Source organism: Terriglobia bacterium (assembly GCA_032252755.1).
Lineage (GTDB): Bacteria > Acidobacteriota > Terriglobia > Terriglobales > Acidobacteriaceae > JAVUPY01.
Map to the genome: position 1 here is coordinate 1 of JAVUPY010000008.1, position 48,780 is coordinate 48,780.

Genomic DNA, 48,780 nt, shown 5'->3' on the forward strand with positions numbered 1-48,780 from the left:
GGATCGAGGCTGCGCTCGAACAAAGTTCCGAAGATGGCGGGTTCGACGTGCGCCCAATCCAGGGCGGCAGCCTTTGAGAGAATTTCGAGATCCGTGTTGCTCAACTCGTAGGTCTGGTCATCGGAGAACAGGCCACCATTAAAGTAAGGAATGTCATCGGCGCCGAAGGTTCCATCGGGCGCCGACATAGCCGCGAACAGTTGCTTCAGCTTCTTATCGAAGTCAGCCGGCTTTTTGAGATTTCCGTTTACAAGTTTCGTGAATAACTTTCCGGGCAGCAGGCCAACGTCTTCCGAGAACAAGCAGAAGAGGAGGCGCATGAGGAAGTGCGCGCCTTTTTCGGGTTCAACACCACGAGAACGAAGACTTGCCGCTAGGACGGAGAACTGGGCTGCCGCTTCCTCTGTAACCTGCTGGGTTGTGAGACCGGGCTTGAGTTTGCCGGGATCGTTGAAAAGCAGGCGCAGAACTTCCAGCGGCGGGATTTGACAACCGGAAGTTGGCTCGTTCTTGAGCAGGTCAGCCAAATCGAACTTGTATACCTGGGTCGCGGTGTTGGTGAAATTCGTGTGAACCTCAAATCGATCGAGATCGCAGGTCACGAGAAGAGACGGGTTTTCCAGGTCTTCACGGTATTGCAGCAGCTGCTTGTAAGCGACATCGAGATTCTTGTGCTTGCCTTTATATTCCCAGCCGAAGTAACCGCGTTTCCAGACGTCGGCCCAGCCCTCGCCACCGTCGCTTTTGGATGCGCCGCGCTCGAAAGTATATGTTGACCCGTCCGGGTCAGATTCCGCAGGCTTGGGTTGGCCGAGAATGTCGCAGAGACCGTTGAAGTGTGTCTGAGCGGCGCTACGTTCGGTTAGTGTGGACTTCTGCCAGTGAGCCACGAACTCCGGCAAGGTCAAGGCGGGCATGGAACTCCTAGGGCCTGTGTTCTGGGGGATATGCGCCCGGCCCGATTTTATAGCAGAACTGCGGGAGTGCTGACACGAAAACGTCATCCGTTCCGGATGTGGAACAAATGAGAAGAAGAACGCAGAGTCCTTTCTTGAATCACTTCGGCTCTGTCTGTGCCGCCGTTCCCGTCTCCAAGCCTGTCGGTTGCGGGTTGCTCTTCCGTAGGTCCGGTGGACGCGGTTCGGGGCGGGGCATGGAGGCGCCGCGTTCGTCGAACTTGCCGAAGATCATTTTTCCGGCGGTGGTCTGGAGCACCGATGTCACCGAGATGTCGATGGTCTTGCCGATCATCTTGCGCGCGTTGTCCACGACAACCATGGTTCCGTCGTCGAGGTAGGCGACGCCCTGGTTGTACTCCTTGCCTTCTTTCAGGATGAAGACCTTCATGATCTCGCCGGGAAGTACGATCGGCTTGAGCGAGTTGGCGAGTTCGTTGATGTTGAGCACTTCGACGCCGTGAAGTTGCGCGACCTTGTTGAGGTTGAAGTCGTTGGTAACGATCTTGCCTTCGTAGAGCTTCGCCAGTTCGATCAGCTTCATGTCGACTTCGCGAACCGCCGGAAAATCGTCTTCCACGATCTGCACCTGCAGCGTCGTGATCTTCTGGATGCGCTGGAGAATGTCGAGGCCACGGCGTCCGCGGTTACGCTTGAGCGAGTCGGCGGAATCGGCGACGAGTTGCAGTTCGCGGAGCACGAACGACGGAATGGTCAGGATTCCGTCGAGGAAGCCGGTCTCGGCGATGTCGGCGATGCGGCCGTCGATGATGACGCTGGTGTCGAGGATCTTGAAGCTCTTCTTGGTCGCCTTCTCGCCGCCGAAGATTCCGCCCAGCGCCGAGAGGTTCAGCAGATCGCCCTTGGCCGCGCCTACGATCAGTCCGACATAGGCCATGAGCAGCATGACGAAGAGCTGAAGGAAGGACTGCGCTCGCGGATGCGCGACGGCGTTGCGGATGACGATGCTGAAGAGCGAGGCACCAACGATGCCAAGAATGCTGCCGATCGCAGCCCCGATGAGCCGCTTCAGGCTTACCTTGCGGAGACGAACCTCGAACAGGATGACCGCAACACCAAGCAGCAGCCCAATCAGCGCATCGATCGGACGGGTCACACCAAAGGGTTCGAGGTAATAGGAAACGGCGGCGACAACCAGTACAAATAGTGCTCGTATGATGACCAGATCCAAGCGGACCTCCCCTGGCCCACTTTTGCACGGTCCCTATAACAGATTATGAATACGCGGATCGCGCATAAAGTACGGCCCCGATTCACCGACTATCCAGCCAGCTTATCAGTGGCGGAGCCTGAACGCTGCCCCGCGGACTATCACCGCCGCCTTCGCCAGCGGTGCCATGCACATATATAGTGTGGGAAGTATATATCACGCTTCCCAAGCGCCGGGATAGCGCCAAATACCGCTCTGAGCGCTACCATGGCCGCATCTTGCCAGTTACTACAGTGTCAACGTAAACAATTGACCCAAGTCTTCCGGAACGGCATTGTTGCTGCGGGACCCAGGTACTTGGGCGGATTCGCAACGGCGAACCGCGAGCAGCTTCCAACTTCGGCCGCCCCGTAAGGGGAATAGATGAGCGGCCTCGGTTCCCGTGTCGTACGGGAACCTGAAGAACCGGCGCACAATCTCGGGGGGAGAACGGGCGCCGGTTTTTTGTGCCCTGAAGTCGCCCCTAACACATTGATATTTATAGGTCGGAAAAAGGCGCTAGAGCTTCTGGATGCGTTGGACGTCGCGGACCCCGGCAATTTTGCGCAGGCCGGTAATGACGCGATTCAGGTGAGCCAGATCGGTGATGTCGATGACCAGGTCGATGTTGCCGTAGCCATCGGAAGTCCGGGCTTCGATGTTGCGGATGTTGGTGTTGTCGTCGCTCACGATAGCGGTGATGTTCTTGAGGATTCCGGCGCGGTCGTCGCTGAGAACGGTTAGTTTCACCGGGTATCCTGGTGGAGAACCGCCGGCGATCTTGGGCTCCTTGGATGTCCACTCGACGGCGATCCGGCGCTCAGGTTCGTAGAGAAGGTTCTCGACATTGGGACAATGTTTCGAGTGGACCGCGACGCCTTTGCCGCGGGTGACGTAGCCGACGATCTCTTCGCCTCGGATTGGGTTACAACAACGAGCGCGGTATACGAGGAGGTCGTCGTGGCCGCGGACCTTGATGGCGGAGCTTTCGCCGCCGAAGACGCGGCGCACGACCGAGGTGAAACCGCTGGGCTCCTCGGAGCCGTCGTCGGGAGTGCCGGGCGGAGCGAGTTTGGCGAGGATGGATTTGGCCGAGTATTTGCCGTAGCCGAGCGCGGCCATGAGGTCGTCGACGCGACCAAGGCCGTATTCAGATGCGGCTTTCAGTAAGTCGTCGTCCTTGATGTCCTTGAGCGAGATGCGGTACTTGCGGGCCTCTTTCTCGACCAGTTTGCGGCCGATTTCGATGGCGCGCTCGCGCTGGTGGACGTTGAGCCAGTGCTTGATCTTCTGGCGCGCGCGGGAGGATTTGACGATTCCGAGCCAGTCGCGGCTGGGGTTGTGACCAGCCTGCGTCATGATTTCGACGATGTCGCCGGAGCGCAGCTTGTAGCGCAGCGGGACGATGCGGCCGTTGACTTTGGCGCCGATGCAGGTGTGTCCGACCTCGGTGTGGACCGTGTAGGCGAAGTCAATGGGCGAGGCATCGCGCGGCAGGATTACGACTTTGCCTTTCGGCGTGAAGGTGTAAACCTCTTCCGGGTAGAGGTCGATCTTCAGGGTCGAAAGGAACTCGCTGGGATCGGCCATGTCGCGCTGCCAGTCGACCACCTGGCGAAGCCAGGCGAGACGCTGTTCGTCGCGCGCGGAGATGGGCCCATCCTTATATTTCCAATGGGCGTAGATGCCTTCTTCGGCCATCTTGTGCATCTCTTCGGTGCGGATCTGGACTTCGAAAGGATGGCCGCCTTCGCCGAGGACGGTGGTGTGCAGTGACTGGTAGAGGTTTGGCCGCGGCATGGCGATGAAGTCCTTGATCCGGCCGGGGACGGGTCGCCACTGGTTATGGATGATGCCGAGCGTGGCGTAACAGTCATTTACGGAGTGGGTGATGATGCGCAGCGCGAGGAGATCGTACATCTGGTCGACGGTAATTTTCTGGCGCTGGAGCTTTAGGTAGATAGAGTAGAGACGCTTGATGCGCCAGTCCACACGGGCCTCGATGCGGGCCTCTTTGAGTTTGGCGGAGATGAGATCGATCATGCGATGCAGCGTCTTCTCGCCTTCTTTGCGACGGGCATCGACGGTTTCCTTCACCTGCTGGTAACCGACCGGATCGACGTAGGGGAATGCCAGGTCCTCGAGTTCGCCACGGACTTTGCCCATGCCGAGGCGATGAGCGAGCGGGGCGTAGATTTCGAGGGTCTCGCGCGCGATCTTCTGCTGACGATCGGGCGAGAGGTGCTCGAGGGTGCGCATATTGTGCAGGCGGTCGGCCAGTTTGATGAGGACGACGCGGATGTCGTCAACCATCGCCAGCATCATCTTGCGGACATTCTCGGCCTGCTGCTCTTCCTTGCTGGCGAAATCGATTTTGCTGATCTTGGTGACGCCTTCGACGATATGTGCGACCTGGTCGCCAAATTGGGACTTGATCTCTTCGATTGTGACCGAGGTGTCCTCGACGGAGTCGTGGAGGAGGCCGGCGGCGATGGCCACGGCGTCGAGTCTCATGTCGGCGAGGAGATGGGCGACTTCGAGCGGATGAACGAGGTAGGGCTCGCCGGAGGCGCGGGATTGTCCGGCATGCTGCCGGAGCGAGAATTCGTAGGCTCGCTGCACCAAGCCACTGTCGTCGTTCGGACGGTTCGTTCGGACCTTCTTAATGAGGTCTCGGAACTTCGTGACCGTCAGGACGTTGGTTGCGATCTGCTGGCGCAGGGTCCCCATACCCGATTATATCCGCGCTCCGGGGGCCTGGCACAATTGATAGCAATTGAAGTCCGTAACGGTCGGAATACTCGTCCTAACGTACTGTTGCCGGGTATTTCGGGCGAGCCTAGCATTGAGGAGCGGCAAGATGTGGTCGGAGGCCCATATGCGATGTTGGCGCGCAATTATGGTGGTGTTGGTGTCCGTATTGGCAGTGATGTGGCAGGGCTGTGGTGGAAATGGGGGCGGGACCGGGGGCGGAAGATACGGCAATAGTGGCGGAAACACCGCGACCTACCTGCTATACACGGATGCGACTGCGAATACGATCGGTGTTGCGGCGATTGGAACATCCGGAGCGCTGACGGTAATGGCGCCGGCGCAGACTGGCCTGCAGCCGATCGGGATGGCAGCGACTCCCGACGGCAAGTTCGTTTATGTGCTGAATGCGAATTCGGGAACGGTCTCGCAGTTTGCGGTTGCGGCCGATGGGAGCCTGACGCAGCCCGCGTCAGCGATTGGAACGGGATTGCAGCCGACGGCGATTGCGGTGGATCCGCAGGAACGGTTCGCGGTGGTTGCGAACACGAACTCAGGTGCAGGCGGCACGCTTTCGGTTTACAACATCAACAGCACGACGGGCATTTTGACGTTGGCCTCGACTTCGGCGACGCTGCTGAATATTGCCGATCCAAAGACGGTTGCGATCAGCGGCAACTACGTTTATGTAGCTGACGCGGACACGATTGATGTCCTGGTTTTCAATCCTCAGACATTTGCCTTCACGTTCGCGAGCGGCAGTCCTTTTTCGGCAGGACCGGCGGGAACCAGCATCACGGGTTTGTACTCTCCGCCACAAGCGAGCACGGTGCTGTACGCGGCGGACGGCAACACTAATTCCCTGCTGAGTTTCAGCATTTCAGGAGGCGCACTGCAAGCGACTGGTTCGCTGCCAACCGGAACGCAGCCAGTGGCACTCGTCGCGGATAATCAGAATCGTTTTCTATTTGTGGCAAATTCAGTAAGCGACAACATCTCCGTATTCGCTGTGAACGCGACGACGGGGGCACTCACCGCGGCCTCAACGACGGCTCTTACGACCGGTACTGCTCCGAATGCGCTCGCTTATGACCCGGTAAATAATTTCCTGATCATCAGTGAATCCGGAACAAAGCAGATTCTTCCACTCGCGGTGAATACATCTACGGGAGGGCTCTCGACTCTTAGCGGTTCTATGGCCGTGACGAACTCTCCTTCAGCATTGGCGGTAGCACAACCGTGAAAGTCCTGGTCAGCGGATCCTCCGGACTGATCGGTTCGGCGCTGGTACCGGCGCTGCGCGTGCGCGGCGACGAGGTGCTGGCGCTGGTGCGCCGCGCACCACAGAATCCAGCTGAGGTGCAGTGGCACGAGCAAGGATCCGTTGAACCGCGATCGCTGATCGATGTGGATGCGGTCGTCCACCTCGCTGGCAAAAACGTCGCGACACGCTGGACTGCGCGAGCCAAGCACGAAATCTTCGACAGCCGGGTAAAGGGAACGCAGGTTCTGGCAGAAGCGGTGGGCGAAAGCTTCCGTCGAACCGGCAAGCCGGATACATTGGTGTCGGCTTCAGCGATCGGCTACTACGGCGCTCGCGGGAATGAGATTCTGACCGAGGACAGTCCTTCGGGAGGCGGCTTCCTGGCGGAAGTTGTTCGCCGGTGGGAGGACGCAACCGAACCTGCGCGAAAGGCAGGCGTGCGGGTATTTATGCCGCGGATCGGTATGGTCCTTTCGCGTGAAGGCGGAGCGCTGAAGAAAATGCTGCCGCCATTCAAGTGGGGATTGGGCGGAAAGATTGGAAGCGGCGAGCAGTGGATCAGTTGGATTGCCATGACCGACCTGGTGCGACTGATCCTGCGCGCACTGGATGACGAGAACATCGCAGGCGTCTACAACGCTGTCGCGCCGGAGCCGGTGCGAAACCGGCACTTCGTCGAGGCGCTTGGGCACGCGCTGCATCGGCCAACGGTCGTTCCACTGCCTGCGTTCGCAGTGAAGGCGATGTTCGGGCGGATGGGCGTAGAGACGGTTCTCGCCAGCACGCGGGTGATTCCGATGAGGCTGCAGAATATCGAGTACAGGTTTGAGTATCCGGAGTTGGAGATCGCGCTGGAGAGGACGGTCGGCTGAAAACCTACTCACCACAGAGACACAGAGGCACAGAGGATTGAAGGTAAAGACCAAGACAAGAAGCCATGTTGCTAATCAAGGCTTCGCACGCGAGATTTCCGCCACTGTCGCCGAGGTTGCGCGGATGTAGTCGTCGGGCTTGAGGAGCATCTGGGTGCCGCGATGGCCTGCGGAGACGGAGATCAGATCGAACAGGATGACGGTTTCGTCGAGGAAGACAGGGAAATCTTTCTTCGCGCCGAGTGCGGTGACGCCGCCACGGATGTAGCCGGTTAGGGGCTGCACTTCTTTCAACGGAACAATGTCGACCTTCTTGTTACCCATGGCGCGGGCGAGGAGTTTGAAATCCAACTCATAATTGCCGGGGATGACGGCGAAGGCTTCGCCGGTGCGTTCGCCACGGACGAGCAGGGTCTTGAATACCTGCTCGGGCGGCATGCCGATCTTCGCGGCTACGGTTTCGGCGGCGAGATCGTCGGGATCGACTTCGTACTCGCGCAGCTCGTAGGCGATGCCGAGCTGGTCGAGGATGCGGGCTGCGTTGGTCTTCGACATAGAACCTTCGACTCACCACAGAGGCACAGAGACACAGCGGAAGCTGGGGCTGAGAAACTAAGACTAGAACCACGAAGGCACGAAGTCACGAAGAACTGAAGCTTGAAAACGTCGTGTCTTCGTGACTTCGTGGTTAAGACTTTCCACGGGCGCGATAGAAGGCGGCTACGCGTTCCTTGACGCTCAGGACGTGGGTTGCGAGTTGGAGCTTCGAGCCGTCTTCGATGATCGGGATCAGCTTGTCAAACTCGGGGCCCGAGTGCGAGCCGGTGATGGTGATTCGAATTGGGTGGTAGAGCTCTTTGCCCTTCACTCCAGCTTCGGTCTTTACTTCATTAATGATGGCCTTAAATCGTTCGGCGGAGATGCCGTCGGGTTCGGTGGCAATCTTCGCCGCGAATGTGTCCAGGACTTTTGGCGCGCTCGCCGCGTTCAGGACTTCGGCATTGTCGGGTGCGACGAGTGCGGCGTTGGGATCGTACTGGAAGAGCAATGCGGTTTTTTGTGGCAATTCGTCGAGTTTGTTGACGGCGGGGATAAAGAGGTCGAGGACGTTCGAGAGCCAGGCAGACGTTGCTTCGCTGACGTCCCCGACGAGATAGCCGGCACTTCTTAACGCTTCCGCGGCGAGGCGGATGATTTCTTTTCGACCCTTCTCGTTGGCCATCGCCTCCTTGATGTAGTGGCGGTTGAGCCAGTAGAGCTTTTCGAAATCGAAGACGGCGGGCGAAGGCGTCACGCGCTTGAGGTCGAATTCCTTGACCAGTTCGTTGGGATGGAAGATTTCGCGGTCGCCACCGGAGGGCGCCCAGCCGAGCAGCGCCATGTAGTTCATCAGGGCGACGGGGAGCACGCCCATGTCGCGGAAGTTTGCGACTGACGTAGCGCCGTGGCGCTTGGAGAGACGCTCGCGGTCGGGGCCGAGGATGGTCGAGAGGTGCGCGAACTCGGGCACGGGGAAGCCGAGGGCTTCGTACACAGCGACCTGCTTGGGCGTGTTGGAGAGGTGGTCGTCGCCGCGAATGACGTGCGTGATCTGCATGTCTGCGTCGTCGATGACGACGACGTAGTTGTAGACGGGGATGCCGGTGGAGCGAACGATGATGGGATCGCTGACGACTTCGTTGGAGAACTCGACGGAGCCGCGAACGATGTCGTGGAAGCGAATGGGGTGCTCGGGAATTTTGAGGCGAATGGCGCAGGGTTCGCCGGAGGCTTTGCGCTGCCTGGCATCGGCGAGATCGAGGTTGCGGCAGGTGCCGGGATAAATCGGCTGGCGACCTTCTTTCATCGCCTGTTCGCGCTGGAGTTCGAGGTCTTCCTGCGTGCAGAAACAGTAATAGGCCTTGCCTTCGTCGACGAGGCGTTCGGCGATCTGGCGATACTCTTCGGTCTTGTCGCTTTGGCGATAGGGCGGGAACGGGCCGCCCTTGTCGGGACCTTCATCCCAGTCGAGGCCGAGCCAGCGGAGGTCTTCGAGCAACTGGGTTTCGTATTGCGCCTGGCTGCGCTCGACGTCGGTGTCTTCGATGCGGAGGACCATGGTGCCGCCCTGCTGTCGGGCGAAGAGCCAGTTGAAGAGCGCGGTACGGGCGTTGCCGACATGAACGTGGCCGGTGGGAGACGGAGCGAAACGGACGCGGACTTGGGACATATAACGATGGTAGCAAAACGCATCGTGCGATCGGACGAACGGCCATCGTGCTATCGGAAAACCTCGAAAAACGTGGCAGCACGGCAGCTAAGATGACCATCTCACTCGGAGCGGGTGCGCTTCGGCAGTCCTGATTAGCGCCCGTCTTCGGCCCATGTCCAATAGCGAATTCGGAGTCATCACTCTCCAACTGTTTTTGTTGATTGCGCTGGCGCAATTGCTGGGGTATGCGTTCACCAGGTTGCGGCAGCCTAAAGTGATTGGCGAGATCCTGGCTGGAATTGTGCTGGGCCCGTCGATTCTCGGGCATTTCGCGCCCGGAATTGCCGCGAAGATTTTTCCGCAGCTTGGGGCGGCGCACGGGAACGCGCACGATACGGTGCTGATGTTTCTGTACAACCTGGGATTGCTGCTGCTGATGTTCGCGTCGGGGGCGGAGACGCGAGGGCTGTTTCAGCCCCGGGACCGGCGCGAGGTTACGTGGCTGTCACTGGTGGGGACGGGCGCGCCGTTCGTGATTGCGCTGGCGTGCTCGGCTTGGATTCCGACGGAGTTGCTTGAGACGAGTCCCAGGATGCGCTTTCCGGTGCTGCTGATCGTCAGCATCGCGGTGGCGGTCACGTCCATCCCGGTGATCTCGAAGATTCTGCATGATCTGGGAATTCTGCACACGCGGTTTGCGCGGCTCGTGCTGGGCGTTGCGGTGATCGAAGACATCGCGTTGTGGGCGGTGCTGGCGATCGCGACGGCAGCGGCGGCGTCGAGTAATCTGCCGGAATTCGCGATCGCGAAGCATATCGCGATCACGATTCTGTATTTCGCGACGGCGATGCTGCTGATGCCGAAGTTGCTGCGGTGGATGGCGGATCAGCGGTGGAACATCCTGGCGAAGTATTCGCCGGTGGGGTACCTGGTGCTGGTGCTGCTGGCGTATTCGGCGCTGGCGGCGTTGATGGATGTGAGCCTGGTGTTCGCTGCGTTCCTGGCGGGGTTCGGGATTGCGCATGATGGCGAGCGTTATAGCGACGCGCTGGATGCGCTTAAGAAGCTATCGTTCGCGGTGTTCATTCCGGTGTACTTCGCCGTGGTGGGGTACAAGCTCGATCTCAGTAAGAGCTTCTCGTTTTCGATGCTTGCGATTTTCATGTTGGTCGCTTGCGTGCTGAAGCTGTTTTCGGCGGGAGCGGGGGCAAGGATTGCGGGGTTCAGTTGGCCGTCGTCGGTGAATTTGGCGGTGGCGACGAACGCGCGCGGCGGCCCGGGAATCGTGCTGGCTTCGGTGGCGTTTGATGCGGGAATTATCAATGCCCAGTTCTACACGACTCTGGTGCTGACAGCGGTGCTGACCTCGCAGTTTGCGGGGGCTTGGCTGGATTACGTGCTGCGTAAGGGAAAGCCGCTGCTGACGGAAGAAGCGGCGACAGAGGTCGTGCCGATCGCCGCGGATGAGGATGTGGCGGCGTAGGGCGATCGGGGAATCGTAAGGGTTTAGTTATTTCTTCGAATTTTTCTTCCCAGGCACCTTGGTGGGGTGACACAATGCCGCCGAGATCATGCTGGGGGGATCATGCGAAAAGTGAGTTGGACGGCGGTGATCGTAGCCTCGATCGTGCATTTCGTGGTGGCGGCAGTGTGGTTCACGTTGCTTACGAATCAGTGGCTGGCGGGGATCGGGAAGACTAAAGAGATGATGATGCAGCAGGCGGGCGGTGGGCCTGTCTTTTACCCCTACATCGTCGCATTCTTGTGCAACATCGTGATTGCGCGGGTGCTGGCGCAGGTCATCGTTGCGACGTCTGCGAACCCGACGCTGTGGCATGGAATTCGCGTGGCGTTCTATGCATGGGGTGGATTCGTCGCGACGACGTTTCTGACGGAATATGTATTTGAGCTGCGGTCGGTTTCGATTTTCCTGATTACAGCGGGATACCCGCTGATTGGGATGCTGATCATGGGCGGGATATTGGGGGCGTGGCAGAAGAAGGAAGCGATGGTCAGTTCGGCGACAGCATAAAGAGAATGACGAAAACACTTCGGGGCACGAGATAATCTCGTGCCCCGGTTGGTTAGTTGGACTCAACGCTCTTGGGTTAGGTAGGTGCGAGAGATGCTGTCGTGCCAGCAGAGCGTGTCGGGATCCAGGAACGCCCAGCCGAAGCCCACTCCACCGGAGATGAGCGACACGATCATGGAAATTGCGCGCTGCCGGCGCCGGCGCTGATTCGGTTCCCCGCCTTCGAAGTTCACCAGGTACATGTGAGACATTATCATGCCGGGAGTGCGCCCGGCATAGGTGAGGAACAGGTATTGGTATGCCATCCAGAAGATGGCGGGGATGGCGACGGCGATGGCAATGGCGGCCTTGGTGTAGATGACGCTGGGAACGATTTCAAAGAAGACGGCCGCGAAGGCGCCGAAGCCGCAGAGCACCATGGCCGCGTCGACGATGCCGCCGAAGACGCGCTGATTGATCATTGCGACCTGAAGCGGGACGTCGATGCTGGGACGCGAGGGATCCCTGACAGGCTCGTCCTTGTCGAAATCGAGTTGAATCATCTCGGGGAAGAGCGGGCCCTGGATGGTCGGCAGTACGTCTTCGGGGACGTCAAGGATGCGCGGACGCTCCAGGACGGGTTCGCCGAGTTCGTAGGTGACGGTCGGGACCTGGTAGGTCGGTTGCGTCGGAAAGACGATCACGTTGCCGGACTCGGGATCGTCTGAGTCGGCCGTCGTTTCTTCGGGAACGAAGCCCCATCGGGCTTCATCGAGTGAAATCTGCTCGGGTTCGGCTGCGAGGGCAGACTGCGGATCGAGTGCGAGATCCGGCGCCGGGGATTCCGCCAACGATTCGACGGCTGGTTCGGATGCGGACTCCGCGAAATAGTCGGGATCGAACTCCGGTTCACGCGCGTAAACTTCCGGCTCTGGTTCATAGACCGGGGCGGGCGCGGCGTTGGTACGGCGGAAATAGTTGATGTCGCAGGAGACCTCGGGATCGACCGGGCGCTCCGCGATGACGTGAGCGATGGCGGCCTGGCCGATAGTAGGCTGCGCAGGTGTGTTGAAGTCAAGGCGCATCGAGTAGTCGGCGGCGGAATTGCGGCCGCGGCGACGACGATAGTTCTGGATACGCGACGAGACTTCGTCGCGCCATTGTTCGGGTTGGGAATCGACTGCCGTCATGTTCTCCGGAGCGCGGGATTGACCCAGCGATGAAAACGAATCGTCTTCCGTTAGTGAATCGAGGAAAGTGGCGCGGGTTCCGCCGCCGAGATCGGAGGCGGAGACACTACGCTGCGAGGCGCAGGAACACGTGCAATGTTCGCCACAGAGCGGACACGCCATGCTGAAAATTCGAAGTTCGGCCAGAGCGTGCGAGAAACAGAACCCACAGACTTGGACTGCCGGCCTGCGGCGTGCTACCTTGCGATTTCCCCCTTCTTTGCGGAAGGGGATAACCGTTCATGAGTTCCCGCAACCGAATCTTTATCACAGTGCTGACGCTGAGTCATCTGCTCCTGTTGCCGACACTGGTACGCGCCCAAGCCATTGCGGCTGCGCCACAGCAAACCACAATGCGTTCGCCGACTGGCGAGGACGTAACGATCTACGCGAAGACTCTGGAGAAGCAAGGGAACATTTACACGCTGCAAGGCGATGTCGAGATCGACTACCGGCAGTATGTGCTGCGCGCCGAGGAGATTACATACAACCACGAGACGGGCGACGTTACGGCAACCGGGCGTGTGGTGCTCGATGGCGGTCCTCACGATGAGCATGTGCAGGCGAACCATGCAACGTACAACATCGAAACCGGGAATGGAAAGTTTTATGGCGTTATAGGCACGATCGGGACGCGCGTGCGCGGCAGCGGGGTTGTACTGACCAGTTCGAATCCATTTCTTTTTGAGGGCAAGGTGGTGATCAAGTCGGGGGACGACCGGTTGATCGTCGAGCACGGTACCGTAACGACTTGTACCCTCCCCAATCCCAAGTGGACATTTAACGCCGGCAAAATCGATGTGGTGATTGGCGAAGATGCGAAGCTTTACCACGCCGATTTCCGCATCTTCAAAGTGCCCGTTTTTTACTTTCCCTATGCAACACACCCGGTTGACAACCTGGGGAGGCGGACAGGGTTCCTGGTGCCGAGTTTGGGACAGTCTTCCCGAAAGGGATTCATTCTCGGTGACTCGGTCTATTGGGCAATCAATCGCAGCATGGACATGACGCTCGGCGCGGAGTACTGGTCGGCACGTGGATGGGCGCAGCATGTGGATTACCGGGCTCGGCCGAGCGAGAACTCATATATCGACATGAAGTATTTCGGAGTGCTGGATCGCGGCGATCCCGCTACCCACCAGGACCAGGGCGGCGAAGACGTAACGCTGGATGCCGGGTTGGACCTGAAACACGGGTTCCGAGCAGTGTCGAGCATTGAGTACCTGAGCCGTTATGTTTTCCGGTTGGCATTCGCAGAGACATTCACGCAGGCCGTCAATTCCGAGGTGACGTCCAACGCGTTCCTATACAACGATTGGAAGGGATTCTCATTCGGGCTGCTGGCTTCGCGATATCAGAATTTCCAGAGCACGGAGCCGGGTGACGAAATCAAGCTGATTCATATGCCCAGCCTGGAAGTTTCGAGCATCGAAAAGCCGCTGTTTGGCAGCCGGGTAATGTATTCGTTCGATACGGCGGCGGAGGGAGTCTCGCGGCGCGAACCGGACTTCGTGACCAATCCGCTGGATGGACGGTTCGATCTACATCCGAAGGTTTCACTTCCGCTGATTCTGAAGGGTTGGGATATACGGCCGGAGATTGGGGTGTGGGAGACGTACTACAGCCAGCAGATCATGCCAGTCGCCGGAAGCGTCGGCATACCGATCGATAAGGGTCTGAACCGGCGGGCGGTGGAGAGCACGATAGAGGTGAGGCCGCCGGCGCTGGAACGCGTGTTCGATCACGAGGTCTTCGGACGTAAGCTGAAGCATGTGATCGAACCAAGATTCACATACCGGTACGTCACTGGTGTCGAGGATTTCCATAACATCATTCGATTCGACTGGCGCGACATCCTTACCAACACCAGCGAGGCGGAAGTCGGGCTCGTACAGAGGCTCTACGCGAAACGAGAACTGCCGAAACGTGAACAACCGTGCGAAGAGGAACCCGCAGCGCCGCAGGAGCACCGAGAGACCACTGGGGCGATTCCGGGCACGACCGCTGTGCAGCCGAAGTGCGAGGACGAGGGCGTGACGACGCGTGAAATTCTGTCGTGGGAGCTCAAGGCAAAGTACTTCGCAGACACGAATTTTGGAGGAGCGCTGGTGGATGGCCGCCGGAACGTGTTCTACACAACGGCCGACTATGCTGGAATCGCGTTCCTGACCGACCCGCGACGTTGGGCACCGGTGGTTTCGAGGTTGCGAGTTTCGACCAGCCCGAATACAGACGTGCAGTGGGAACTCGACTACGACACCAAGAAGGGACGAATCAACGCGAGCACGGCGATCGTAAACTACCGAATTGGCGAATTCTTCATCGGTGGCAGCCAGGCGTTCCTGCACGCACCGGGTGAGGTGATTACATCAACCAATCTTCCTGCGCCCTCAAAGTTCAACCAGTTTCGCCTCATTCTTGGCTATGGCCACCAGAACAAGCGCGGGTTCAGCGCCGGAACGACGCTGGGATTCGACTCAAACTTCCACTACGTGCAATATGGAGCTGCCCAGACTTCTTACAACTGGGATTGCTGCGGCGTTTCAATCGAATACCGTCGGTTCGCGCTGGGATCGGTACGTAATGAGAACCAGTTCCGGTTCGCACTTAGCCTGGCGAACATCGGAACGTTCGGGAATTTGAGGCGGCAGGAACGACTATTCTAAAAAACCGCGGATCGTATTTTCAGTCGAGCCCGACGCGGTGGACGAGGTCTGTAAACCGAGGATCATTGCGAACGGGTGTGAGGTATGGGTGACTGTTGAGGTATTGAAGAATGTTGGATTGTTCTTTGTAGGCCTGCTCAAGGAATGCCAGCGCTTTGTCGTTTTCGCCGAGTCCTAGATACGCGTTCACAAATGCGCCCGCTGGAACGTAGCCGCGCTTCCGGCGTTCGTTCATCTCGGCTAGAAGCTTCAGAGCATCCTGGCGCCTTCCTGACTCGGCGTAAGCCCTGATCAGAATCGCCAGAACAGCCGGGCTTCGATTCGAAAGTGAGACTGCTTTCTCCAGGACCGGGATGGCGTCTTGTGGATGACCCCTCGCGTTAAGAACAAATCCGAGATACCAGAGGGCGGTTGCATCATCGGGGCGGACTCCGAGAACGCTTTGCAGCTGCCGCTGGGCTTCGTCATAGCGATGTGCGTGGAAGAGAATCCATCCGATCTGCGCGGTCGATTCACCGAGAGGATCGAGTTCAAGAGCACTTTTGGCCCAGGCGACTGCCTCGTCGGTTCGTCCGCGGCACACCAACCAGTTTGCATAATTGAGGTGAGTGACCGCGTCGTTCGGGTTCAAAGCGAGTGCGCGTTTGTACTCGGCCTCAGCATCACTCCAGCGCCATTCTTTCTGATAAACGTCGGCCAGAACTGCATGCGCCTCGCCGAAATTGGGATCTAACTCCAGAGCTTTTTGAGAGGCGGCAACGACCCGCGGACGGACGTCGATGGCACGAGCGCCAATGAAAACAGTGGCCATCTTTGTGTAAGACTCCGCCAGCCCAACATAAGCGGGCGCAAAAGATGGGTCTCTTCGAATCGCATCCTGAAAGTACGCAATGCTCTTTTCGACATCGGAACGCCTGTTGCCATCGGTGAAGCGCCCTTTCAAGTAGCTCTCATAAGCTTCCGGTGAGACGTTGCGTGCTACCGCCAGGCGACTGCGCTCCTCGCCGGTAATCGTCACTTCTACCCTGGTCGCGATCGCCTGCGCGAGATCGCTCTGCAGAGCGAGTACATCCTGGAAGTCACGATCGTAAGTAGCCGCCCAAATGTGGGCGTCGGTCGAGGCACGGATCAGTTGAGCGTGAACGCGCACGGTATTGCCATCCCGAATAACTGAGCCCTCGACGAGGGCATCGACGTTGAGCATTGCAGCGATTTCGGGGATAGATAGTTTCGTGTCTTTGAAGCGCATTACCGAGGTTCTCGAAATGACACGCAGGTTCCGAATGCCAGCCAGACGACCAATGAGTTCCTCCGTCATGCCGTCGGCGAGATATTGCTGGGACGGGTCGCCGGAGAGGTTATCCAGGGGCAGCACGGCAATGGAGCGGATCGGGGTATTGGTGGTCGCCCTGGCACCGTTGCCGCGAAGCAGCAAAAAGCCGATGAGTAACGTAACGAAGACTGCTCCGGCAGCGAGAAAGCGCCACATGCGGGTGGAGTTGGCTTTCTGCTGGACCGCGACGGCTGCTGGTTGCGATTCCGCGGGTAGGGATGGAGCCGACGTTGGTGCAGGTTGAACCGGCGAGTCCACGTTCACCGTAACTGCCGCCGCGAAACGGTATCCCTTGCCGACGACGGTTTCGACGAAGCGAGGCCTGTCCGGGTCATCGCGAAGCGCCTGGCGGATTTTCCGGACGGCGGTGTTGATGCTGTGGTCGGTATCGAGGAAGACGCTCTTGCCCCAAAGTCGTGAGGCGATTTCTTCACGGGAGACGAGTTCGCCGGGGCGCTCCAGCAAGAGGATGAGCAGTTCCATCGGGAGTTTCTCGAGACGCAGGACTCGCTCGCCACGTTGCAGTCGATAACGAGACTGATCGAGCGTGAAATCGCCGAAATTGAATTGCTGGCCCGTATTTCCCCCGGAGCAGGCCCTTGGTGGTGCTCGAAATAATGCCGCAGGAGCGGCTAAGAAGCAACCGGGGGACTGTCGAGGGTGTGGTGTGCCCACATCCGCTGAAAACGGCAGATGTGGGGCACGGTAGGAGTCGCTCGGTGGCTCCGTCAGTCAACGCTCTCAACGACACCGTTGAACGCGTCGGTGCCAAAATGAGCGCTTGCTGAGGCGCCTTTCAGTGGTGGATGGTTTGGCGAGTCACCAAACGTCAGCTTCAAATTGGAATACTTGACCAAGGTTCCGCCGGTTATGTCGATGGTGATATAAGCCGACGGGTCAAAGTCCGGCGGTGGGTTGCCGTTTCCGGTAATCGTGGCAATGCCCTTAACTTCAAATCCAATGACGTTGTGGCTCTTATCGTACAGCAGAGTCGTGACCTCGCCGTTGTTCAGGGTAATGTGATGGGTGTGCGCGTGCCGGCTAGCCAGGGTAGTGAAGTCATCTCCGCCGTGGAGCATCACACCCTGATCGGAACGCTCCATTGTGAGTTCCGCCGAAAAATGGACTTTCTGCGGTTGTCCCTCTACCTGCTTTAATACGTGCATCGACCACTCGCCATGCATCTCCCACGGACCGTCGTAATTCGGCGTGGGGATCGGGGTGAAGTCATTGATCAGCCCCCGAAGCTTTAGTTGGCCGGGAACCTGGGCGCTCGCAGCGGCGCAAAGCGCGAACACTACCGTGATGGTGAGTCCCACCAGAAAGATTTTGCCCTTCATGCCAGACCTCCAAGTCTGAGTTGTCGGAGCGATAGTTGCCGTTTAGGCGGGTAACTGGCAATGCAGGGTATGTGAAGGTGAGATAAAGATGTGGTGAACCCACAATCGTTTGAGTCCGTTGAGGTTAGCGCACAGTTGACGCTCGAGGTGGATCGTGGCTGCGGGGGACGTAAGCCACAATCCACCATCTACACTCTCGTCAACGCGTTGCTGCGTGTTCCGCCATCCACTTCTGGGCGTCGGCGGATTTGAACCACTCACCTGCAACCTGCTTCGTTGTCACGTTCAGGCGATTCCACACATTGATGCTGGCGATGGCGATGATGAGTGCTGCCAGTTCGCGTTCGTCGTAATGGCGCGCGGCTTCGTCGTAAATCTCGTCGGGCACGGGGTCAGAACGGTCGCTGAGGCGAGTGACAGCTTCCGTCAGGGCGAGAGCGGAGCGCTCGGCATCGGTGAAATAGGGTGCATCACGCCAGGCCGCGACGGCATAGAGGCGCTCCTCGGTCTCACCGGACATTTTTGCCAGCCGGACGTGCAGGTCGACGCAGACGCTGCAGCCGTTGATCTGGCTGGCTCGCAGGTGGACGATTTCGAGCAGGTTTGCAGGAAGTGCCTTCTTCACGGACTCGCCGAGAGCCTGAAGAGCGGTCATGGCCTCAGGGAAAATAAAGACGGGTTGTTTCATACGTGCTTGCATGAGGTTGCATCTCCTTGTCACATAGTGTTGGTTTCGTTCGTCACCACCATGACGGAGCAGAAAAAGGAATTGTGACTGATGAATCAGAACGAATGGCTGGCGACGAAATTCCAGGAGAACCGTGGGCACCTCAGGGCGGTGGCATATCGAATGCTGGGCTCGGCGACCGAAGCCGAGGACGCAGTGCAGGAGGCATGGCTGCGACTTACGCGGGCGGAGACGAGCGAGGTGGAGAACCTGGGTGGATGGCTGACCACGGTGGTGGCGCGGATTTGCCTCGACATGCTGCGGTCGCGGACCTCGCGACGTGAGGATTCGCTCGAAGAGCAAGTGGCCGAGCCGGTCGCGAAGACGGAGTCGATGAACCCGGAGCAGGAAGCGGTGCTGGCGGATTCGGTGGGGTTGGCACTGTTGGTCGTCCTGGACCGACTGAGTCCGCCGGAGCGGCTGGCCTTTGTACTGCACGACATGTTCGCGGTGTCCTTCGAAGAGATCGCTGCGATTACTGGCCGGACGGTAGGGGCGGCACGGCAGTTAGCGAGCAGGGCGCGACGACGAGTGCAAGGGGCGGATGTTCGTGGGGCGAGGGCGCAGGAGCGCGAAGTGGTGAATGCGTTCTTAGCCGCGTTGCGAAAAGGCGACTTCGAGGGATTGTTGGCGGTGCTCGACCCAGATGTCGTGGTGCACATTGATGAAGCCGCAGGTCGTCCGGGAGCGCCGAGGGAGATCAGGGGAGCGGCGAACTGGGCTCGTGGGGCAATCGCGTTCCGCCAGATGGCACGGTTCGTGGAGCCGATGCTGGTAGATGGATCGGTGGGATTGGTGTTCGCGCCGGGAGGAAAGTTGGAGCGGGCGCTCCGAATCAGGTTGGAAAATGGAAAGATTTCGGAGGTGGAGATTATTGGCCAGCCGGGGCGGTTGCAGGAGTTGGAGTTGGCGGTAGTGGGGGAATGATTACAGAATGGAGAAACCCAGAGAGAGCAGGCCAAAACGAAAAGCCCCGCGGAATGCGGGGCTTGTTTTCGTTGGATGGATTCGGGTAGATGCAGAAATCCCGGGGTTATGATGTCTTTTTCGCCTCGACCAGCAGCTCGCGTTCGACCCTTGTCTGACCTGCATTCCGCGCTTTCTGTTTGCACAGACCGCTCGGCGCGATCAATTTGACTCGGGCTCCGGGCTCACCACCAACCGGACAAATCAAACAACGCCCCGGGATTCCAATTTTGCCTTCGACGTCTCTTGTTCTCCTCAACCAGCAGCTCGCTATAGACCCTCGCCGCCCCTCTGCAATCGCGTTAGCCTGGGTGTCGCCGTCAGCTTCCGGTCAACTTGCGCCAACCGGAGGTGTTGAAGACTGCCGTCTTCAACGGTGACGGAAACTCGCGCTTCCGTCTCGCTGCAAGGATTGCGTCCCTGCAGTGATCCCAAGAACCGCCGTTCTCAGGAAGGAGGGCCGCCGCCCTCAGTCTTCGGTGAGACTGCCGTCTCATCGAACGCCAACATTTGCGGTGTTGGCTGCCAATCTTCAGCGATACATGCCTGCATCGCTTACTTGAGTGATTGGCACTGGCGACTTCCACCCAGACCCGGATTGCGGTGAGCTGACTTGAGCCCCGGACTCACCACCAACCGGGAAAACTTCAGTGATGTCAAAGAACGAGTGTGTTTTACTCCAGCCAGAAATAATGTCAATAGAAGCTGAATGATTTCTTACTCCTTTGTTTTCAATCGAGTGCAGCTCGTCCACAAGGGGGTGCAGCAGAAAATGTGCAGCCTGGTTTGTGGTCCTCCCTCGCGGAAAGGTGCGTAAACAGGGATTTTGCGGGTTTCGGGTGTGTCCAGAGCCGCATCAATGGCGGAGATGCTGGTGATGCCGAATGTGCAAATCTGGCAAAAACCGCTACGGACAGGAGTTTCGGCGGAAGTCAAAAGAAAGATTAACGCGGAGATCGCGTAGAAAGCGAGGAAAGGCGCTCTCAGTTCTCGGTTCGCAGTTCTCAGTTGGAAATATCAAGGTTCGCTCGCGCAATTGACTGAGAACCAGGAACTGAACTTTCTTGTTGGCGCCCTTTGCGGTCTCTGCGCTGGTCATTTTGCGGTTGCGGTTCCGCCGATGGCGTGGCGGATGGCAGCGCGGGCAAGCAGGCGGGTGGAGTCAAGGACCGGCAAGGGTGAGCTTTCCGGCGTAACCAGCAACGGGATCTCGGTGCATCCGAGGACGACGGCGTCGCAACCTTCGGACTTGAGGCGCTCGATAATGGCGCGGAAGATGCCGAGGGATTCAGAGCGGAAGGTGCCGTTCACTAGTTCATCGAAGATGATCTTGTCGATCTTCTCTCGGTCGAGCGGCGACGGTGTGCGGTAGTCGATCCCAGCCTTCTTGAGGATTTCGGGATAGATGGTGCCTTCCATCGTGACCCGCGTTCCGGTGATGGCGAGTTTCTTGAGGCCACGGCGCTGGGCTTCGGCGGCCACTTCCGCGACAACGTGCAGCCACGGGAGCGGCGATTCCGGAAGAACATAAGGCATGGCGTGGTGGATCGTGTTGTCCGGGCAGAGGAGGAAGTCCGCGCCAATGGACTGCAGTTTGCGCGCAGAGCCGAGCATCAGGCTGGCGACACCTTTCCAATCGCCGGCATTAATGAGCTTCATGTAATCGCCGAGTGGAAAGGTATGCATCGAAACTTCGGGATGCATGTGGCGCCCCATGTAGCTGGACGCTTCATCGCAGATGGTGCGGTAGCAGAGGGCGGCGCCTTCGGCGCTGCAGGCGACTATGCCGATATGACGGTACATGGGACCAGTTTAGCGCGTGAAAGGATTAACGCAGAGGACGCGAAGGAAAACTGCAGCAGTTCCCAGTTCTCGGTTTGCAATTATCCGTAATTCGTATTCGTTGAAATGCCAGGGACCAGTTGATTTGATGATATCGCGAATCGAATTTCGCCTCACATCCTTTGCGACCTTCGCGTCCTCTGCGTTTCTCTTTTTGTTCCTGCTAGACTCCGGAATGGAGCGGAATGATGAAATCAATCGTTGTGACGGGCAACGAGGGCCCGAAATCGCTGGAGTTGCGTGAGGTTCCGGATCCGAAGGCCGGGACGGGAGAAGTTGTCGTTAACGTCACAGCCGCGGGTGTGAACTTTGCGGACGTTCGGGCGGCGCAAGGGAAGTATCCGGGCGGGCCGGAGCCGCCGTTTGTTGCAGGGCGCGAATATGCGGGAATCGTTGAGGGCACGGGTGAGCGAGTGATGGGGTATTCGCAGCACTCGGCGTTCGCAGAAAAGGTTGCGACGCCTCGGAATCTGATCTTCCCTGCCCCTGCGGAATGGGACTTGGAGCATTGCGCTGCGTTTCCGGTGAACTATCTCACAGCATGGTTGCTGTACTGGAAAGCGGGATTGGTGAAGGGAGGCACCGAGGATCCCTCGCCGGTGAGGTCGGGGCCGAATCAGCGCGTTCTGATCCATGCGGCGGCAGGTGGGGTTGGAACCGCGGCCGTCGAAATCGGAAAACAGCTTGGAATCGAGACTTTCGGGACGGCTTCGACGGATGAAAAGCTGGCGAAACTGGGGGGACTTGGCCTTACGCATGGGATCAACTACATGCGAGAAGATTATGAGGAGCGGGTGGAGGAGATCACCGGCGGGGAAGGCGTCAATGCGGCTTTCGATGGATTAGGCGGGGAGCACACGGGGAAGACCATCCGGTGCCTGGGCTTTCTGGGTCGGGTGATTCTCTTTGGATCCGCAACCGGCGAGCAGCCGAAAGTCAATCTTGGCCAGCTCTATTTGAAGGGAACGAGCATTCACGGATTGTGGTTGAGCAAACTAGTCGCGAATGCGGAGTTGATTCGGTCGGCGCTGGATTCGATGAGGCCGTGGATTAAAAGTGGAGCAATCGAGCCGCAAGTTGGGGCGGTATTGCCTATGGAACATGCGGCTGACGCGTATCGCATGCTGCTGGAGAGACGGAATTACGGGAAGATCGTGTTGAAAATCTAGATTTGCGGCGCAGGATGTTCTCGCGACTGCCGACGGAGCACCGGTCCTGGAGGATGTTCGCGTTTCATTTCAGCAAGGCTAAAGACTTTTTAACACACTCACTGCTTACATCCTTCTACCTATCTCGTCTACCCTGAAGCGGGGATATTCCCTCGCGCTGTTTTTTATATTCAGGCCCGATTCATATAAGGAGGAAGTGATTCATGAAGTCGACTGTCAAGTTGTTGGCAGTGGTTGCGGTTCTTATGCTCGCGGTATCGAGTTTGGCGGGAAATCTTGCCGATCTGCGCATCTCCAATGACGTTACGGTCGGTGGCGCGAAACTCGCTGCCGGGAATTACAAGGTGAGGATCGATGGCAACGGACCGGACGTAAAGGTCATATTCGAGCAATCCGGGAAGGTGAAAGCCACGGTCAACGGTACGTTCCAGGAACAGAAAGAGGCGCCGGAATACAGCTCGGTTGTGACGGTGAAAACGGCCGAAGGATATAAGGTCGACGAGCTTCGGTTGGCGAAGACCAAGGGCTATGTAAAATTTTAAGTCATGGTAGCGCCGGCTTCTCGCCGGCGCTATGAAAGTCCGGCAAGACGACAATGACGCGGGCATGCGAAAATAGAAGTTCCCGCTATGAATTCCCCGGAAAATCAGCCGCAGATTACCTCCCAAGTTCTTCGAGACCATGGCATCACGCCGGATGAGTACCAGCGCATTCTGAAGTGGCTCGGGCGCGAGCCGACGATGACCGAGTTGGGTATTTTCAGCGTGATGTGGAGCGAGCACTGCTCGTATAAGTCGTCGCGCGTGCACCTGAAGCGGCTGCCGACGCGCAGCAAGCTGGTGGTGCAGGGACCGGGCGAGAACGCCGGCATCATCGATATCGGCGACGGCTGGGCATGCGCTTTCAAGATCGAATCGCACAACCATCCTTCCTTCATTGAGCCATTCCAGGGAGCAGCGACGGGCGTGGGCGGGATTCTGCGCGACATCTTCACGATGGGCGCGCGACCTGTGGCAGTGATGGATTCGCTGCGCTTTGGACCGATTTCCAAGACTCCTGGCGACACGACTGATCAGAAGACGATTCACCGCAACCACTCGGTGATGGAAGGCGTGGTCAGCGGGATTGCCTCTTATGGCAATTGTTTCGGCGTGCCGAACGTGGGGGGCGAGACTAAGTTTGAGCCCTGCTACAACGGCAATCCGCTGGTGAACGCGTTTGCCCTGGGACTGGTACGGCGCGACCAGATCTTCTATGCGAAGGCCGCGGGCGCGGGAAATCCGGTAATTTACGTCGGGTCGAAGACAGGACGCGATGGGATTCATGGCGCTACGATGGCCAGCGAGGAATTCACGGAAGGCTCGGAGCAGAAGCGGCCGAATGTGCAGGTGGGCGATCCCTTCATGGAGAAGCTGTTGCTGGAAGCCTGTCTCGAAGCGATGCAGACAGGGGCCGTGGTTGGCATCCAGGACATGGGCGCGGCCGGGCTGACGTGCTCGACGTGCGAGATGGGCGGACGCGGCGGCGTGGGACTCGAGATCGAGTTGGACAAAGTACCGCAGCGCGAGACCAGCATGACCTCCTACGAAATCATGCTGAGCGAATCGCAGGAGCGCATGCTGCTTGTGGCTGACAAGGGTCGGGAAGAAGAGGTGCTGAAGGTCTTCCGCAAGTGGGGGTTGGACGCGGTCGAGGTCGGAGTGGTGATTCCCGAGAACAAGATGCGGGTGAAGCAGCACGGGAAGGTAGTCGCCGAGATCCCGAACGAGGCGCTTACCGACGATGCGCCGCTATATCACCGTCCAATCGAGCCGTGGAGCGCGCCGGTGCCCAAGACCAAACCGTCGAATGTGAAGCTTGGGGCGAAGAAGGATTTCACGGCCGATCTCGAGAAGCTCTTGGCGGGCGCGAACATTTGCTCGAAGCGCTGGGTCAACGAGCAGTACGACTCGATGGTGCAGACGAACACCAACCAGGGACCGGGGACGGGCGAGGCGGGCGTGATCCGGATCAAGGGCACGAACCGCGGGCTGGCGATGGCGCTCGATGGAAACGGCCGGTGGTGCTACCTGGACCCGAAACTCGGGGCTATGCACGCGGTCGCGGAGTCGGCACGGAACGTAGTCTGCTCGGGCGCGCGGCCGGTTGCGGCGACAAACTGCTTGAACTTCGGCAATCCGGAGAAGGCGCCGATCATGGCCCAATTCTCCGAGGTTATTGACGGGCTGACCGGGGCCTGTAACGCGCTGGAGACACCGATCACGGGCGGGAACGTCAGTTTCTATAACGAGACGCTCGGAGAAGGCATTTACCCCACCCCGGTGCTGGGCGTGGTCGGGATTGTGGATGATCTACGGCATAGTACACAGCCGAGTTTCCGCGCGCCGGGTAAGACTCTGATTCTGCTTGGGCCGGGAACTAAGGCGGATTCGGTTGAAGCGGAGACTCGCTTCGGCTCATCTGAATATGTAAAGGACATTCTAGGCAATATGTGGGGGCTACCTCCGGCGCTGGATCTGGCGAAGGAAGCCGCCTTGCAGAAGGCCACGCTGGAAATGATCCAGGCTGGACTGGTCGAGTCAGCGAAAGACGTTTCCGAGGGCGGGATTGCGGTGACGGTTGCGGAAGCGGGTTTTGTGGCCGGCATCGGGGCCGATGTGAGCCTCGAGTCGGAAGGATTTCCGCTGGAATGTGTCCTGTTCGGTGAAGATGCGACCCGGATTCTACTTTCGTGTGGCGCAGCAAATGTGTCGAGAATTCGGGAAATCGCGATAAGATACGGACTCTCGGCAAAAGCAATCGGCACGACGACGGATGGCGAGTTGCGAATCAGCGTGGACGGCCAGACGGCGATGGCGGGAGCGGTGTCTCGGCTGAAGGAGAGTTGGGCGAACGCGCTGGTGAAGGCGTTGCACGTGGAGACGGCGGAAGAATTGGTTCCGCAGATACTCGAGAAGAGTTAGGGGCTCAGAAGATGTTCGACAAGTTTCGGGAAGAATGCGGGGTAGTTGCCATCTACGGGCACCCGGAGGCGGCTACGCTTGCGTACCTGGGAGTGCATGCTCTGCAGCATCGCGGGCAGGAGTCGGCCGGCGTTGCGGCGGCGGACGGCGAACGCATCAGCCTGCACAAGGCCATGGGACTGGTCGGCGACATCTTCAATGAGGGAGTCCTCGCGAAATTGCCGGGTTCGCTGGCGATTGGGCATACGCGGTATTCGACGACGGGAAATTCGGCGCTGCTGAACGCGCAACCGATTCGCGTAGAGTGCAACAAGGGCAGCATCGCGCTGGCGCACAACGGAAACCTGGTAAACGCCGCCGACATTCGCAAACGCTTCGAACGGCAGGGCTCAATCTTCCAGACAACCAGCGACAGCGAAATTATCGTGCACCTGATCGCACAATCGCGCGAAGCGAGCGTGGAAGAAGCGATCGCGGATGCGCTGCGGCGGATCGAAGGTGCGTTCTCGGTAGTCATCATGACGCCGGATCACATCTTTGCCGCCCGCGATCCGCGTGGCTTCCGGCCACTTTCGATGGGACGGATTCCGGCATCGGCAAACAGCCGGGAGACCATCGTGTTCGCTTCGGAAACGTGCGCATTCGATTTGATTGGCGCGACTTACGAGCGCGAGGTCAAGCAGGGCGAGATGGTGGTTGCCGGACCGGAGGGCGTGCATTCGCGCTTCTACGCGGCGGCACTACCTTCGGCCAATTGCATCTTCGAGCATGTCTATTTTGCGCGACCGGACAGCATGATCTTCGGCAAACCGGTGCAGCAGACTCGGGAAGAAATGGGCCGTCAGCTTGCGCGCGAAGCCCCCGTGGATGCAGACATCGTTGTTCCGGTGCCGGACTCGGGCGTAACGGCGGCGATGGGATTCTCATTCGAGAGCGGGATTCCGCTGCAGTTTGGGCTCATCCGCAACCACTACGTGGGGCGAACATTCATTGAACCGGAGCAGCGGGTGCGCGACTTCGGCGTAAAGCTGAAACTTAATCCGGTGCGCAATGTGCTGGAAGGCAAGCGCGTGATCCTCATCGATGACTCGATCGTGCGCGGGACTACCAGCCGCAAGATCGTGCGGATGATTCGGGATGCGGGGGCCAAAGAAGTCCATATGCGGATTTCCTGCCCGCCGACGATTTCGCCGTGCTACTACGGAGTGGATACACCGACGCGGTCGCAGCTCATCGCGGCGAACAAATCGGTAGCAGAGATTTGCGAATACATAGGCGCCGACTCCCTCGCCTACCTTTCGCTGGGCGGCCTGCGCAAGGCTTGTGGCGAAGACGGCAAGGAAACGCAGTTCTGCTCATCGTGTTACACCGGAAAGTATCCAACCAACTGGGTTGAGGTACACCAGATTCAGCCGGCGGAAGTGAAGTAGCACTCGGCAATCGGCGTTCAGTCGAAGCAGGACAATGGATATTCACGAGAAAACCCCGATTCGATCGGGGTTTTGTTTTTCCAGTGGGTCTGTTTACTGAATGCTGAGTGCTATGCTGTCGCGCGGTCAAGGGCTCGTTCCTCTGCCAGGCCGCCGCCGAGCGCGCGCAGGAAATGCTGCTCGACCTGGTGCTTGGCTTCGCTGAGCGGGAGCGGCGGAATGACGGTCATGGTACCAAGCAACTCGGCGAGCATGAAGTATGCACGGCGTGAGTGCTGCATGAATTCCACCGGGTATTCGGGTTTGCGGATTCGCGCGGCGACGGGGTCAGCGTCCAGCAGAAACGCAATGTCCGGCGTGGGTGCAAGTCCCTTCACGAAGTGCACGAAAATGCGCGTGAGCGGATTTTCGAGTGGAAGGTTCGCGAGTTCGTCATAGATGTAGCGATCCACAATGACGAGATCGACGTTGCGGCGACGAGCCTTGGCGATCACCCACGCTAGATGCAACGCGTCGAGCAGGTAGAGGCCGTGGCGGATCAGGCTCAAGTACCAGGCGCGAACGTTCTTGTCGCGACGCTCGACAGGCTTGTCCGGCGCGCCGATTCCGCGCTCGCTGCCGTATACCTTGTGAACGAAGCCTTCCCGATACCGACACAGGACCACAATGTTGTCCCAGAAAGCGAGTTGGGTGTCGCGGAGTCCGAGCGAGCCAGCCAGGCCGCGCAGGTTCTCGATCTGAGTCGTCTTGCCTGCGCCGTCCAAGCCCGAAAAACTCACGACCAGCGGTTTGCGACTTCTTGCGTCTTTCATATTCTTATCGCCCTGAATTCGGTGGAACGCTCGACGTTCCCTTGGATAATGCGTAAACGGTGCCAATAGCTACTCCCGCCGCGGCCACTGCGCCCAACTTGATGAGGAATGAGCGCACCTGGTGCTGCTTGGCGGGAGCAATCGCGGTACCGGCAGGACGCGATGCGCCACCGCCCTCGGTGGTAACCGCGCCGGCAGTTGCAGCGCCCAACGGCTGCTTCTGCTGCTGTTGTGGGGTTTGCTGCTGAACGGTGGTCGTCTGCGGAGGAGCGCTCGGCGGATTGCCTTCGTAGATGGTCGTCGGCTGTTCTTCAGAAGGCGGCGGCGAAAGCGGCGCCTGCGCAGGATTCACGGTCACTCCGCTGGTGGATGGCTGCTGAGTCTGCCGGCTTTGCTGCTGCGACTGCCCAGACGATTGCTGCTGGGCAACGACGTCGGGAACACCGCAGACAGCGAATGCCAGCGCAAAAACTAACAGGTAAATCAATTTTCGAATTGCGAACATGGGGAACTCTCCAATCGTGCGCCACTCCCCCGAAGGAGAGTGGCGCAATTTCTTACTTGGATCCCGGTATTGCCTTTTGAGCGCCGACGCGGCTTTCGAAGGCCGCAGCCTCGTTGAACCCTGGCTCGGCCTCGGTGGGGGCGCGTTTTTCGTTGAGAATGCGATACACATCGGCTTCGCGGTCGTAAAACAAGTTGCGAAGCCGGTTTTTTGCATAGCGCCAGAGATTCGGAAAATTCGTCTCATACCAGCAGGACGTCGCCATGTTGGGAGAGAATCCGCACAAGATCCTGAAGCTGGTTTGCACCAATTCGGGCGAAGCAAGCAATGCTGCGGTGAGACGGTGATTGCCTTCAAGAATCGTAAGCGGATTCATCTCATCGATTCCAATGAGCAGCACGGAGCTGTGATTCTTCCCGTTCTGAAGGTCGGAGGCGATGTCATGTACCTTGGCGATGAATGTGCGCGTCTTCTCCCCGGGAAAGTCGGCCGTTGCGATGCGTTCGGTAATGTCGGTCAGTTGAAAACTGCCGTCGGAAACGCATCGCCACTGGGCACGAGGGAAGACGCGGATCAAACTTAGGTCCTCGGGCTCAAGAGTGACTTCCCACCACTGCGTATCGGCTGGGAGTTCGCGCCACATGTGGCCGCGGCGCCGGAAGAGCAAGGCTCTGCGAAGAGCGTTGTCCCGCTCGTTCGAGATATTGGCATCCATCACGAGATGCTCGAACTGCGAGCGATCGGCGTGGAACTCCTCCTGGAAAAACTCATTCTTCAGGAATTCCGCTATTACTTCGGGTTCGTGAACCCGGCGCAATCGCTTCATACTGCCTCCTTGAGATAAGCATGAGATCGCCGGAAGAATGGGGTAGAAACGGCGATAAGAAGCGCTATTAGAAGTACCTGCTGCACGATTATGACCTGCATCAGGGTAGAGTGAAAACCATAGACGCCAATCACAACGGCGCCGCTGACCAGTAATTGAATCCATGCAGTGTTCGCTACGCGACGCGACATCTCGTAGGTGATGAGAACAACTACGACGGCATAAATACTCACTTCGAGCGCGTTCATCGTGAGCAGGCTTGCAACATCCGTGTTCGGCACGTGAAAACCGGCCCCAAATAGTGAGTCAATAATGAACTGCGGAAATGCCGCGAGGAAGGAAACGAAAACCACTGCAAGGGCAGTTACGAATCCGAGGGATATCACCAGCACACGACGGCTATCTTTCTCGTCTCTTTCTCCCGCCGAGAGTGGGAACATGGCGCTGGAAACCGACCAGGTGGCGAAATACAGAAGTCGCCCCACGAGGGCGACGGCCGCGTAGAGACCTGCAAGATCGGCGGCGAAGAAGTGCTTCACCATCAGAATGTCGATATTGTTGATAACGACCTGCCCGACAAAGAAGATGATCGCCTGCAACGCCTCCGAAAAAGGCGCAGGCGTGTGGGGCGCTGCTTCAATCCTGAGTTCCTGGTCAGCCGCGGGAAGCAGAAAAGCTACAATTACCGAGGCAGAAATGCCGATGAAGGCGCCCATCACGCCCACGCCGCCCCATATCAGTGCCACTGCGGTGAGGAGTTTTACGAGAGACTCCGACGTAAGACTAGTGGCGAGCCGCCGAAACTTGCAGGTGCCTTGCATTCCGCCCCGCTTGGCTCCGAGCGGGACATAGAACACGAGCCCCACGGCAAGAACAAGCATGTACTGCGGTGAGGGGAGCCGCAAGTAATGAGCGATGGGTCCGCTGGAGAGAGCGACAGTGCTGCCCAGCGCAATTCCGATGACCCAGGATCTTTTCAACAAAGTTGCGTAGATGCCCGCGCGAATCGAGGGATCCTGGGAGCGGGCGATCAACTTCGCGGTTACTAATTGAAACGCGAGATTGATGCAGGACGCGAGCATCAGAAGCGTGACTGCGGCGGCTGCGTGACTGAACTCAGCTGGGCCGAGCATGCGCGCGGCGGCCAGGTTAAAAGCAAAATTCAGCAGACTGACGAAGGCAGAGCCCACAAGCATCGTGGCGCTGCCATCCATGATTCGCGCGTGCGTGGGATGGTGTCGAAGTTCGAGGACTCGGCCCCACATTCCACGGGGCGGAACGACCACGACTTCTTCGGTGGGGAAACTCACGCCGCGGTTTCCTCTCTACGCGCGGCTTCGCGCTGGCTCTCGGACTGCTTCCAGGCCACGGTTGGAGCCGTACCGATGCCTGGATAGAACTGACGTACAGCATTGGGAAGGAAGCTGCTGAAACTTTTCACCGCATCCGTTGCGGTCTCGTAGATTTCGAAGAGACGGTCGGTTCGCGTGAGCTCGAGAATGACAGCAGCGTGCGGCGATAGGTTTGCGAGTTTCAAGTCACCGTCGCGCTTGCTGGCCTCGGTCATGCAATCGAGAAGCATGTCGATTCCGGCGGCATCGATCTGGCGGACTGCGGCAAGATCGAAAACCACCTGGGGACGGTCAATCAGCAGAAGAGGACGAACCTCATCGTGAAATTGACGTGCCTGGCGGCCGTTCAAAAATACGGGAACCCTTTTCACTACAATCGGCCTACTCGTTTCCATATCGCCTCGCTGGGAGAAATTCGGTGGCGGAGAGCCCCTCTTCCTGAATTTCGGGAGACTCCACTTTTTTTAGGGCGCTTGCGGGACGGCAAACGGCTTCCTGTAATTCGGGCTGAGGAGTTGCTCTGCGTCCGAGCAGAGTCTGCCCAACCGACTTTGTGAACAGTGCGGCTAACGTTGCCGCGCTGCCAATCATTCGCAAGGGAGCGCTACGCTGCGCCCCCACAAACTGACGATCGCTGATCTCGACTTCGACGGTTCTTCGCAGGTTCCAGACGCGTTGAAAACCGATGACAGAGTGAATGGCATCGAGCCCGGCACCGACAATGGCGGTGGGCAGAATGGTGGAGTTCTCGATGATGGTGCCGCAATCGACCTCGGCATGATGTTCAACAACACTGCCACGGGTAAGGAGTGAGGCTGCGCGCACCTTAGCCCGCGAGCCAACAAAACATGGGGCAAGCAGGCGTGCGGTGCGATGCACGCGGGCACCCTCGGCGAGCCAAACGCCTGGCTTGATCTCGCGGCCACAAGGCGTGATGCTCGTAATTCCAGAAAAGGAATCGAGCGCGAGCAACCGCAGGTCCCGGGCATCGATTAATGAATTGACATAGCCCTCAAAGGGATAGGCCTCGCAAGCGACGCGCATCTGTTGCAACTCATGACGAAACAGGTAAGCAGCATCGTTCCGCCGCGAGGCGCTGATGACGAAGATGTCGAGGGGCGTGCCGCTGCTATCACAGACGCTGGTAAGCCGAGCGTTCCTGTCAAGGTGAAATTGCACTACATCTTCGTAATCGACTTCGGCATATGCGCCGACACGGACCACCAACACGAGTTCAGCTCCGGCCTGGGCCATCTCATTGAAGGCGGTCTCGGCAGAGCGCCAGAAATTTCCATTCACCGCTTCGGTCCAGTGGATACCCGGGCGTATGCTGCCGCGCGCGAGAGATGCCGCGGAAGCGGGAACTCTCGAGACGACCGCGGCACCGCTCACGCCAAATCGATCGAGGCGATCGATAATCCGCTGAATGACGGGTGCGCCGAGAATATCCACCAGGCCCACCGGAATCCCCGCCAGTTGCTCGGCATTTTCCGAGCGGGCTCCGCCGACGAGAATGACCGCTCTCACATCCATGTGGTCCACCTTGGCGCTGCGGCGCGGAATATAGCCGACCGAGACGGAATCCAGCCCGGGATCCTGCGGAACCGGGAGATTGGCTCCAGAGCCTTGGCCCGCCGGTGCAGGTCGAAGGATCGGAGGTACTGGCGAATAATTTGGGGCATCGTCATGCGCAACGCGGACGAGAAATTCTGTTCCGACATCTCCTTCTGAAGTTGGGCGTCGTCGAGCAACTCCTTAAGACGCGAAGTGAGACTCCGCGGATTGCCGGTTTCGTAGAACAGGATCGCCAGCCCTTCGTCTTCGGCCATCTCCTTGAAATCGGCGACCCCGGCCGAAATGATGGGAAGGCCGTATTCGCAGGCGAGGTGGGCAACCCCGCTGGAACCGGTAGCTGACGAATAGGGCATCACCAGTACACTTGCGCTTCGGAATAGTTCCGGGATGCGCTCTTCCGCCACATACCCGGTGAACTCGATGTTCGGGTGGTTACCGACCTGCTCCGCGACCGATTCGACATACCCGGGGGTCATCGGATGGTTGGATCCGCCAATGACGAGCTTCACACTCGGCATCCCTTTCGAGAGTTCCCGGAAGGCCTCGATCAGCAATTCGAGACGCTTGTAAGTCCCCCATTTGCCGAAGGCGAGGATGCAATGTTCGGGATTGCCGCGAAGCGAGAATTCGGGCGGCTCCGGCCGGGCGGATAAAATTCCGTGGGCGCGGAAATGCACGTTCTCTCCGCTGTAACGCTGCATCAGCGTGCGGCGATAAGCGGGCAACAGTACACTCACCGAATTCGCCATGAGGAGCATGCGGGTGGCCATGTATCCAGCGGCGCGATAAACGCGCGGAAAGCGCACGCCGGCGTCCCTGAGATCGATGTTGTCCATCAGATGATGGAGCGTGACATGCGTGTAATAACCGCGGAGACGTGACAGAGCGGGAGTGGCCAAGCCGGCAAAGGCGGGAAGGGGTTTTCCGCCGAATGTGGAGAACAACAGGTTGAACCACACAACGTCCGGTTTGCAGCGGCGGATGGCGCGCAGCAGGCGGACGGGATTGTTCAATTCGTTGAATGACCAGCAGCGGACGACATCGAAATCCTCCAACTCTGGATTTGGGGTGGGAAGTTCATCCGCCAGCACAGTAAGGCTCAACAGCGGATCGCGCTGAAGTTCTTTTGCGATATGGAAGCCGTACTCGTTCAGCCCCCGCCGGCTAGGCGGGAAAGCAGTCACCAAACAAATCTTCATGGAGCCCCGATCCCTAAACTTCGCAGCACCCGAAAACCGGTCCTTAAAACAGACCCAACTGAAATACAGGTCGAATCAGAGTAGTCGATCCCGGACCGGTGAAATTGAAGTAATTCGCGCTCTGAATTCCAAACGAGAACCGTAGCGGATACTCGACTGGAATTTCCCCACCGCCGTCGTCCATTTTGCGGTGGAGAGGCCTCTGATAATTGATGAGCAAACTGTTTTGCACGTTGTCATAGTCGTGAAATCCCATGCCGCGCGAGAAAGAGAAATTTCCCGTGACATTCCAGCGGTCATTCACGTCGTACTCGAACTGTCCGGCCGGACGCATCCCCTGGGCGAGGAAGTAGGAGAAGTCTTGCGCTCTCCAGGAGCGGATATACTCCCCCAGCGCCGCGATCTTCAACTTCTTGCCAAACCGATGTTGCAGGCCAACCGAGGTAGTAGTGGTAAAAAATTCACGGATTATCGGGCTAAACTGCAGGTCGCGAACACTATAGCCGGTCAATAACTGTGTCCTCCCCCATGGGCGGCCTACAAGAAATTGGAGACTCGCGCCCAGTTCGCGCGAAGAAGAGGGTTTGTCCAAGAAGGGCCCGGTTTCATGGAATGCCGCGCCTCGGAACGAAACCCAATCGAAGAGCGAATTCGACGAGAAATAGACGAACTGGCGGAACAGGTTCTGATTCAGATCGACAGGATCTTTGTGATCGCGACGCCAGGTGTACTGAAGCCCCGTGTTGAACTGCAGGTCGAGAGCCCCGAGATGGAGCTGCGGATTCAGAGCGCCGTTGACCGAGTAATCATAAGTGTCGCGATCAACGATGAGCGCTTCACTCGGGACAGAGTAGGGGCCACGGGCGTTGCGAAGCTGCACGAATCCGCTGATGACAGGCAATCCGAACTGGTGATACTTGAAATCGCTCATCCAGCGCGACTCATATTCAGCGCGCGGCGGGGGCAGATGCGATGGAGTTGTTACGCCAAACAACTGGCGGTCGAGGTTGTAAATGGTCACATCGTTGTAGATTCCGTTGAGGCTAAAGTCTCCGCCGACACTGAGTTTATCGGTGACGCGCATCCCTTCTGACGCGGCGACGTCCTGCATTGCGCGTTCGGCAACGTCGTCGTTTCCTGCAACAAGATTGGCGCGCGCATAGGCGCCAAGGGCGCGGAGATTGTCGTGCTGCTGCCGGTAGAGCGATCCCAAGGCGAGGTTGTAGTCATAGTTCTGCTGGAGGTCGTCAGGACTGCCGAGACTCGCAAGTTGTACCTGTGCCTCGTTGGACTTCCCCTGGGCCAGATACGCGTTTGCCAACCCGATGGCGACGACCTGGTCTGCGGCACCCGCGGCCTTGGCACGCTCAAAATAGAGCTGCGCAAGATCGAAGTCGCTCATGGAGAGGAATACGTTGGCGGCCTCGATGAGATCGTCGGCCGTCACTGGCGATGCTTCCCCGACGCGTGCCTCGGCGAAACCCAGACCTACCTGTTCGCGAGCGTCGTCGTAGCGTCCCTGGCGAACAAACAGCCGCGCAATTAAAAGGCGGGCCGCGACCTTATCGGCGTCAGGGGCCTGCAGTGCGCGCGCGAAACGCTGCATTGCGCCGTTCTGGTCGCCGAGCTCCATCAGAGCTTCGCCGGTGTTCAGGAAAATCGAGGAGCGGTCCCCGCCGGCACGCTCGGCCGCCTGCACATACTGCAGGGTCTCGTTGCGGCGATGCATTTGCGCATAGGAATGCGCCATCTCGGAATAAATAAGCGGGTCGTCGGGGGAGAGGCGCAGAGCCGCAGTGAGTGTCTGGACGGCCTGTGGATAGTGGCGCGCGTAGTACTGCGTATCTGCGAGCGCCATGTGCAATTTCAAGTCGTCAGGCGCGTACTTTAGAGCGACCTCGTACTCCTTCTCGGCTTGATCGAGAAGGCGCATCTGGCGATAGGCGGTGGCGCGCGCGAGATGCGTTGCGCCGGATTCGCCGAGCAGTTTCTCCGCTGTGTTGACCTCATCCAGCGCCGACTTGCCCTTACGCAACTCAAGATCAGCAAAAGCAAGCCCGAGGTGCGCGATGCCGTTGTCGGGCTCTAGTTTCAACGCAGTATCGAAGTCGCGAATGGATTCTTCAGGATCCTGAAGGTCATTGCGAACGTAGCCGCGATTGACATAGGCATCGACCATTTTCGGATCTCTTGCAATCGCCCGGCCATAATCATTCACCGCCTCGTCGAGGAGGTTCACCTGCTTGTGGACGTGCCCTAAGAGAAGCGGGAAATTCGGCTCCTTCGGCAGAATATTTTCGTAACGGTGCGCCACTGTCAGCACCTCATCGTAGCGGCCGAGGTTATAAAGCGCGTAGACGAGGTAGACGGAGCCGTTGCGGTCGCGGGGCAGCTTCTGCAGGACCTTGTATCCGAGTTGGGCAGATTCGAGGTACTTGCCCTTGTGGAACAGGTACCGTTCGTCTTCGCGCATGACGCGCGCATCATCTTTGGCTTTTCCGGTAGCACGGGCCACCCAGGTTCCAGCAAGATCGATTTGCTGTGCGGCAATGGCTGCATTCGCAGCATTGGCGATGATCAGCGCGTTATCAGGCGAGCGTTTGTAACCCTCTTCGTAGCTGGCATTGGCGCGAGCATACTGGTGTTCTGCGGTGTAGAGATCGCCGAGTGCCAGGTACGGGACGTAGTCTTTCGGATAGGCGCGAGCATAGCGCTCGAAATAGCCCTGGGCAGCATTGTTATCGCCATCTTCGCGCGCCATGTATCCGAGGGCTTCGAGTGCGAAGTGATTGTTCTGATCCTTGGCGAGAATGGCGTTATAGAGCTTGCGCGATTCGGGCTTCCGGTTGGTTTTCCACAACAAATTTGCATATTGCAGCGTGATGTTGGTGTTGCTGGGATCAAGCCGCATCGCTTCGCGCAAATCTTTCTCAGCCCCCGTGTAGTTCTGCTCGGCAGTGAAGATGCTGGCGCGGACACGCAGGAACTCTGCTCTCGCCGCCCCCTGAAGGTTCAACTTGTTCACCATCTGCTCGGCGATCACAATTTGCTGACGGGAATTGGCGTCGTCGTTTTGCTGGCGGTAGAGTTCCGCAAGATTCAAGCGCAGGGAAATGGGGTAGAGATCACCTTCGGGCACTCCGCCCTGCGGCAGAAGCGCGATGGCCTGGCTGTATTCACGGATTGCGTCAGCAGGGCGGTCCTCGGTTCTCGCGAGAAAGCCCTTGATTGCGTGTAACCGATAGTTGTTGGCGTCGAGGGTTTCAGCCCGGGCAATGAACTGACGTGACTGCTCGAGCTGACCGCCGGTGATCAATGCCTGCGCGGCGCTCAACTGGTAGCCGATCTGTTTCGGATCGGCATTGGCGGCGCGGATGTAAGTGTCCGCCGCCTGCTTCTTGTCGCCGTTCAGTCCGTAGGTGTAACCGAGATCGGCCAGCAGTTCCGGGGTCATCCGCGGTGCGCTTCTTAACGTTGCGATGGCGGATTTGTAGTCGTGCTCCCCACGGTAGTAGTTGGCGATCGCGCGGAAGATAGCAGTGTTCTTCGGATCGCGGCGTTTTGCCTTGTCGAGCAACTGTTTCGCCTGCGAGGGCTGATTCAATTTCAGGTAGGCAACTGCCATCATCAGCTCGGCATGTGTGGTGGGCTTGATGTCCTCGGCGCGCTGTAATAAGCGAATTCCCTGCCGGGGGTCGCCGGTTTGCATGTAAAGCTCACCGGCCATGAGCAGGTCGTTCTGGCGACGCGGGTTCTTGCTGACGATTTCCATCAACAGGCGCTTCGCCTGGTCGATGTTCCCCATCCTGGCATACGTCTGTGCAAGGCCGGAGAGACCGTCAACCGAACCAGGACTCAATTTCAGGCCGTGCTGATATGCGTCGAGCGAAGCCTGGTTGCGGTTAGCCAGTCGCGATGTGTAGCCGAGCAAAAACCAGAGCTTCGCGTCCCGAGGCGCGGTTTGAACGGCGCGCTGAGCGAAGGTGGCGGCTTGTGCGGGGTTGTTATGCGCGAGCGCCTGCCGCGCGGCACGAGCCAATTGTCCCACTTGAAGACTGCTGCCCCAGCCGATGCTCTGGGTCTCCTGCGACCGAACGGATCGTTTCCCCGCCTTTTGCGCAGGCGATTTCTTACCCGCGGCTTGCGGAGTCTGTCCCGGAATTTCGAACGTCTGCGCGAGCAGCGCTGCCGGGAGAATCAACAGGGAACAGAATATGAAAACAGCAAATCGTTTTTTCACGGGACCACTCGGATGTCTCACGAGCGACGTGGCGGGTTCACCACTCGCAAGCTGAATACCAAAAACCTTCCGATGCGGATTCGGGCAAAACGGCTGGCCCGAAGCTCGCATTGCGCAACCACCCCACCAACAAGAGAAGTGGCGTACTCTCATTGGGTGCGTTTGTTCACAGTGCGGTTGGCCGGAAACTCTGAAAAGAGAAGCGCGGTGCTCAAGGCAAACCTTCCCGAGTATTAGGAATCCAAATTGCTGCTGAACAGTGCTGTGGAGGATTCCTTGAGTACTAAGTCCCAGTCCCTCCCAACTTCGCGCGGAATCCCTATCACCGTGATCCTGCTACTCGCAATCGCAGTGCATGGTCCGCTGCTTTTGATGAAGATCCCGCTGGACTCTTATGACGCGAACACGCATATCTTTTTTGCGTCGCATTACGAGCACCACTGGTTCAACCCGTGGAACCCGAAATGGTACGGCGGATTCTCTCAGACGACCTATCCGCCGCTGACGCACCAGTGGATCGCGCTATTCTCGAACTTTGTCGGCCTGAACTATGGCTACATGCTGGTGCAACTGGCTGTACTTCTGTTGCTCCCCGTAGGAGTGCTGCGCTATGCGCGACTATGGGTAAACGAGCGGCAGGCGAGTTACGCGGCGATCGGCTCGGTTTTCCTCGGCTCATTGGCTCTCCTCGTCTATCAAGCCGGACAGTTGCCGACCACTGCCGCCGCGGCGCTGACATTGAACGCGCTGCCATACTTCTATGACTGGAATCGAAGCGGCCGGTTCCTGCCGCTCATCAAGGGCCTGGCAATTGCGATGGCGGGCGCGGCGGCGCACCATGTCACGTTCATCTTCGGCTCCATCCTGTTCGCGCTGCCGGTGTGGTGGCTCTCGGGAATGGATCGCAAAAAAGACGGCGAAAACGCAACCGTCGCCGGTGTCGTGGTACGTGGCCTGATTTTTTCCGTGCTGACGGGCGTTCTAATCCTGGTCGTACTGGCCCCCTATTTCATAGCGTTCATGGCCAATCCGATCACCCAGATGCCGATTCCGCACGGCAGCCGTGACAACTACATTCTTGTTCCTCACAGCGGACTCAACTTCTGGATTGTCCCCATGGGCGCACTGCTTCTCGGGCTGCCTTACATCTTCTTCAAGGGCTCGGCGGAGAGTCGTTTGCGACCGCTGCTCATCGGCTGGTACGTGACCACGATGATCGGGCTTGGCGGCACGACCCCTGTCGGCAAATGGCTGCTGGGCCGCGCATACGAGATTCTGACTTACGAGCGCTTTACCTTCTGGGCGACGCTCATGGCGCTGCCAATCGTGTCCGTGCTCGCGACCTATATCGTCGACAGGTGGGCCCGAAAGGGAATTGTCGCCCTGGCATTGTTATCGGTGGGGACATTTGCGGCAGCGCTGGCGTGGAATGCGAGTAACCCAATCGGCTCCTCGAACTTCGACGTGAAGCCTGTAATTACCTTCATGAACAATCCGGATCACTCGAGGTTCCGGTATCTGACCCTTGGCTTCGGCAACGAATTCGCGAGGGTCTCGACATACGTAAACGCCAGCAGCGTGGACGGCGACTACAACTCCGCGCGCTTGTTGCCTGAATTGACCGCCTACGGTTCTGGGCAGCTCTACAACTCCAAGTACTTCGGCGCGGCGGGCATGGAAGCTCTTCGCGCCATACTGAAGCATGCCGACCAGTACGGGTTGCGCTACATCTTCGTGCGCGATCGCTACTACGAACCGCTGCTGGCCTTCGCCGGTTGGCGACACTCGGAAACCTACGATGACGGCGCGGTGACCTTATGGACGAAGGACGACGCGCCGCCAGCCAAGAAACTCGATTTCGGCACCTTCGTTCCGACAGAGACGCAGGGTATCTTGTGGGGCATCCTGCCGGTAGCCTCCAGCCTGTTCGCGCTATTCGCGGTGGCGTTCCTCCCCGACCGTCGCCGTGCAGGAGAAACCCTCGAATTCCCAGCCACGACTCCGGAACCAATTTACAGGGAGGCGAAATAAATGAAACGCATACTGCCGATCATTCTTATCGTCCTCACGGCTGCGCTCGTTGGTATGGCGACGATTCACAGCAACCAACTGAAGCCGGCGACGACTCCGGAAGGTGCCGTGCAATCACTGCTTAGCCGGGCCCAGGGGCACGACTTCAACGGCGCGTTCCGGTACGTTTCGCAGAAGAGCAACACCGATGAGCAGGACTTTGCGAAAGATTTCACCGGACGCGACGGCAGTCTGCAAACCTATTCCACCCTTCAAAGCTTCCACACCAAGGTTCTGCACGAGAACGACAATGAAGCCCTGGTACGCGCCAGCATCGAGTGGTCCACGGCAGTCGGCGCGTTCTACGATGTCCGCGACGTAAACGTGATGCGCGAAGGCGACAGTTGGAAAGTCGTATGGCCCGTCGCGAAACAGCCTAAAGTTCCGCCCCAGGTGATCCCCGTGAACTACCTGCGCTGGGATATCATCAATCGCGGTTCGGGCGACGATTGGGGCGCGCAGAACGCAGAGGCGCCGCGCGTACGCATCACCTCGATGAACGCGATCACCCGCAATGGTGACACGGTCATTCTGGGCGAGATCGTGAATGAAGATACGGTGCCTGGTTTCGTCGACGTCTCGGCAACGTTGGTCGGAAAGGATGGAAAAACGCTCGGACAGGAGGAGAGCTTCGACAAGATCTCCCATGTGCTGCTGCCGAAGGAAGTTTCGCCATTCCGCATCGACTTCCCGGGCGTGAAGCTTGCAAACATCAAGAGCGTTCGGATGCAACCGACGGCACTGCTTGTGCCGGCTTCGGCCGATCCGGTCATGGGTGTTCTCCACCAGCGCATTGGAAAGGACGCCCAGGGGCGCACTGTTTTGACCGGCGACCTGATAAATGAGAGCGGCCAGACGGTGAACATCCCGCACGTGCTCGCGACGTTCTACGACAACGCCGGGCGGGTGATCTGGGTTTCGGACGGATACGTCAACCGTGCGCTGCTGCCGAAGACTCCGGTTCCCTTCTCCGTCGCCGTCAACGACTCGCTCGCGAAGAATATCCAGACGTATCGTGTCACTGTGAACCAGTACAGCATCGATCGCCGGGAGGACTGACCATGAAGAGCATCTTCATCGTTTCGGTCGTAGTTTGTTTCGCGATGCTGGCGGCGGCGCAGAACCTCTCATTGCCGACCAATGCGACCGCCGGCGAGGACCTGTCTGTGCCCACGCACGGCAGCGGCACGGCCACTCTGTATGTTTTTGGCCCCGGCACGGCAATTAAGCGGAAGGTTGAACTGGGAAACCCCGCGCAGATCGAGGGTAGTAAGCTGCGGCAGTCCGGGCGATACACGGTAATTTTGCTCGGCGACGAACACGCTTCCGGTTCATTCTTCGTGGCTCCCGCGAAGCTCGAAAAGATCGCCTTCCTCGCACGCCCTTCGCGTGTGCCAGCGGCGCGCAAGGACGTGATCACCGGCAGCGCGTACCTGTTCGACAGATACGACAACCTGGTGCTGGAAAAATACCCAGTGAAGTTCGATCTGGATGTCGAGGGTGCTCCGGCGACTACCCGCAGCATAGATAGCCAAAACGGGGTTGCGTGGGTGCGGATGGATTCCGGCAAGAAGGCTGGAGCGGCGCAATTCACAGCGAGTTCGAACGGCGCCAGCGTGCAGCGTGTGGTGCAAGAGACGGCGTCGGAGCCCTGCACCATCCGCATGAAGGCAGAGCCGTCGAAGGATGGCAACATCCTGGTGGAGACTGATCCGATTCGTGACTGCGCCGGGAATCCCGTTCCGGACGGAACGATCGTTACTTTCACCTCGACCGACCAGAGCGGGAAGAGCACGGTTGATGCGCGCATCAAGCGTGGTATTGCCCAGGCAGAACTTCCGCCGTCGCAGAAGGCGACAATTTCGGTTGCCGCAGGGGTGGTGCTGGGCAATGAAATCCAGTGGAGTGGCAAATAATGCGTGAACGCTTAGGCTGGCTGCTGCTGACGGTTGGTTTTCTGATCGTGGTGGTCGTACTCGGACTGCCTCAGTCGCTTTCTGCAGCCCCGCCAACTGGACCGCAAGTGCGGTTGGATACGTCGAAGGCCGGGCCTCGCGAAGTAGAGGATGAGACGAAGGCTTCTGTCACGCGCGATTACGGTGAGGCATGGCAGGCCCTGGAGCAGGCGCTCGAGGATAATCAACCCGATCTTCTAACGTCGGACTTCGCAGGTTACGCCCAGAACCAGTGGGTGGAGACGATCAAAGCTCAGAAGGCTGCGGGGTTATCCCGGCGGATCGTCGATCACGGCCATCACCTGCAGGTCATCTTTTATTCTCCGGATGGCTCCGCGATGCAGCTTCGCGACACCGCGCAGTTCGAGATCCAGTACCGGGACGGCGGTAAAATCCTTCATTCTGAGAACCTTAGCGTCCAGTACCTGGTATTGATGACACCGGCGGAGAATAGCTGGAAAGTTCGGGTTTTGCAGGAGATCCCTACCGGCGCCGCGACGGCACAGACCGCGAAGGCCGTGTTCCCTGGTGCGGTCGGGGGATCGAAATAACCCATCTGAGCCAGAAAACGGAGGCCCGATTCCGCTACAATAGATAACGCTCCTTTCGGGGTTGTGAGCGCATCCAAAAGCAAGAGATCGGGCTGGTTCTTTTTTGATGAAAATCCAAGGTATTCTTGTCGCAACTCTCTTCCTGGCAGCTTCCGCTACGGGGTTTTCCCAGGCATCGCAACCGCCGAGCCAGAAACCGGCAAGCCAGCCCGCCGAATCGACGCAGGCCGCGCCGGCGACCACTCCAGCCGATACTGGCGCGAAGAAAACGCCGGATCGTGCGGAGTCTTATTACCACTTCACCCTGGCGCACATGTACGAGGAGTTGGCCGCCACGTATGGGCGCGCGGAGTATGCGTCTAAAGCGGTCGAAGAATATAAGAAGGCAATCGAGGCCGACCCGACCTCGGAATACCTGAACGCCAGCCTCGCAGAACTGTACGCGAAGACCGGGCGGATTCGCGACGCCGTTCTCGAAGCCCAGGACATCATTAAGCGCGATCCGAAGAATGTAGAAGCACGCCGGTTGCTGGGACGCATTTACCTGCGGTCGCTCGGCGACATGCAGTCCGGCAAGCAGTCCCAGAACATCCTGAAACTCGCCATCGAGCAGTACGAATCAATCGTCCAGTTGCAGCCCGACAGCGTCGAGGACCACCTCGTGCTTGGGCGCCTCTATCGACTTGCAGAAGATCGCGTGAACGCCGAGAAGCAGTTCCGGATCGCCACGCAGTTGCAGCCGAACTCGGAAGAGGCAGTCACGACACTGGCAATCCTCTATACCGACGAAGGCGATTATGACCGCGCACTCAAGGTGCTCGAGGCAATCCCCGACAAAGAACGCACGAGCAAGATCTACTCGGCTCTGGGATTCACCTACGAACAAAAGAAAGATTACAAGAAAGCGATCGACGCCTACTCGAAGGCGGTTCAGCAGGACGGGGACAACCTTGACGCGCTACGCGGTCTGGCTCAGAACCTGCTGAATGACGGACAGACGGCCGCCGCCCTCGAGAAGTACAAAATGATCGTCGATGCGGACCCGCAGGATGCGCAAACCTACATGCGTATCGCGGAGATCTACCGCAAAGACGGCAAGTTCACCGAAGCGCTCGACATGCTGAAAAAGGCACAGGCGGTCGTGCCGGATTCGCTCGAACTACCCTACAACCTCGCCGTGATTTACCAAGGGCTCGGCCGCTACGACGAAGCGATCTCGACGCTGCAGGACCTGATCCAGCGCAACCAGCGCGCCAGCGATTTGTATAGTGCGGGCGAGCGTAACAATATGTCGATCTTCCTGGAGCGCCTGGGAACGATCTATCGCGAAGACCGCAAGCCGCAGCAGGCCGTCGAAACATTCCGAAAGATGACTGCTCTTGGCGATGACGCCACCTCGCGCGCATACCAGCAGATCATCGATACCTATCGCGAGAACCACCAGTACAAAGAGGCCACCGACGCCGCGCAGGAAGCAACACAGAAACTGCCCAACGATCGCGGGCTGAAGATGGTGCTTGGCAGCCAGTTGGCTGATATGGGCCAGGCGGATAAGGGCCTCGCCGAAGTCAAGTCCCTGCTGAAGGGAACACCGGACGATCGGGACGTTTACCTTGCGCTGGCACAGATGTACAGCCGGCTGCGGCGCTTCAAGGAAGCCGAAGAGGCTGTCGAGAAGGCGCAGCAGTTGGCGGCAAAGCAGGACGACAAGGACTACGTTAACTTCATAGCCGGATCAATTTACGAGCACGAGAAAAAATACGAGAAAGCGGAAGAAACGTTCCGCCAGGTTATCGCTAACGATCCACGGAACGCAGCGGCACTGAACTACCTGGGCTACATGATGGCGGACCGCGGCGAACACCTCGACGACGCGCTCAATTACATCAAGCGCGCGGTTGCGCTCGATCCTCAGAACGGCGCCTATCTCGACTCGCTCGGCTGGGCATACTTCAAACTCGGCAAGTACGATCTGGCAGAGGAGAATCTGCGGCTGGCAGTTCAGAGAAGCTACGATGACCCCACGATCCACGATCACCTCGCCGACGTCTACCAGAAGACCGGGCGGTTGCGACAGGCGATTGCGAACTGGGAACGGGCGCTGGATGGATGGAACCACAGCCTGGCCGCCGACACGGAGCCGAGCGACGTGGCCAAGGTCCAGAAGAAACTGGAAGCCGCCAAAGTGAAGCTGGCGCGCGAAGGCGGAGCGCAGCAGCAGTAAGTTCAACCGCGGATTATGCGGGATGTATGCGGATACTGATTCCTTTGATCCGCGTGCATCTGCATAATCCGCGGTTTCGTTTTTAGCGCTTCTTCCTTCCCCGCTCCTGCTTTAGACTTTCCCTATGTACGCGCTTGCGCCCTACGCCGTTCATTTCGAGAACACGCGTGGGCGGCGGTTTCCTGAAAAGCCTCATCCCTACCGCAACGACTTCCAGCGCGACCGAGATCGCGTTATCCACTCGCGCGCCTTTCGCCGGCTGGAGAACAAAACCCAGGTCTTCACGAAGCGGCTCTCCGATCACTTCCGAAATCGCCTGACGCACACTATCGAGGTCGCTCAGATTTCGCGAACGATCGCCGGCGCGCTGCGCCTCAATGAAGACCTCGTCGAGGCGCTCGCTCTGGTCCACGACATTGGGCACCCGCCGTTCGGCCATGCCGGGGAAAAGGCACTCGATGCCCTGATGCGGCCGCATGGGCTGCGTTTCGATCACAACCTGCATGCGCTGCGCATCGTCGAAAGTTTCGAGCTTCGATACATCGAATATACCGGCCTGAACCTTACCTTCGAAGTGCGCGAAGGAATCATCAAGCACTCGCGCAACTACCGCGCCGACGACTATCCGGAACTTGCCGAATACCTGCTCGACCTGCGGCCGCCTCTCGAGGCACAGCTCATCGATCACACCGACGAGATCGGCTACACGACCGCGGATCTCGACGACGGCTTTGAAGCTCGCTTGCTGCACCTCGACCGCATTCGCGCGGACGTCGTCCTTTTTGAGCGTCATTATCGCGAAGTCGAAAGAACATATCCGAACGCCCGCACGAAGCTGAAGTTCAATGAAGCACTCAAGCGCATGCTCAACGAACTTGTCACCGATCTGATCGACACTACTGCACGCCGTATTCGTGAGGCGAACACCGGATCGCTCGACGAGGTTCGCACATTCCCCGAGCGCCTGGCTGGATTCAGCCCGCGGGTGGAGCAGGAACGGCGCGAAGCCAAGCAGTTCCTATATGAGAACCTTTACCTTAGCGAACCGCTGCGCCCGGAGAAATTGGACGGCGAGCGGGTGGTGGGTGACCTGTTCGGATACTGGCTCGAGCATCCGGAGGCGCTGCCTTCCAGCTATCAGCGAAAAGCGGACGAGGAACCGCTGGCGCGCGTAGTCTGCGACTACGTCGCCGGGATGACCGACAACTTCATTCTCGAACAGCATGAACGGCTCATCGGTCCCACAGCGACACGGATCAGCGATTAGGGTTCATCCAGCACTGCCTCGACGCCATTGCGCAAGAGAAAGCCGCGTGTTAGCTTCCTCACGTACCTCGGCAGTCTGCGCCAGCGGACTCTACCTGCACTCTCCTGCTTCTGAGGGAATGCGGATGGAGGCGTTCAGAAGCACTCGGGAAGAGTGCGCCTGCGCTTCACGTTTGCCGCACCTTTCCGGAGATATTCCACGTCAGCAGAAGGACAGGAGAGATTTATGACTCAACCCGCGCAGCACCACACCATCCACTACGTCGAGTTCACCACCCCAGACATTGCCGGGACCAAGGCGTTCTACCAGAAGGTATTCGGCTGGACGTTCCAGGATTGGGGGCCGGATTACATCAGTTTCGGCAGAGAGAATGCTGGCATTAATGGCGGCTTCCAGAAGGGCGAGACAAAGGCGAGCGCCGGTGCGCCACTGGTCGTTCTCTATTCGCGCGACCTGAAGGCCACAGAGCAGGCGATTGTAGCGGCTGGCGGCGCAATCGTCGTCCCGACGTTCGAGTTCCCGGGAGGCCGCCGCTTCCATTTCTCTGACGGCTACGGAAACGTGCTGGCGGTGTGGTCCGAATAGGCCCGACTCCTGGCGCTGGACCGGGGCCGCACTTTTGCCACATTTTGGTGCAATCTTGCGGAGAAGCTGCGGCCTCGTCTGCCCGCTGCGGCTAACTTAAGAGCGAAATGGTATAAACGGGAAACTTTCAAAGCATCCCATGAGCATTCCTCTGTTTTTCGCGTTATTCTTTTGATATACAGGATGGTTTGAAATTGTTTTCTCAAGGGGTGCGCGGGTGACGACTATGGCGGCTGAAGCAGGCACGGCGCAAGGGACAGCAATGGACATAACCGTCAGTAAGTTCGATCTTCTCAAGGAACTCACGGCCACCCAAGGGGTGGTGGAACGCAAAACGACCATCCCGATTCTTTCCAACTTCCTGTTCGAAGCCTCGGGCGACAAGCTCTCGATAACCGCGACCGACCTCGACCTCAGCCTGCGCACATCGTGCAGCGTGAAGGTGAAGAAGGAAGGCTCCTGCACCATTCCGGCGCGCAAGCTTTACGACTACGTGAAGCTCCTGCCCGATGGCGAGATCTCCCTGAAGCTGCTCGAGAATCACTGGGTCAACATCCGCTCCGGCCGCTCCAATACCAAGATGGTCGGCATGGCTCGCTCGAACTTCCCCAGCGTGCCGATGTTCCCCGCCGCAAACGTCGTGAAGATTCCGGCACAGGCGCTGCGCACGATGATCAGCAAGACGATTTTCGCGATCTCCAACGAGGAGTCGCGTTACACCTTGAACGGCGCGCTGCTGGTGCTGAAGCCTGAATCGCTGACAATGGTCGCGACCGATGGTCACCGGCTGGCGCACATTGAGAAGACCGGCGCCGCGATGGAGGTTTCTGGCGAGATGAAAACGCTGGTGCCTCGGAAGGCCATGGCGGAACTCGCTTCCCTGCTCTCTGGCAGCGACGTCGAGTTCGTGGAGTTCGCGAAGGACGAATCCACCCTGTTCTTCCGCATTGGTGGACGACTGTTGACCTCGCGGCAGCTCACCGGTCAATTCCCGAACTACGAGGCCGTGCTTCCGAAAGAGAACAACAAGTACGTCGCCATCGGAAGCAACGAACTTTCGGCGGCCATTCAGCGCGTTGCCCAGTTCGCCGACGAACGGTCGGGAGCGATCCGCGTCAAGCTGGAGAAGAACGAACTGCGCATCTCGTCTTCTTCCACTGATGCCGGCGAGTCGGAAGATGTCATCGAAACTCCCTACACTGCCGATCCCATGACCATCGGCTTCAACTCGGGCTACTTGCTCGATTTCCTGAAGGCAGCTGATTCCGATGCTGTTCGCCTGGAGTTCAAGGACGCGCAGTCGGCCGGCCAGATGCGTCCGGAGCCGACCGAGGGGGATTTCAAGTATCGTTACGTCGTGATGCCGATGAGAATCTGAAGCTACTCAGCATTAACAATCAAGAATGGAGCGCCGGAGCGAGATCTTCGGCGCTTCGTTTTTCGTGCGGGGTTAGCTTTTACTGTACCAGGCGTCTGGGGGACGAAAGTTGACCTTCCGTGGAGTTCGTCATAGTCTGTCCCGAACAGAGGGGGTTTCTCATGATGAAAGGCTTCAGGCAATTCATGCTTCGCGGTAATGTCGTGGACCTGGCCGTCGGCGTAGTGATCGGAGTGGCATTCGGAGCGGTAGTCAACTCCTTCGTAAAAGACATTCTGACACCGTTTATCGCCGCGACGGTCGGGAAACCAAACTTCGATTACCTGGTGCTGGAGATTAATGGCGCCAAAATCACGTACGGCAGTTTCCTGAATGCGCTGATCTCGTTCCTGCTGATCGCGGCGGCGGTGTATTTCTTCGTGGTGCTTCCGGTGAACGCGATCATGGCACGGGCGAAGAAGGAACCGCCCGCGGACCCGACCTCGAAGAAGTGCCCGGAGTGCCTCAGCGAAATCCCGATCGACGCCCGCAAGTGTGCCCACTGCTGCTCACCGTGCTGAGCTCCGCTGCCGGAGTGTACGGGGGGACTCTGTTGTGCCCCCACCCCCTATTTTGGCCTCTCCTGTTTTCAGTGAGTTACGGAAATTTCGGCCGTAGAGCGCTGGGAACAAAGAACTTAAATCTGAAAATATCAAGAACGGCTTTGTTTTCAGGAATTTGCGTTCTTTCTTCGTGCTGCGTCCAGGCAAAGCCGATTGCGGAACCGTTGCGAGCAAGAGAACAGCTGGGAGTAACCAGGAGTCTCGCGTGAGAGTTGGAAGGCGCATGTTTCTCACTTTGCCTGAAAGGGCGCACCTCAGCTCGGAGACCCACATCTGCTAACTGCGGCAGATGTTGGGCACCAAGCCGCTGGATTGGGCGACGGCGATTTGGGGAGTAAAGTCCTGCTCCGGCAAGAAAGGTTCATCGAAATAGCCGGAACTTCCCCGCGGATGTTTGCAAACGCGGCGAACACATATGGGCCACAAGCAGCGCGCGGATTGAGAAAGATCGTGACAAAAGCGACGGCGCCCAAGGAGGGCGCCGTCGTTGGACTGGTCCATGGTCAGAATAGCGAGGGAGGGTGAGTGGAGTCTGTGATGTCAACGGAAAAATTATGGGATGGTTCCGAAATGGGAAAATGCAAGGTATTTGTGTTCAGTGTGCCGGGATAGATTATGGATGGCCGATATCGGAGCCTATCAGGGTACAGTCCCTTCCTGAAAACAATCCGTGAATGTCTAGTCCCTATTGGATACGATTTCGTTTTCCATGCTCACGT

37 protein-coding genes are annotated in these 48,780 nt (G+C 58.5%); 19 read left to right on the plus strand and 18 right to left on the minus strand.

Features of this window, described 5'->3' with window-relative positions; genetic code table 11:
• The 3 genes from ROO76_01000 to ROO76_01010 all read right to left on the minus strand — a co-directional run.
• Positions 1–917, minus strand: a 917-nt coding sequence (locus ROO76_01000) for a class I SAM-dependent DNA methyltransferase (GenBank protein ID MDT8066719.1), incomplete at its 3' end; no start/stop codon positions are given.
• Positions 918–1,056: 139 nt separating this feature from the next.
• Complete coding sequence (locus ROO76_01005; GenBank protein MDT8066720.1) at positions 1,057–2,148, minus strand: TRAM domain-containing protein; 1,092 nt, start codon at positions 2,146–2,148, stop codon at positions 1,057–1,059.
• 537 nt (positions 2,149–2,685) lie between these two features.
• On the minus strand, positions 2,686–4,896 hold the full coding sequence (locus ROO76_01010) for a bifunctional (p)ppGpp synthetase/guanosine-3',5'-bis(diphosphate) 3'-pyrophosphohydrolase (GenBank protein ID MDT8066721.1): 2,211 nt from the start codon (positions 4,894–4,896) through the stop codon (positions 2,686–2,688).
• A gap of 148 nt (positions 4,897–5,044) precedes the next feature.
• On the opposite strand from ROO76_01010, the gene ROO76_01015 reads away from it, so the two are divergent.
• A complete protein-coding gene (locus ROO76_01015; GenBank protein MDT8066722.1) occupies positions 5,045–6,160 on the plus strand; it encodes a beta-propeller fold lactonase family protein in 1,116 nt (371 codons plus the stop codon).
• Entirely contained in the window at positions 6,157–7,053 is an 897-nt protein-coding gene (locus ROO76_01020; GenBank protein MDT8066723.1) for a TIGR01777 family oxidoreductase, read from the plus strand. The genes ROO76_01015 and ROO76_01020 overlap by 4 nt, the downstream gene beginning before the upstream one ends.
• 75 nt (positions 7,054–7,128) lie before the next feature.
• Here the strand turns inward: ROO76_01020 and ybaK are convergent, their stop codons facing one another.
• Together ybaK and gltX are read right to left on the minus strand one after the other, a co-directional pair.
• Positions 7,129–7,608 carry a Cys-tRNA(Pro) deacylase gene (ybaK, locus tag ROO76_01025; GenBank protein MDT8066724.1) on the minus strand — a complete coding sequence of 160 codons (480 nt, stop codon included), beginning with the start codon at positions 7,606–7,608 and terminating at the stop codon, positions 7,129–7,131.
• A 133-nt stretch (positions 7,609–7,741) separates the two neighbouring features.
• Complete coding sequence (gene gltX, locus ROO76_01030) at positions 7,742–9,262, minus strand: glutamate--tRNA ligase (GenBank protein MDT8066725.1); 1,521 nt, start codon at positions 9,260–9,262, stop codon at positions 7,742–7,744.
• 154 nt (positions 9,263–9,416) lie between these two features.
• Between gltX and ROO76_01035 the strand changes: the two genes are divergently transcribed.
• Both ROO76_01035 and ROO76_01040 read left to right on the plus strand, forming a co-directional pair.
• On the plus strand, positions 9,417–10,727 hold the full coding sequence (locus ROO76_01035; protein ID MDT8066726.1) for a cation:proton antiporter: 1,311 nt from the start codon (positions 9,417–9,419) through the stop codon (positions 10,725–10,727).
• Positions 10,728–10,829: 102 nt separating this feature from the next.
• Positions 10,830–11,276: a DUF1761 domain-containing protein gene (locus ROO76_01040; protein MDT8066727.1), complete on the plus strand. Its 447-nt coding sequence runs from the start codon at positions 10,830–10,832 to the stop codon at positions 11,274–11,276.
• Between the two features lie 62 nt (positions 11,277–11,338).
• Here the strand turns inward: ROO76_01040 and ROO76_01045 are convergent, their stop codons facing one another.
• Positions 11,339–12,607, minus strand: a complete 1,269-nt coding sequence (locus ROO76_01045) for an RDD family protein (protein MDT8066728.1) — start codon at positions 12,605–12,607, stop codon at positions 11,339–11,341.
• 119 nt (positions 12,608–12,726) lie between these two features.
• Here ROO76_01045 and lptD point away from each other — a divergent pair, with 119 nt between their 5' ends.
• Positions 12,727–15,150: an LPS assembly protein LptD gene (lptD, locus tag ROO76_01050; GenBank protein MDT8066729.1), complete on the plus strand. Its 2,424-nt coding sequence runs from the start codon at positions 12,727–12,729 to the stop codon at positions 15,148–15,150.
• 19 nt (positions 15,151–15,169) lie between these two features.
• Here the strand turns inward: lptD and ROO76_01055 are convergent, their stop codons facing one another.
• The 3 genes from ROO76_01055 to ROO76_01065 form a co-directional block, all read right to left on the minus strand.
• On the minus strand, positions 15,170–17,158 hold the full coding sequence (locus ROO76_01055) for a tetratricopeptide repeat protein (GenBank protein ID MDT8066730.1): 1,989 nt from the start codon (positions 17,156–17,158) through the stop codon (positions 15,170–15,172).
• A gap of 53 nt (positions 17,159–17,211) precedes the next feature.
• A complete protein-coding gene (locus tag ROO76_01060) occupies positions 17,212–17,823 on the minus strand; it encodes a hypothetical protein (protein ID MDT8066731.1) in 612 nt (203 codons plus the stop codon).
• 199 nt (positions 17,824–18,022) lie between these two features.
• A complete protein-coding gene (locus ROO76_01065; GenBank protein MDT8066732.1) occupies positions 18,023–18,523 on the minus strand; it encodes a carboxymuconolactone decarboxylase family protein in 501 nt (166 codons plus the stop codon).
• Between the two features lie 78 nt (positions 18,524–18,601).
• Between ROO76_01065 and ROO76_01070 the strand changes: the two genes are divergently transcribed.
• Positions 18,602–19,477 (plus strand): sigma-70 family RNA polymerase sigma factor, encoded by an 876-nt coding sequence (locus ROO76_01070; protein MDT8066733.1) that lies wholly within the window; start codon positions 18,602–18,604, stop codon positions 19,475–19,477.
• 1,134 nt (positions 19,478–20,611) lie between these two features.
• On the opposite strand, the gene ROO76_01075 is transcribed toward ROO76_01070, so the two are convergent.
• Positions 20,612–21,319 carry an amino acid racemase gene (locus ROO76_01075; protein ID MDT8066734.1) on the minus strand — a complete coding sequence of 236 codons (708 nt, stop codon included), beginning with the start codon at positions 21,317–21,319 and terminating at the stop codon, positions 20,612–20,614.
• Positions 21,320–21,546: 227 nt separating this feature from the next.
• Between ROO76_01075 and ROO76_01080 the strand changes: the two genes are divergently transcribed.
• From ROO76_01080 to purF, 4 genes are all read left to right on the plus strand, one after another.
• Positions 21,547–22,527: an NADPH:quinone oxidoreductase family protein gene (locus tag ROO76_01080; GenBank protein MDT8066735.1), complete on the plus strand. Its 981-nt coding sequence runs from the start codon at positions 21,547–21,549 to the stop codon at positions 22,525–22,527.
• A gap of 203 nt (positions 22,528–22,730) precedes the next feature.
• A complete protein-coding gene (locus ROO76_01085; protein MDT8066736.1) occupies positions 22,731–23,069 on the plus strand; it encodes a hypothetical protein in 339 nt (112 codons plus the stop codon).
• An 87-nt stretch (positions 23,070–23,156) separates the two neighbouring features.
• Positions 23,157–25,490, plus strand: coding sequence for a phosphoribosylformylglycinamidine synthase subunit PurL (gene purL, locus ROO76_01090; protein ID MDT8066737.1), 2,334 nt, complete (start codon positions 23,157–23,159; stop codon positions 25,488–25,490).
• 11 nt (positions 25,491–25,501) lie between these two features.
• The gene (gene purF / locus ROO76_01095; protein ID MDT8066738.1) at positions 25,502–26,920 is read left to right on the plus strand and encodes an amidophosphoribosyltransferase; all 1,419 of its coding nucleotides are present in this window, start codon (positions 25,502–25,504) and stop codon (positions 26,918–26,920) included.
• 110 nt (positions 26,921–27,030) lie between these two features.
• On the opposite strand, the gene ROO76_01100 is transcribed toward purF, so the two are convergent.
• From ROO76_01100 to ROO76_01135, 8 genes are read right to left on the minus strand one after another with little or no spacing between them, the layout of a single operon-like run.
• Positions 27,031–27,732 carry a thymidylate kinase gene (locus tag ROO76_01100; protein ID MDT8066739.1) on the minus strand — a complete coding sequence of 234 codons (702 nt, stop codon included), beginning with the start codon at positions 27,730–27,732 and terminating at the stop codon, positions 27,031–27,033.
• A gap of 4 nt (positions 27,733–27,736) precedes the next feature.
• Positions 27,737–28,237 (minus strand): hypothetical protein, encoded by a 501-nt coding sequence (locus tag ROO76_01105; GenBank protein MDT8066740.1) that lies wholly within the window; start codon positions 28,235–28,237, stop codon positions 27,737–27,739.
• Positions 28,238–28,289: 52 nt separating this feature from the next.
• Positions 28,290–29,063 (minus strand): hypothetical protein, encoded by a 774-nt coding sequence (locus ROO76_01110; protein ID MDT8066741.1) that lies wholly within the window; start codon positions 29,061–29,063, stop codon positions 28,290–28,292.
• Positions 29,060–30,373: a hypothetical protein gene (locus tag ROO76_01115; protein MDT8066742.1), complete on the minus strand. Its 1,314-nt coding sequence runs from the start codon at positions 30,371–30,373 to the stop codon at positions 29,060–29,062. Before ROO76_01115 ends, ROO76_01110 begins: the two co-directional genes overlap by 4 nt.
• Positions 30,370–30,786 (minus strand): STAS domain-containing protein, encoded by a 417-nt coding sequence (locus ROO76_01120; protein MDT8066743.1) that lies wholly within the window; start codon positions 30,784–30,786, stop codon positions 30,370–30,372. Before ROO76_01120 ends, ROO76_01115 begins: the two co-directional genes overlap by 4 nt.
• 10 nt (positions 30,787–30,796) lie before the next feature.
• Positions 30,797–31,948 (minus strand): hypothetical protein, encoded by a 1,152-nt coding sequence (locus ROO76_01125; protein MDT8066744.1) that lies wholly within the window; start codon positions 31,946–31,948, stop codon positions 30,797–30,799.
• Complete coding sequence (locus ROO76_01130; protein ID MDT8066745.1) at positions 31,939–33,189, minus strand: glycosyltransferase; 1,251 nt, start codon at positions 33,187–33,189, stop codon at positions 31,939–31,941. Before ROO76_01130 ends, ROO76_01125 begins: the two co-directional genes overlap by 10 nt.
• A 43-nt stretch (positions 33,190–33,232) precedes the next feature.
• Complete coding sequence (locus ROO76_01135) at positions 33,233–37,429, minus strand: tetratricopeptide repeat protein (protein ID MDT8066746.1); 4,197 nt, start codon at positions 37,427–37,429, stop codon at positions 33,233–33,235.
• Between the two features lie 276 nt (positions 37,430–37,705).
• Here ROO76_01135 and ROO76_01140 point away from each other — a divergent pair, with 276 nt between their 5' ends.
• From ROO76_01140 to mscL, 9 genes are all read left to right on the plus strand, one after another.
• Complete coding sequence (locus tag ROO76_01140; protein MDT8066747.1) at positions 37,706–39,460, plus strand: hypothetical protein; 1,755 nt, start codon at positions 37,706–37,708, stop codon at positions 39,458–39,460.
• Positions 39,461–40,558 (plus strand): hypothetical protein, encoded by a 1,098-nt coding sequence (locus ROO76_01145; GenBank protein MDT8066748.1) that lies wholly within the window; start codon positions 39,461–39,463, stop codon positions 40,556–40,558.
• 2 nt (positions 40,559–40,560) lie between these two features.
• Complete coding sequence (locus ROO76_01150) at positions 40,561–41,415, plus strand: hypothetical protein (protein ID MDT8066749.1); 855 nt, start codon at positions 40,561–40,563, stop codon at positions 41,413–41,415.
• Positions 41,415–42,005 carry a hypothetical protein gene (locus ROO76_01155; GenBank protein ID MDT8066750.1) on the plus strand — a complete coding sequence of 197 codons (591 nt, stop codon included), beginning with the start codon at positions 41,415–41,417 and terminating at the stop codon, positions 42,003–42,005. The genes ROO76_01150 and ROO76_01155 overlap by 1 nt, the downstream gene beginning before the upstream one ends.
• A 106-nt stretch (positions 42,006–42,111) precedes the next feature.
• Positions 42,112–44,229 carry a tetratricopeptide repeat protein gene (locus ROO76_01160; protein ID MDT8066751.1) on the plus strand — a complete coding sequence of 706 codons (2,118 nt, stop codon included), beginning with the start codon at positions 42,112–42,114 and terminating at the stop codon, positions 44,227–44,229.
• 124 nt (positions 44,230–44,353) lie between these two features.
• Positions 44,354–45,496 carry a deoxyguanosinetriphosphate triphosphohydrolase gene (locus ROO76_01165; protein ID MDT8066752.1) on the plus strand — a complete coding sequence of 381 codons (1,143 nt, stop codon included), beginning with the start codon at positions 44,354–44,356 and terminating at the stop codon, positions 45,494–45,496.
• 225 nt (positions 45,497–45,721) lie between these two features.
• Positions 45,722–46,081: a VOC family protein gene (locus ROO76_01170; GenBank protein MDT8066753.1), complete on the plus strand. Its 360-nt coding sequence runs from the start codon at positions 45,722–45,724 to the stop codon at positions 46,079–46,081.
• Between the two features lie 226 nt (positions 46,082–46,307).
• Positions 46,308–47,459 carry a DNA polymerase III subunit beta gene (gene dnaN, locus ROO76_01175; GenBank protein MDT8066754.1) on the plus strand — a complete coding sequence of 384 codons (1,152 nt, stop codon included), beginning with the start codon at positions 46,308–46,310 and terminating at the stop codon, positions 47,457–47,459.
• A 161-nt stretch (positions 47,460–47,620) separates the two neighbouring features.
• Positions 47,621–48,019, plus strand: coding sequence for a large conductance mechanosensitive channel protein MscL (mscL, locus tag ROO76_01180; GenBank protein MDT8066755.1), 399 nt, complete (start codon positions 47,621–47,623; stop codon positions 48,017–48,019).
• Positions 48,020–48,780: the final 761 nt, after the last annotated feature.

Coding starts and splice junctions, on each gene's coding strand:
- ROO76_01060 (MDT8066731.1), bottom strand. CDS start 17,823: ATGAAGGGCAAAATCTTTCTGGTGGGACTCACCATCACGGTAGTGTTC.
- ROO76_01070 (MDT8066733.1), top strand. CDS start 18,602: ATGAATCAGAACGAATGGCTGGCGACGAAATTCCAGGAGAACCGTGGG.
- ROO76_01145 (MDT8066748.1), top strand. CDS start 39,461: ATGAAACGCATACTGCCGATCATTCTTATCGTCCTCACGGCTGCGCTC.
- ROO76_01155 (MDT8066750.1), top strand. CDS start 41,415: ATGCGTGAACGCTTAGGCTGGCTGCTGCTGACGGTTGGTTTTCTGATC.
- ROO76_01150 (MDT8066749.1), top strand. CDS start 40,561: ATGAAGAGCATCTTCATCGTTTCGGTCGTAGTTTGTTTCGCGATGCTG.
- ROO76_01170 (MDT8066753.1), top strand. CDS start 45,722: ATGACTCAACCCGCGCAGCACCACACCATCCACTACGTCGAGTTCACC.
- ROO76_01015 (MDT8066722.1), top strand. CDS start 5,045: ATGCGATGTTGGCGCGCAATTATGGTGGTGTTGGTGTCCGTATTGGCA.
- purF (MDT8066738.1), top strand. CDS start 25,502: ATGTTCGACAAGTTTCGGGAAGAATGCGGGGTAGTTGCCATCTACGGG.
- ROO76_01110 (MDT8066741.1), bottom strand. CDS start 29,063: ATGAAGCGATTGCGCCGGGTTCACGAACCCGAAGTAATAGCGGAATTC.
- ROO76_01160 (MDT8066751.1), top strand. CDS start 42,112: ATGAAAATCCAAGGTATTCTTGTCGCAACTCTCTTCCTGGCAGCTTCC.
- ROO76_01040 (MDT8066727.1), top strand. CDS start 10,830: ATGCGAAAAGTGAGTTGGACGGCGGTGATCGTAGCCTCGATCGTGCAT.
- ROO76_01100 (MDT8066739.1), bottom strand. CDS start 27,732: ATGAAAGACGCAAGAAGTCGCAAACCGCTGGTCGTGAGTTTTTCGGGC.
- dnaN (MDT8066754.1), top strand. CDS start 46,308: ATGGCGGCTGAAGCAGGCACGGCGCAAGGGACAGCAATGGACATAACC.
- ROO76_01130 (MDT8066745.1), bottom strand. CDS start 33,189: ATGAAGATTTGTTTGGTGACTGCTTTCCCGCCTAGCCGGCGGGGGCTG.
- ROO76_01035 (MDT8066726.1), top strand. CDS start 9,417: ATGTCCAATAGCGAATTCGGAGTCATCACTCTCCAACTGTTTTTGTTG.
- ROO76_01065 (MDT8066732.1), bottom strand. CDS start 18,523: ATGCAAGCACGTATGAAACAACCCGTCTTTATTTTCCCTGAGGCCATG.
- ROO76_01080 (MDT8066735.1), top strand. CDS start 21,547: ATGAAATCAATCGTTGTGACGGGCAACGAGGGCCCGAAATCGCTGGAG.
- ROO76_01075 (MDT8066734.1), bottom strand. CDS start 21,319: ATGTACCGTCATATCGGCATAGTCGCCTGCAGCGCCGAAGGCGCCGCC.
- mscL (MDT8066755.1), top strand. CDS start 47,621: ATGATGAAAGGCTTCAGGCAATTCATGCTTCGCGGTAATGTCGTGGAC.
- purL (MDT8066737.1), top strand. CDS start 23,157: ATGAATTCCCCGGAAAATCAGCCGCAGATTACCTCCCAAGTTCTTCGA.
- ROO76_01105 (MDT8066740.1), bottom strand. CDS start 28,237: ATGTTCGCAATTCGAAAATTGATTTACCTGTTAGTTTTTGCGCTGGCA.
- ROO76_01125 (MDT8066744.1), bottom strand. CDS start 31,948: ATGGATGTGAGAGCGGTCATTCTCGTCGGCGGAGCCCGCTCGGAAAAT.
- gltX (MDT8066725.1), bottom strand. CDS start 9,262: ATGTCCCAAGTCCGCGTCCGTTTCGCTCCGTCTCCCACCGGCCACGTT.
- ROO76_01165 (MDT8066752.1), top strand. CDS start 44,354: ATGTACGCGCTTGCGCCCTACGCCGTTCATTTCGAGAACACGCGTGGG.
- ROO76_01045 (MDT8066728.1), bottom strand. CDS start 12,607: ATGGCGTGTCCGCTCTGTGGCGAACATTGCACGTGTTCCTGCGCCTCG.
- lptD (MDT8066729.1), top strand. CDS start 12,727: ATGAGTTCCCGCAACCGAATCTTTATCACAGTGCTGACGCTGAGTCAT.
- ROO76_01085 (MDT8066736.1), top strand. CDS start 22,731: ATGAAGTCGACTGTCAAGTTGTTGGCAGTGGTTGCGGTTCTTATGCTC.
- ybaK (MDT8066724.1), bottom strand. CDS start 7,608: ATGTCGAAGACCAACGCAGCCCGCATCCTCGACCAGCTCGGCATCGCC.
- ROO76_01010 (MDT8066721.1), bottom strand. CDS start 4,896: ATGGGGACCCTGCGCCAGCAGATCGCAACCAACGTCCTGACGGTCACG.